The 51585-nt window shown below is 72.7% G+C and carries 38 protein-coding genes; 24 read left to right on the top strand and 14 right to left on the bottom strand.

Annotated elements, in window-relative coordinates:
* Nucleotides 1-244 precede the first annotated feature (244 nt).
* On the bottom strand, nt 245-1528 hold the full coding sequence (locus ACFXAZ_RS26565) for a phytase (protein ID WP_384596199.1): 1284 nt from the start codon (nt 1526-1528) through the stop codon (nt 245-247).
* Nucleotides 1529-1876: 348 nt separating this feature from the next.
* Here ACFXAZ_RS26565 and ACFXAZ_RS26560 point away from each other — a divergent pair, with 348 nt between their 5' ends.
* From ACFXAZ_RS26560 to ACFXAZ_RS26525, 8 genes are all read left to right on the top strand, one after another.
* On the top strand, nt 1877-2887 hold the full coding sequence (locus tag ACFXAZ_RS26560; protein WP_384596190.1) for a hydroxyacid dehydrogenase: 1011 nt from the start codon (nt 1877-1879) through the stop codon (nt 2885-2887).
* 143 nt (nt 2888-3030) lie between these two features.
* Nucleotides 3031-4008, top strand: a complete 978-nt coding sequence (locus tag ACFXAZ_RS26555; protein ID WP_384596187.1) for an ABC transporter permease — start codon at nt 3031-3033, stop codon at nt 4006-4008.
* Nucleotides 4005-4973 (top strand): carbohydrate ABC transporter permease, encoded by a 969-nt coding sequence (locus tag ACFXAZ_RS26550; RefSeq protein ID WP_384596184.1) that lies wholly within the window; start codon nt 4005-4007, stop codon nt 4971-4973. The genes ACFXAZ_RS26555 and ACFXAZ_RS26550 overlap by 4 nt, the downstream gene beginning before the upstream one ends.
* A complete protein-coding gene (locus ACFXAZ_RS26545; protein ID WP_384596181.1) occupies nt 4970-6619 on the top strand; it encodes an extracellular solute-binding protein in 1650 nt (549 codons plus the stop codon). Before ACFXAZ_RS26550 ends, ACFXAZ_RS26545 begins: the two co-directional genes overlap by 4 nt.
* 174 nt (nt 6620-6793) lie before the next feature.
* A complete protein-coding gene (locus ACFXAZ_RS26540) occupies nt 6794-8911 on the top strand; it encodes a DUF2264 domain-containing protein (RefSeq protein ID WP_384596178.1) in 2118 nt (705 codons plus the stop codon).
* Nucleotides 8904-12020, top strand: coding sequence for an alpha-mannosidase (locus ACFXAZ_RS26535; RefSeq protein WP_384596175.1), 3117 nt, complete (start codon nt 8904-8906; stop codon nt 12018-12020). Before ACFXAZ_RS26540 ends, ACFXAZ_RS26535 begins: the two co-directional genes overlap by 8 nt.
* A 321-nt stretch (nt 12021-12341) precedes the next feature.
* Nucleotides 12342-13490 (top strand): ROK family protein, encoded by a 1149-nt coding sequence (locus ACFXAZ_RS26530; RefSeq protein ID WP_384596196.1) that lies wholly within the window; start codon nt 12342-12344, stop codon nt 13488-13490.
* 422 nt (nt 13491-13912) lie between these two features.
* Nucleotides 13913-15754: a glycosyl hydrolase family 28-related protein gene (locus ACFXAZ_RS26525; RefSeq protein WP_384596172.1), complete on the top strand. Its 1842-nt coding sequence runs from the start codon at nt 13913-13915 to the stop codon at nt 15752-15754.
* Nucleotides 15755-16019: 265 nt separating this feature from the next.
* Here the strand turns inward: ACFXAZ_RS26525 and ACFXAZ_RS26520 are convergent, their stop codons facing one another.
* Both ACFXAZ_RS26520 and ACFXAZ_RS26515 read right to left on the bottom strand, forming a co-directional pair.
* On the bottom strand, nt 16020-17603 hold the full coding sequence (locus ACFXAZ_RS26520) for a pyruvate, phosphate dikinase (protein WP_384596170.1): 1584 nt from the start codon (nt 17601-17603) through the stop codon (nt 16020-16022).
* The gene (locus tag ACFXAZ_RS26515) at nt 17600-18226 is read right to left on the bottom strand and encodes a transcriptional regulator (protein ID WP_384596167.1); all 627 of its coding nucleotides are present in this window, start codon (nt 18224-18226) and stop codon (nt 17600-17602) included. Before ACFXAZ_RS26515 ends, ACFXAZ_RS26520 begins: the two co-directional genes overlap by 4 nt.
* A gap of 139 nt (nt 18227-18365) precedes the next feature.
* On the opposite strand from ACFXAZ_RS26515, the gene ACFXAZ_RS26510 reads away from it, so the two are divergent.
* The gene (locus tag ACFXAZ_RS26510) at nt 18366-19526 is read left to right on the top strand and encodes a TetR family transcriptional regulator (RefSeq protein WP_384596164.1); all 1161 of its coding nucleotides are present in this window, start codon (nt 18366-18368) and stop codon (nt 19524-19526) included.
* A 49-nt stretch (nt 19527-19575) separates the two neighbouring features.
* On the opposite strand, the gene ACFXAZ_RS26505 is transcribed toward ACFXAZ_RS26510, so the two are convergent.
* Nucleotides 19576-19983 (bottom strand): winged helix-turn-helix transcriptional regulator, encoded by a 408-nt coding sequence (locus ACFXAZ_RS26505; RefSeq protein WP_384596161.1) that lies wholly within the window; start codon nt 19981-19983, stop codon nt 19576-19578.
* A gap of 73 nt (nt 19984-20056) precedes the next feature.
* Between ACFXAZ_RS26505 and ACFXAZ_RS26500 the strand changes: the two genes are divergently transcribed.
* The 8 genes from ACFXAZ_RS26500 (at nt 20057) to ACFXAZ_RS26465 (ending at nt 33920) form a co-directional block, all read left to right on the top strand.
* Nucleotides 20057-20887, top strand: a complete 831-nt coding sequence (locus ACFXAZ_RS26500) for an SDR family NAD(P)-dependent oxidoreductase (protein ID WP_384596158.1) — start codon at nt 20057-20059, stop codon at nt 20885-20887.
* 94 nt (nt 20888-20981) lie between these two features.
* Nucleotides 20982-21863, top strand: coding sequence for a GNAT family N-acetyltransferase (locus ACFXAZ_RS26495; RefSeq protein ID WP_384596155.1), 882 nt, complete (start codon nt 20982-20984; stop codon nt 21861-21863).
* 99 nt (nt 21864-21962) lie between these two features.
* Nucleotides 21963-22745 carry a class I SAM-dependent methyltransferase gene (locus tag ACFXAZ_RS26490; RefSeq protein WP_384596152.1) on the top strand — a complete coding sequence of 261 codons (783 nt, stop codon included), beginning with the start codon at nt 21963-21965 and terminating at the stop codon, nt 22743-22745.
* 43 nt (nt 22746-22788) lie between these two features.
* Nucleotides 22789-25239 (top strand): tetratricopeptide repeat protein, encoded by a 2451-nt coding sequence (locus ACFXAZ_RS26485; protein WP_384596149.1) that lies wholly within the window; start codon nt 22789-22791, stop codon nt 25237-25239.
* A 277-nt stretch (nt 25240-25516) separates the two neighbouring features.
* Complete coding sequence (locus ACFXAZ_RS26480) at nt 25517-25861, top strand: hypothetical protein (RefSeq protein ID WP_384596193.1); 345 nt, start codon at nt 25517-25519, stop codon at nt 25859-25861.
* 208 nt (nt 25862-26069) lie between these two features.
* Nucleotides 26070-27812 carry a hypothetical protein gene (locus tag ACFXAZ_RS26475; protein ID WP_384596146.1) on the top strand — a complete coding sequence of 581 codons (1743 nt, stop codon included), beginning with the start codon at nt 26070-26072 and terminating at the stop codon, nt 27810-27812.
* 862 nt (nt 27813-28674) lie between these two features.
* Nucleotides 28675-32703 (top strand): metallophosphoesterase, encoded by a 4029-nt coding sequence (locus ACFXAZ_RS26470; RefSeq protein WP_384596143.1) that lies wholly within the window; start codon nt 28675-28677, stop codon nt 32701-32703.
* Nucleotides 32704-32780: 77 nt separating this feature from the next.
* Nucleotides 32781-33920 carry a HupE/UreJ family protein gene (locus ACFXAZ_RS26465; RefSeq protein ID WP_384596140.1) on the top strand — a complete coding sequence of 380 codons (1140 nt, stop codon included), beginning with the start codon at nt 32781-32783 and terminating at the stop codon, nt 33918-33920.
* Nucleotides 33921-34031: 111 nt separating this feature from the next.
* Here ACFXAZ_RS26465 and ACFXAZ_RS26460 read toward each other — a convergent pair whose 3' ends face one another.
* From ACFXAZ_RS26460 to ACFXAZ_RS26445, 4 genes are all read right to left on the bottom strand, one after another.
* On the bottom strand, nt 34032-34682 hold the full coding sequence (locus tag ACFXAZ_RS26460) for a lysophospholipid acyltransferase family protein (protein WP_384596138.1): 651 nt from the start codon (nt 34680-34682) through the stop codon (nt 34032-34034).
* Between the two features lie 176 nt (nt 34683-34858).
* The gene (locus ACFXAZ_RS26455) at nt 34859-36922 is read right to left on the bottom strand and encodes an iron ABC transporter permease (RefSeq protein WP_384596135.1); all 2064 of its coding nucleotides are present in this window, start codon (nt 36920-36922) and stop codon (nt 34859-34861) included.
* A 4-nt stretch (nt 36923-36926) separates the two neighbouring features.
* The gene (locus tag ACFXAZ_RS26450; protein WP_384596132.1) at nt 36927-37910 is read right to left on the bottom strand and encodes an ABC transporter substrate-binding protein; all 984 of its coding nucleotides are present in this window, start codon (nt 37908-37910) and stop codon (nt 36927-36929) included.
* Nucleotides 37907-38758: an ABC transporter ATP-binding protein gene (locus ACFXAZ_RS26445; protein ID WP_384596129.1), complete on the bottom strand. Its 852-nt coding sequence runs from the start codon at nt 38756-38758 to the stop codon at nt 37907-37909. Before ACFXAZ_RS26445 ends, ACFXAZ_RS26450 begins: the two co-directional genes overlap by 4 nt.
* Nucleotides 38759-39017: 259 nt before the next feature.
* Between ACFXAZ_RS26445 and ACFXAZ_RS26440 the strand changes: the two genes are divergently transcribed.
* Nucleotides 39018-39836, top strand: coding sequence for an SAM-dependent methyltransferase (locus ACFXAZ_RS26440; RefSeq protein WP_384596126.1), 819 nt, complete (start codon nt 39018-39020; stop codon nt 39834-39836).
* A 54-nt stretch (nt 39837-39890) separates the two neighbouring features.
* Here the strand turns inward: ACFXAZ_RS26440 and ACFXAZ_RS26435 are convergent, their stop codons facing one another.
* Nucleotides 39891-40811 carry a helix-turn-helix domain-containing protein gene (locus ACFXAZ_RS26435; protein ID WP_384596123.1) on the bottom strand — a complete coding sequence of 307 codons (921 nt, stop codon included), beginning with the start codon at nt 40809-40811 and terminating at the stop codon, nt 39891-39893.
* A 214-nt stretch (nt 40812-41025) separates the two neighbouring features.
* Nucleotides 41026-41256, bottom strand: a complete 231-nt coding sequence (locus tag ACFXAZ_RS26430; protein WP_382688319.1) for a DUF397 domain-containing protein — start codon at nt 41254-41256, stop codon at nt 41026-41028.
* 384 nt (nt 41257-41640) lie between these two features.
* Between ACFXAZ_RS26430 and ACFXAZ_RS26425 the strand changes: the two genes are divergently transcribed.
* Nucleotides 41641-42186, top strand: coding sequence for a hypothetical protein (locus ACFXAZ_RS26425; protein ID WP_384596120.1), 546 nt, complete (start codon nt 41641-41643; stop codon nt 42184-42186).
* Nucleotides 42187-42566: 380 nt separating this feature from the next.
* Nucleotides 42567-42887, top strand: coding sequence for a hypothetical protein (locus tag ACFXAZ_RS26420; RefSeq protein WP_384596117.1), 321 nt, complete (start codon nt 42567-42569; stop codon nt 42885-42887).
* A 12-nt stretch (nt 42888-42899) separates the two neighbouring features.
* Here ACFXAZ_RS26420 and ACFXAZ_RS26415 read toward each other — a convergent pair whose 3' ends face one another.
* Nucleotides 42900-43820, bottom strand: a complete 921-nt coding sequence (locus ACFXAZ_RS26415; RefSeq protein WP_384596114.1) for an aminoglycoside phosphotransferase family protein — start codon at nt 43818-43820, stop codon at nt 42900-42902.
* 93 nt (nt 43821-43913) lie between these two features.
* Here ACFXAZ_RS26415 and ACFXAZ_RS26410 point away from each other — a divergent pair, with 93 nt between their 5' ends.
* Nucleotides 43914-44321, top strand: a complete 408-nt coding sequence (locus ACFXAZ_RS26410) for a PPOX class F420-dependent oxidoreductase (protein WP_384596111.1) — start codon at nt 43914-43916, stop codon at nt 44319-44321.
* On the opposite strand, the gene ACFXAZ_RS26405 is transcribed toward ACFXAZ_RS26410, so the two are convergent.
* From ACFXAZ_RS26405 to ACFXAZ_RS26395, 3 genes are all read right to left on the bottom strand, one after another.
* Entirely contained in the window at nt 44263-45507 is a 1245-nt protein-coding gene (locus ACFXAZ_RS26405) for a TRM11 family SAM-dependent methyltransferase (RefSeq protein WP_384596108.1), read from the bottom strand. The genes ACFXAZ_RS26410 and ACFXAZ_RS26405 overlap by 59 nt on opposite strands.
* A gap of 214 nt (nt 45508-45721) precedes the next feature.
* Nucleotides 45722-46222, bottom strand: a complete 501-nt coding sequence (locus ACFXAZ_RS26400; RefSeq protein WP_384596105.1) for an SRPBCC family protein — start codon at nt 46220-46222, stop codon at nt 45722-45724.
* A complete protein-coding gene (locus ACFXAZ_RS26395; protein WP_384596102.1) occupies nt 46219-46674 on the bottom strand; it encodes a metalloregulator ArsR/SmtB family transcription factor in 456 nt (151 codons plus the stop codon). The genes ACFXAZ_RS26400 and ACFXAZ_RS26395 overlap by 4 nt, the downstream gene beginning before the upstream one ends.
* 205 nt (nt 46675-46879) lie before the next feature.
* Between ACFXAZ_RS26395 and ACFXAZ_RS26390 the strand changes: the two genes are divergently transcribed.
* From ACFXAZ_RS26390 to ACFXAZ_RS26380, 3 genes are all read left to right on the top strand, one after another.
* Complete coding sequence (locus ACFXAZ_RS26390) at nt 46880-48577, top strand: ABC transporter ATP-binding protein (protein WP_384596099.1); 1698 nt, start codon at nt 46880-46882, stop codon at nt 48575-48577.
* A complete protein-coding gene (locus tag ACFXAZ_RS26385; protein ID WP_384596096.1) occupies nt 48574-50364 on the top strand; it encodes an ABC transporter ATP-binding protein in 1791 nt (596 codons plus the stop codon). Before ACFXAZ_RS26390 ends, ACFXAZ_RS26385 begins: the two co-directional genes overlap by 4 nt.
* 95 nt (nt 50365-50459) lie before the next feature.
* A complete protein-coding gene (locus tag ACFXAZ_RS26380) occupies nt 50460-51524 on the top strand; it encodes an iron-siderophore ABC transporter substrate-binding protein (protein WP_384596093.1) in 1065 nt (354 codons plus the stop codon).
* Nucleotides 51525-51585: the final 61 nt, after the last annotated feature.

Genomic DNA, 51585 nt, shown 5'->3' with positions numbered 1-51585 from the left:
GGTCAGGGAGACGCCGTCGAGGGGGCGGGCCCCGCCGCCCCGGCCCCGGGGGGGGGGGGGGCGGGGCGGGGCCGGGAGGTGTTGAGGGGGGGGGGGTGTGAGGGGGGAGTGAGTGGGTGCGGGGCGTGGGGCGGGGGCCGCGCCGCGCCCCGGCCCACGGGGTGCGGGGCCCAAGGGTGCGGGGCCAGGGGTGCGGGGCCCAAAGGTGAAGGGGCCGGGGGTGAAGGGGCCAGGGGTGCGGGGGTCAGTCGTTCAGGACGTCCTTTACGTCCCTGAGGTCCACGTACTTGAAGCCGGTGGACTCGCGGTCGCCGTCCGCCGGGGTCTCCTGGCCGTCCTGGACCACGAGGAGGCCCTTCGGGTAGCGCTTGCCGAGGGGGGCGTTGAGGACGGCGGCGCCGTCGCAGACCTCGGAGCCGTCGAGGGTCGCGGAGGCGGCGGTGATCCGGAAGGACGCCTCGTACGCGTTGTGCTCGCTGACTTCGCGGTCGTAGGCGACGAAGGTGTTGTCGCCCTGGCCGGAGGCCAGCAGATAGCCGTCGCCGCCGGGCTCGTCCAGGATCGTCAGCCCTTCGACGTCGGCGGCCAGCCGGTCACCGCCGAAGCCGGGGTCGGCGCCCGGGGTGCACTCCTCGGTCTCCTCGTCGTAGGTGCCCGGCACGCCGAACTCGCGGACCTTGTCCATCAGTACGGGCCCGCCGGTCAGGTCGGCGCGCAGCCGCCAGATGCCGACGTCCTCCTGACCGGCGTACAGCGTGCCGTTCGCGGGGTCGACGACCATGCCCTCGATCTGGGGCAGTTCGTCCGGCTCACCGCAGGGCGTCCAGGTCGATCCGTCGGGGAGCGGGAAGGCGGACGGGAGGGTCAGGGTGCGGACCGTGCGGTAGCCGACCGTGCCACCGGGCGCCGGGGTCAGTTCCAGCAGCGCCAGTTCGGTGCGGCTGCGCCGGCTCACCAGCGCGTAGGAGCGGCCGGATCCGGTGTCGGTCCAGGTGGCGAGGCCGTAGGCGGTGTGCTGGTCGTTGATCTCGTCCTGGGTGGTGTTGAAGATCGGGCGGGCGGCCGGGTCGGTGACGTCCGTCAGGGGGGCGCCGGGCCGGTTGCCGTCGACTCGGTAGATACGCAGCCGGTCGTTGCCCCGGTCGCTCACCACGGCCAGGTCGGCGCGGGTGCCCGCGAGACGGGTGCCGAGCACCAGGTCGACGTTGTTGTACCGGCCGGGCGCGTCGTCCTCGCCGGGCGGGGCCGGGGCGGGGAGGGACTGCACCTCGCGCGCGGCGAGATCGTAGACCCGCAGGCCGCCTTCCTTGGCGGTGGCGATGACCAGGCTGCGGTCCGGATCGGCGCTGTTGCGCCAGATCGCCGGGTCGTCCGCGTTGGCGTTGCCGCCCGCCTCGTCGTCGTAGAGGGCGGCGGTCTCGGCCCTCGGCTGGACCGTGGGCGGCCCGGCGGCCCCGGCGGGCGACGCCCAGGCCGTGGCCAGCATCGCGCCGAGTATCAGCCAGGTGCCTCGCAGCGTCTGACGCATCGTCACAGTCGGTCCCTTCTGGGGATGTTGGACGGACGGCGACGACCCTGTCGGTGAGCGGCTGCCGGGCGTGAGCCGGGTTCCGAACGGCAGATGAAGGGACGGGGAATGCTCGGGCAACGGACACGGCGGTGGGTCGGCGGCCCCTTGGCCCCACCATGCCCGGCGCGCTCGACCCAGCGGTGAGGCGCTCTCTCCTCGGTCGGACAGAAGTCACCACTCTCCGTGGGAGCGGGGCCCCCGGTGCCCCCGCGCCCCCCCCCCCCGCGGCACCAACCCCCAGCCCGAGGAGCACACCGCCCCCGCCCCACTCCTCTCCCCTCCCTCCCGCACCACGAAGGACCGCTCATGACCGCACGAGCCGAACACCCCGCACGCCCCAGGGCGGTCTGCGTCATGAACCCCGGCATCATCGACCTCGTCCTGCCACCGGACACCTACGCGCGCCTCGCCGCACTCACCGACCTCGTCACCATCGAGCCCTGGTCACCGGCCACCTGCCCCGACGCACTGGCCGACGCGGAGATCCTGCTCACCGGCTGGGGCTGCCCGCGACTGACCGCCGACGTCCTGGCCCGCGCACCCCGGCTACGAGCCGTGCTGCACGCCGCGGGCACCGTCAAGGAACTGGTCAGCGACGCCGTGTGGGAACGCGGGATCACCGTCTCGTCGGCCGCCGACGCCAACGCCGGTCCCGTCGTCTCGTACACCCTCGCCCTCATCACCCTCGCCGCCCGCCGCACCCTGACGACGGCGGCCGGATACCGGGACGACTGGCCGGACTTCGCGGGCCGCCCCGGCGGCGACGGGCTCACCGTGGGCATCATCGGCGCCTCCCGGATCGGCCGCGGGGTCATCGAAGGACTCCGCCGCGCCGACGCCGGCTACCGGGTACTGGTCACCGACCCGTATGTCACCGAGGACGAGGCCCGGCGGATCGGTGCCGAGCGCGTCGAACTCGCCGAGCTGTGCCGGCGCTCCACCGTGGTCAGCGTGCACGCACCGCTGCTGCCCGAGACCACGGGACTGCTCGACGCACGGATGCTGGCCCTGATCCCCGACGGCGGCGCGCTCATCAACACCGCGCGCGGCGCTCTCGTGGACACCGAGGCCCTCACCGAGGAGTGCGCCTCGGGCCGCCTGGAGACCTACCTCGATGTGACGGACCCCGAGCCCCTGCCGCCGGGCCACCCCCTGTACTCCCTGCCCAACGTCCTGCTCACCCCGCACATCGCGGGCGCGCAGGGCAGCGAGGTACGCCGCCTGGGCGCCTACGCCGTCGAGGAGACCGCCCGCTGGCTGGCCGGTGAGCCACTGCTCGGCGAGGTCACCCGCGACCGGCTCAAACGCCTGGCCTGAGCGTCCGCCCGCCGGGGACACCACACACGTTCCACCAGGACACCCCGCACCCGCACCCCCACAGCAGCGGTTCCCCCTCGACTCGATCAACCCCCCGCCCAGGGATCGGCCGAAGGTGCCCGTCTCTCGAAAGGCCGTACCACATGACAACTCTGCAACCACCGGCCACGGATGTGGCCGAGAAGGGCCGGCAGCCGGACAGGGGCCGCCTGCGGCGACTGAAGCCGCACAGCCGCCGGGATCTCGCCCTGTTCTGGTTCGTGCTCCCGGGCCTCGCCGTCCTGCTGCTGTTCCACTATGTGCCGCTGCTCGGCAATGTGATCGCGTTCCAGGACTACCAGCCGTACATCGGCATCCTGCACAGCCCCTGGAGCGGATTCGAGAACTTCTCCGTCATCTTCAACGGTGACCAAGGGTTCCTGCGGGCGCTGTCGAACACCCTCCAGCTGACCCTGATCCAGGTCGTGTTCGTGTTCCCCGCACCGATCCTCCTCGCCCTGACCCTCAACAGTCTGGTCAGCGAGCGGATCAAGAAGTGGGTCCAGAACGTCCTGTACCTGCCGCACTTCCTGTCCTGGGTGGTCATCGTCGCCCTGTTCCAGCAGATGCTGGGCAACGCCGGCATGCTCAACCTGTTCCTCCAGGCCCAGGACATGGGCACCTGGAGCATCATCGGCGACCCCGAGCTGTTCAAGACACTGCTGACCTCCCAGGTGATCTGGAAGGACACCGGCTGGGGCACCATCCTCTTCCTCGCCGCCCTGTCCCGCGTCGACCACAACCTCTACGAGGCCGCCGCCATGGACGGGGCCAGCCGCTGGCGGCAGACCTGGCATGTCACCCTGCCCGCCCTGCGCGGCCTGGTCATCCTGCTGCTCATCCTGCGCCTGGGCGACGCGCTGTCCGTGGGCTTCGAGCAGATCGTGCTGCAACAGCAGGGCGTCGGCCTGGAGAACAGCGAGGTCCTGGACACCTATGTCTACAACAACGGCGTCATCGGCGGACAGTGGGGCGTCAGCGCCGCGGTCGGCCTGGTGAAGGGCCTCGTGGGAGTCGTGCTCGTCCTGGGCGCCAACAAGATCGCCCACTTCTTCGGCGAGGAAGGTGTGTACCGCAAGTGACCACGCTCAATCCGGCGCACCCGGTGCGCCGCAAGCCGAAGCCTCCCCAGCAGGGGAAGCGGCCCCAGCGCCACTACAGCGCGATACCCGGCGAGACCCCCGGCGCGCTGCCGTGGCGGGCGCTGAAGTCCGTGATCCTGCTGGTCTGCGTGATCCTGGTCGTGCTGCCCTTCCTCGCGATCATCTCGACGTCGGTCGCCGACTCGGCGCAGGTCACCGAGGCCGGCGGATACGTCCTGTGGCCCGACAACATCACCTTCGACTCCTACTCGGCGCTGCTCTCCGGCGGTCTGGTCTCCCAGGCCATGCTGGTCAGTGTCGGTGTCACCGTCGTCGGCACCGCGCTCAGCCTCGTCTGCTCCATCTTCCTGGCCTACGGGCTCAGCCGGCCCGGGTCCTTCGGGCACAAGCCGGTCCTGATGCTGCTGCTGATGTCCATGCTGTTCGTGCCCGGCGTCATCCCCAGCTATCTCATGGTCAAGCAACTGGGCCTGATCAACAGCTACTGGTCACTGATCCTGCCCGGCGTGATCAACGCCTTCAATGTGATCGTGCTGCGGTCGTTCTTCATGGGGCTGCCGCAGGAACTCATCGACGCCGCCCGCATCGACGGCGCGTCCGAGATGAAGATCCTGCTGCGGATCGTCCTGCCCCTGTCGAAGGCGTCGGTCGCCGTCATCGGCCTGTTCTACGCGGTGACGTACTGGAACGCCTTCTTCAACGCGATGCTCTACATGAACGACACCGCCAAATGGCCCATGCAAATGGTCCTGCGGACCTATGTCGTCAACAACGCGCAGCTCAGTGGTGGTCAGGTGGATGTGGCGGCCGGTGCCGCCATACCCCCCGTGCAGTCCCTGCAAGCGGCGATTCTGATGCTCTCGATCGTGCCCATCGTGCTGATCTATCCGTTCCTCCAGCGGCACATGAACAAGGGCGTGATGGTCGGAGCGGTGAAGGGATGAACACGGTGATCAACACGGTGACGAACAAACTCAGCCGCCGCGGCTTCCTCGCCTCGGCCGCCGGAGTCGCGGCGGGCCTGACGCTCTCCGCGTGCGGCGACCACCGCCCGGTGTCCACCGCCGCGGCCAATGCCCAGGTACCGCTGCCCACGTACATCCCGTACCAGGGCGTGGAGACCTCCATGCCCGCGACCGCGGACGGCGTGGCCCCCGGCTATCTGAACTACCCGAAGGACCCCGTCCGGGCCTTCCCCGACGGACCGCCCGCCAAGGGCGACCCGATCGACATCATGAACCTCATCTTCAACCCGGTGCCGCCGCCCGTGGACCGCAACACCATGTGGCAGGCCCTGAACCAGTACGTCGGCTGCGATCTCAACTTCCAGATCACCCCCGTCGCCGACTACCCCAGCAAGTTCGCGGTCACCATCGCGGGCGGCGACCTGCCCGACGCCATGCTGATGCTGCCGCCGAACTCGAACGCCGCGGCCTCGCCCGATATGCTGAGCACCCTGTTCGAGGACCTCACCCCGTATCTGTCCGGCGACGCCGTACGCGACTACCCGCACCTCGCCAACATCCCCACCGCCTCCTGGGGCATGACCGTCCTCAACGGCGGGATCTACTCCGTCCCGATGCCCCGGCCGCTGTCCGGCGGCCCCAACTTCGTCCGCCTGGACCTGCTCAAGCAACTCGGCGTCGATCCGAACCCGACGAGCTGGCGCGAGTTCGAGCAGCTCTGCAAGGACGTCACCGACCCCAAGGCGAACCGGTACGCGCTCGGCGAGAGCGTCACCGCCTGGGACTTCGCGATGCAGTCCCTGGGCGCCCCGAACAAGTGGGGCGAGGAGAACGGCCGCTTCACCTGGTACCACGAGACCGAGGAGGCCAAGCAGGCCCTGGACGCGGTGCGCTCGCTCACCAAGGCCGGACTCATGCACCCGGACACGTACACCGTGCTCGGCAAGGCCAAGGAGTGGTTCGGCACCGGACACACCGTCATGAACCCCGACGGTCCGGTCGCCTGGAACGACTACTACACCGTCTACGGCCCCAACGCGAAGGACATGGAGATCGGCTACATGATCGCGCCGGGCTGGGACGGCGGCCCGGGCGTCCAGTGGCAGGGCCAGTCCAGCTACGCCACGCTCATCCTCAAGAAGGCGCCCAAGGCGCGCATCCAGCAGATCCTGCGCGCGCTCGACGCCCTGGCCACCCCCTTCGGCACCGACGGCTATCTGCTGCGCAAGTACGGCGTCCAGGGACCGGACCACACCCTGCGGGGCACCGACCCGATCCTCACCGCCCAGGGCGGCACCGAAGTCACCCTGCCGACGATCTTCGCCACCGACGCGCCCTTCACGCTCTACTACCCGGCCAAGCCGGAGATCGTGAGCCGGCAGTACGCCTTCCAGAAGCAGGCGATCGAGCAGCGGCGGCCCAACCCGGCCGAATCGCTCTACTCGCCGACCAACGCCAGGAAGTCGGGCCTGCTCCAGACCGGCCTGGACGACATCCGCAAGGGCATCATGCAGGGCCGCCGCCCGGTCAGCGACTGGGACGACGCGATGAAGACCTGGCGCAAGGAGGCCGGCGACCAGATCCGCGCCGAGTACGAGCAGGCGTGGGAGGCGCGCAACGCATGATCAGGGAGCCTGTACCTCATGACGCGGGAAGCCCGTACCTCATTACGGGGGACCCGCACCTGATGACGAGTAGAGCCCGCACCCCATGACGGGGACCCGCACCTGATGACGAGTGAAGCCCGTAGCGCATGACGAGGAAGACCCGCACCTCATGACGAGGGAGACCCGCACGCCATGACCCGCACCCCCGCCGAGGACCGCGCCCACTGGGAGCGGACCGCGGACCGGATGCTGCTCGCCGTACGGCCGTACGCCACCGATGGGCACTCCTTGATCCACCTGCCCGGAGTGCCGAGCTCCAACGGTGTGCTCAGCGACGGCCTGGAGGGCTTCGCCCGTACGTTCCTGCTGGCCGCCTTCCGGCTGGCGGGGGCGGGCGGCGGTGATCCGCACGGCCTGGCCGCCTGGTACGCGGCCGGTCTCGCCACCGGCACCGACCCGGCGCACCCCGAGCGCTGGCCGTCCTTCGCCGAGTGCAACCAGGCCAAGGTGGAGGCCGCGTCCATCGCGCTCGCGCTGCACGAGACCCGGCCATGGATCTGGGACCGGCTCGACGACAAGGTCAGACAGCGGATCCTGGACTGGCTGGCGCCGATGACCGGCAATCTGATGCCCGGCAACAACTGGATCTGGTTCCAGGGCATCACGGAGGCCTTCGCCCGTACCGTGGGCGGTCAGTGGCACCAGCAGGACCTGGACCGCACGATCGGCCTCACCGACGGCTGGTACGCGGGCGAGGGCTGGTACTCCGACGGGCTCACCGGCGGGGAACCGCGCAACTTCGACCACTACAACGGCTGGGCCATGCACCTGTACCCGCTGTGGTTCTGCCGCATCCTCGGGGACGCGGCCCCCGCCGGGCTGCTCGACCGCTACCGGGCCCGGCTCACCCGGTTCCTCGCCGACCAGCGCCTCCTGGTGGGCGCGAACGGCTCACCGCTCGTGCAGGGCCGCTCGCTCACCTACCGGCACGCCGCCCTCGCCTCGCTGTGGACCGGCGCGCTGTTCGACGCCACACCGCTCGCGCCCGGCGAGACCCGCGCGCTCGCCACCCGCATGCTGGACCATTTCACCCGGCACGGTGCCACCGACGAGAACGGCCTGCTCACCCTCGGCTGGCACCGGCCCTACCGGGGCGTGCTCCAGGTGTACTCGGGACCGGCGTCCCCGTACTGGGCCAGCAAGGGCTTCATCGGGCTCGCGCTACCGCCGGACCACCCCGTGTGGACCAGCCCGGAAACCCCCCTCGCCGTCGAACAGGGGAACTTCGGGCGGGCGTTGGCGGCGCCCGGCTGGCTGGTCTCGGGCACCTCGGCCGACGGGATCGTCCGGGTCGTGAACCACGGCGGCGACCATGCCGACCCGATCCGGCCGCACGCCGACGACCCCTGCTACGCACGGTTCGCCTACTCGACGCACACCGCGCCCGAGACCCCGGGCGACCCCACCGCCGGTACGGGGTCCTGCGCGGACGCCGACCCGCTGGACAACGCGGTCGTACTGCTCGACGCCGCCGGACGCGCCTCGCACCGGCGCCCGGCGACCCGCGTCTCCTTCGGCGACACCACCGCCGTCTCGCGCAGCCGCGCCCACTGGCCCGCCGACGCCACCTGGGACCCCTTCGGCGGCCCCGACACCCCCTACACGCTGGGCCCCTGGATCACGGTCGGCTCCGCACTGCGCGGCACGATCGAGGTACGGGCCGTGCGGGTCGACCCGGCGCCGGACAGCACGGACGGTCATGTGCTGCGGATCGGGGGGTGGGCGGTCGCGACCGGGGCGGTCGACACCGCGGCGATCGCCGCCGGGGCAAGGGCCGCCGGGGGAGAGGCTCCCGGGCTGGGGGATGCCGCTGGCGGGAACGCCGGGGACGGGCATGCCGGTGACAGTGATGCCGGTGACAGGGATGCCGGTGACGGGAACGCCGGGGACGGAGCACTCCACCCCGCCACCGTCCGGGTCGCGGGCGAGGCCGGACCGGTCTCCGTCATCATCGGGGCGCATCACCTCCCCCACGCCTCCGTCGTGTCCGGCATCGACAGCAACGCCATGGGGGCCACGTCGGCGACACCCGTCGTCACGACCGACGGACCCGTCACCCACGGCACCCTGCACATCGCCCTGATCCATCTGGGCGGCACCGACCCCGCCGCCCTGCCCGAGGTCACCACCCGTGCCCAGGACACCGACCTGTGCGCGGAGGTGACCTGGCCGGACGGGGCCCGCGACACCATCCGGCTGCCCGCGCCCGACCCCTCGTACGACCCCTGGAAGGACTTCCGCCGTGCATGACGACCGCCGGATCATCGAGGACCGGATCCGCAAACTCCTCGACCGGGTGATCCGTCCCGCCCTCTACAGCGCCGCGCGGCCCTTCACGCTGAGCGCCTGGTTCGTGGACGGCGAACCGGTCCCGGTCGCGGACGCGCTGGCCGCCGATTACGAACCCTTCACCCTCGGCTCCACCTGGGGCCGCCCCTGGGCCACCACCTGGCTGCGCGCGCGGGCCGACCTCCCCGAGGACTGGACGGGCCGGCGCGTCGAGGCCGTCTTCGATCTCGGCTTCGACCTCACCAAGGGGCCCGGCGGCCAGGCCGAGGGCCTGGTCCACGACGCCGAGGGCGCCCCGCTCCAGGGCCTGCACCCCTACAACCGCACGGTGCTGCTCACCGAGCACGCCACCGGCGGCGACCGGATCGACCTGCTGATCGAACTGGCCGCCAACCCGCCCATCGTCGGCAGCGCGGGCCTGCATCTGCACCACGGCTCCCTGGAGACCTCCGGCGACGCGCACATCTACCGCCTCGAACAGGCCGAGATCGCCGTGCGCGAGGACGACGTCTGGCACCTCATCCACGACATCGAGGTGCTCGACGAGCTGATGCACGAGCTGCCCGTCGGCTCCTCGCGCCGCCACGAGATCCTGCACGCCCTGCGCCGCGCCGCCGACGCCATCGACCCGACCCGGGTCGCGGGCACCGCGGCGGCGGCCCGCGAGCGCCTGTCCGACGTACTGTCCCGGCCCGCGCACGCCTCCGCGCACACCCTCGCCGCGGTCGGCCACGCGCACATCGACTCGGCGTGGCTGTGGCCCGTACGCGAGACCGTCCGCAAGTGCGCCCGCACCTTCACCAACATGACCACCCTCGCCCAGGAGTACCCCGAGCTGGTCTTCGCCTGCTCCTCGGCCCAGCAGTACGCGTGGATCAAGGAACAGCGCCCGGAGATCTTCGAGCGGATGAAGAAGGCCGCCGGGGACGGCACCTGGGCCCCGGTCGGCGGCATGTGGGTCGAGGCCGACGGCAACCTGCCGGGCGGCGAGGCACTCGCCCGCCAGCTGGTCTACGGCCGGCGCTTCTTCGCCGAGGAGTTCGGCATCGAGCAGCACGGCGTCTGGCTGCCCGACTCCTTCGGCTACACCGCCGCGTATCCGCAGCTGGCCCGGCTGGCCGGCGCCAGCTGGTTCCTCACCCAGAAGCTCTCCTGGAACGAGACCAACAAGCTGCCGCACCACACCTTCGACTGGGAAGGCATCGACGGCACCCGCATCTTCACGCACTTCCCGCCCGTCGACAGCTACACCGCCGCGCTCACCGGGGCGGAACTCGCCCACGCCGAGACCACCTTCACCGACAAGGGCGTGGCCACCCGCTCCCTGGTGCCGTTCGGCTACGGGGACGGCGGCGGCGGCCCCAGCCGCTCCATGCTGGAGAAGGCCCGCCGCCTGCGCGACCTCGAAGGCTCACCCAAGGTCGTCATCGAAGCGCCCGACGCGTTCTTCGCGGCGGCCCGCGCCGAACGCGACCAACTGCCCGTGTGGCGGGGTGAGCTGTACCTGGAGAACCATCGCGGTACGTACACCAGCCAGGCCCGCACCAAGCGCGGCAACCGCCGCAGCGAGGCCCTGTTGCGCGAGGCCGAGCTGTGGGCCGCCACCGCCGCGCTGCGGGCCGGCGCCCCCTACCCGTACGAGCACCTCACCTCGCTGTGGCAGCGGGTGCTGCTCAACCAGTTCCACGACATCCTGCCGGGCTCCTCCATCGCCTGGGTGCATCAGCAGGCCGAGCGTGAGTACGCGGAGATCCGCGAGGAACTGGAGACCCTGATCGCGGACGCGGCCGGGCACCTGCCCGGCGGCCCCGCGCTCCTCAACGCCGGCCCCTACGCCCGCCGCGAGGTCGCCGTCATCGCCGGGGAACCGACGACCGGCGGGCAGCCATTCCCGGCCGGGCAGCCGCTCTCCGACGGGCGCACCGCGGTGCTCGCCGAGGTGGACGCGCTCGCCTCCGGCGGCGCGGTGGACGCCCCCGCGCAGGCCGTCTCCGCCACCGCCAAGGACGGCGGCTTCGTCCTCGGCAACGGCGTCGTGACCGTCGAGGTGGACCACCGCGGACTGATCACCTCCGTGTACGACCACGCGGCGCGGCGCGAGGCCATCGCCCCCGGCACGGCGGGCAACCTCCTCCAGCTCCACCCCGACGACCCCAACCTGTGGTCGGCGTGGAACATCGACACGTACTACCGCGACGTGGTCCGCGATCTCGACCGGGCCGAGTCGGTGACCCTCGTGGACGAAGGTCCGCTGCTCGCCTCGGTCCGTGTCGAGCGGGTCCACGGGGCCTCGCGGTTCGTCCAGTACGTCGAGTTGGCCGCCGAGAGCCGGCAGGTCACCGTCCGCAACGACATCGACTGGCAGGAGCGCGACACCGTCCTCAAGGCCGCCTGGCCGCTGGACGTGCACGCCGAACGGGAGAGCGCCGAGATCCAGTTCGGCCACGTCCAGCGGCCCACGCACGAGAACACCAGCTGGGACGCGGCCCGCTTCGAACTGTGGGCGCACCGCTGGGTGCATGTCGGCGAGCGGCGCTGGGGCGCGGCCGTCCTCAACGACTCGACGTACGGCCACGACGTCCGCCGAGACACCCGCGAGTCCGACGGCGGCACCACCACCACGGTCCGGCTCTCCCTGCTGCGCGCCCCGCACAGCCCGGACCCCGACGCCGACCGTGGCCGGCACCAGTTCACGTACGCCCTGCTGGCGGGCGTCGGCATCGAGGAGGCCGTGGCCGGCGGCTACGCCCTGAACCTGCCGCTGCGCCCCGCGCCCACGCACGCCGCCGCGCTGATCGGCCTCGACACCACCGACGTGGTGGTCGAGTCGGTCAAGCTCGCCGACGACCGCAGCGGCGATGTGGTGGTGCGGCTGTACGAGGCGTTCGGAGGCGCGGCGTCGGCGCGCCTGACGGCGGGCTTCCCGCTCGCCGCCGTGAGCGACTGCGACCTCCTTGAGCGGCCCGAGCAGGAGCTGCCGCACACCGGGGACGCCGTCGACCTGCGGCTGCGGCCCTTCCAGATCCGCACCCTGCGCCTGCGACCGGCAGGGGTGGGCGAGAGCACCTGATCCGCCGCACGGCCGGGCGGGCGAGCCGTGTACGCCCGCCTGGCCTGTGCGTTCTCTGTGTGTACGATTCCTGCGATGGGCAGCCGGAGGGACCTGGTGACCAGCAAGACGGAGAGAGCCGGTACGGCGGCGAGAGCCGGTACGGCGGATCGAGCCGGCCTGGCGGACAGCGCCGGTGGAGCCGACAGCGCCGGTGGGGCGACGAGCACCCGCAAGGCGACGAGCACGGGCGAAGTGGCGAGCACCGGCGGGGCGGCCGGCTCCGGCAAGGCGGAGAGCATCGCGAAGCCCGCCGTCCGGCGTGGCACCAATCTGCCGCGCATGGGTGACTTCAACGAGTCCGTCGTACTCGACGCCATACGGCGTCACACCTCGGGCCTGAGCAGGGTGGAGCTGGCGAAGGCCACCGGGCTGTCCGCCCAGACCGTCTCCAACATCACCCGTCGGCTCCTCGACCAGGGCGTGGCCCGGGAGTCCGGCAAGCACAGCACCGGCACCGGAAAACCGCGCACCCTCCTGGAGATCGTCCCGGCGGCTCGCTACGCCGTGGGCATCCATCTGGACCCGGCCGTCATCACCTGCATCCTGGTGGACCTGCTCGGCACGGTCGTGGCCCAGCGCAGCCGGCGCACCCCGAGCGGCGCCGACACCGACGGCACGGTCGCCGACATGGCCGCCTCGGTGGCCGAACTGCTGACGGAGGCGGGCATCGACGCGGAACGCGTCCTCGGCCTCGGTATCGCCGCGCCGGGCCCGATCGACGCCGCGGCGGGGTCGGTCGTGGACCCGCCGGAGCTGCACGGCTGGGGGCGCTACCCGCTGCGCGACCGGCTCAGCGAGGCGACCGGCTTCCCGGCGCTGCTCGACAAGGACGTCACCGCGGCCGTGGTCGCCGAACGCTGGGCGGGCGCCGCCCGCGACAGCCGCAACCTGCTCTTCTTCTACCTCGGCACCGGCTCCGGCATGGGGCTCGTGGTGGAGGACACCGTGCTGCGCGGGGTGTCCGGCAACGCGGGTGAGGTCGGCGGACTGGGCGCGGCCTGCTCGATCCACACCCTCGTCGACGAGGCCATCGCGCTGGGTGTCCTCGGTGCCGACTTCACCGTGGTCGACCCGGCGGACGCCCAGCGCGGTCTGCGGCGGCTGGCCGAACTGGCCGCCGAGGGGGACCGGCGGGCGGGCGGCATCATCGAGCGCCTCGCCCTGAGGGTCGGCCGGGGCGTCTGCGCGGCGGCGACCCTGCTCGACATCGACACGATCGTCTTCGGCGGACCGGCGTGGCAGGTGCTCGGCGAGCACATGTTCCCGCCGATCGAGGCGATGGTGGCCCGCTCGCCCTTCGTCAAGGCGACCCATCCGACCCTCGTCGCCTCCACCACCCTCGGCGAGAACGTCGCCGCGATCGGCGCCGCCTCCCTGGTGCTCGACCAAGTCCTGTCCGTCCAGCCGAGGTCGCTGCTGCTCGGCTGAGGCGCAGGCCTGCCAGGACCACACGGCTTCAGACCTGCCCGGACCACACGGCTCGAACGGTCGCCGGGCTCTCCATGGACGGTCCAGGGTCTCTCCCCGGGCCGACCCAGGGGCGGCCTCCAGGCACCCCGAGCCCTCGTCCTCGACCCCGAGGACATGTCCCCACCCCCCGGCGGGGCGTGCTGAGCGCACCCGCACGACGCACGCCCGCACCCCCACATACCTCGACTCGGCCGCGACACCTGCGGCCGGTCGTGTCTCGGCGCGAGCCGAGCGGAGGAACGGAGGAGCGGAGAGATCTCGCTCCGCTGATCCACAAGGCGGCGGCTCACCTTCGCCGTCGCACCACATCCAGTCCACGCACCTTTTACCTTGAGAGGCTCGCCATGCAACGCAATGCGGCTGTGCAAGGCAAGACGGCCATGCAAGGCACGACGAAACGACTGTCCGTCTGGCTCGCCGGAGCGGCAGTGCTCGGCAGCGGAGTCCTGACGGTCCTTCCCGACAACGCAGCGCAGGCCGCGGTCGCGGCCAAGACGAAGGGCCGGGCGGTGGCCGCGCAGGCCGGGGCCACCACACCGTTCACCACGGTCGAGGCGGAGAGCGGCACCCTGGCCGGGGGCGCGCTGGTCCGGTCGATCAAGCCGGGCGACCCGGCGCCGACGAAGGCCACGCTCGAAAGCGAGGCGTCCGGCTACGCGCTGGCCGAGCTGAAGGCGACCGGGCACGCGATATCGGTCAAGAACAGCTCGGGCAAGAGCGCCAACTCGCTGGTGGTCAGGGCGGCGATCCCGGACACGGCGAGCGGCGGCGGTCTCGACGCGACCCTCAACCTGTATGTGAACGGCAGCTTCCGGCAGGCGATCACCCTCAGCTCGAAGCAGGCCTGGAACTACCGCAACGCCACCACCAACCCGGACGACCCGAACGCGGGCGGCGAGGCGTACCACTTCTACAACGAGTTCCCGGTCCGGGTCACCGGCGCGGCGATCCCCGCCAACGCCACCGTCACGCTGAAGAAGGACGCCGCGAACACGGCCGCCTTCTACGCGGTCGACTCGATCGACCTGGAGCAGGTCGGCGCGGCCGTCGCCCGTCCGGCGAACTCCCTGTCGGTGGTGGACTACGGCGCCGACCCCGGTTTCACGACCGACTCCACCGTGGCCATCCAGAACACCGTCAACGCCGCCCGCACGCAGGGCAAGACGGTGTGGATCCCGGCGGGCAAGTACCTCACCAACAGCCTCGTGGGCAGCAAGCCGCTGGACTTCACCGGGGTGACCGTGCGCGGCGCGGGCATGTGGCACTCGACCCTGTACCGCAAGGTGCCGCTGCCCGCGACGCAGCGCTCGCAGGTCCTGGTCGGCTCCGGTACGAAGCTGAGTGATCTCCAGATCGACACGAACGCCGTGTGGCGCGGGATCGGCGGCGCCGGCGGCGCGGACTACGGCATCAACGCCTCGGGTGCGGGCGGCTGGCTGGTGGAGCGGCTGTGGACCCGGCACACCGACGCCAACTGGCTGTCCGGCAGCAACGGAGTCATCCGGGACAGCCGCACCGCCGACACCTACGGCGACGGCTACAACATCAACAACAGCAACACTCCCAACCCGGACAAGCTGGGTTACAACATCACGGTGCAGAACAACTTCGCCCGCGGCACCGGCGACGACTCCTTCGCGGTCTACGCGGACGCCGGGGCGTCCGGTACCAACGGGCAGCTCAGCGACGCCAAGGTGATCGGCAACACGGCTGTCGCGACATGGTGGGCGAACGGGCTGCGCATCGCGGGTGGCCGGAACATCCAGATGACCAACAACCTGGTCAACAGTGTGTCCTCGAACAGCGCGCTGGACATCGGTGTCTTCGGTGACAGCGGCCACCCGCTGGAGTCGGCCACCGTCACCGGCAACGTTCTGCTCGGCGGGGGCGGCTGGAACGGCACCCGCCACGGCGTACGTATCAGCTCGCCTTCCGCCACCTCGAAGTTCCCGAACGCGTACACGAATGTGACGCTCACGGACAATGTGCTGCGCGGCGCGCTGCGGTCCGGCCTCTACATCGACCGTAAGAACGTGAACGTGACGCTGACCAGCAACACCATCGACGCCCCGGCCGCCCATGGCATCTGGGTCACCACCGGGGTGACCGGCACCGGCACGTTCACTGGCACCACCATCACCAACCTCCGTCCCGGACAGAGCGCGACGAAGAACGACTCACCCACCACCTTCACGATCAGTGCGACGGCGGCCCGCCGCTGACCCTTTCCCACCCGCATGGGAGTCCCGGGGCCCCCCCCACCCGGGCCCCGCCCCCCGGGGGTTGCACCCCGGGGGCCAACACCCCCCACCCACCCCCCCCCCCACCCCGAGTGGGGGGGCGGGCGCCCCGGCCCGGCCCCCCCCCCCGCTTTGGGGGGCCGGCCCCCCACCGGGGGGGGCGCACCGCACGCGCGGTTTTGCCACCTGGGCGTCAAGCACCCCGCACCGCACCGCCCTCATGATCGGTTCCGGCTGCCGCTCGCCATCAGGGCACGGTGGGGTTGGGGTGAGCCGGTGTGGGGCGCAGCACGGCGTGGGCCGCCTCCAGACGCTGGGATTCCTCGCGTTCGCGGTGGTCGCCCGAGATGTCGTCGGCCCACGCGAGCAACCGGCGGAGGTACCCTCCGGCTGCGTCGGTGACAATGCGCGGACGGCCCAGCGCGACCTCACCACTGGTTCCGTCGAGGGTGATGAGCGTGCCGTCGCCGATGCCCCGACCGCCGCACCGCACCGAGCCGTTGCCGCCGTCGACGCCGAAGGCCAGGCCGGCGACGCCCACCACCGCGGGCTTTCCCATGGCGCGTGCGACGACCGCGGCATGGCTGGCCGGGCCGCCACGGGCGGTGACGATTCCCACGGCGGCGGCGAGGCCGTGCATGTCGTCCGGGGAGGTCTCCGGGCGTACGAGGATGACGGGGGAGTCCCGGGCCATCCGTACCGCCGTGTCCGCGGTGGTCGCCACGCGGCCGACCGCCACACCGGGACAGGCACCGAGCCCCCGGGCGAAGACGTCGGCCTCCTCGGTGGAGGAGATGCGTGGGGTGCGGGCGGATCGGAGATGTCGCGGCGAGACCCTGAGCAGCGCTTCGTGACGCCCGATGACCCGCTCGTCGGCGAGTTCGGTGGCGACGCGGATCGCGGCACCTCCGACGAACCGGCCGGGCCGGACCTGGAGGATCCACAGCTCGCCCGCCTCGTACGTGAACTCGACATAGCAGGCGTCGCGGTAATGCCCTTCGATCCGCGTCAGCGCGTCGAGCAGCGCGGTCCACACGGCCGGTTCCCGCGCGGCGAGTGCCCGCAGCGGCCGGGTCGCCGACCGTCCGGAGACGACATCGTCGCCCTGGCGCCGGAAGAGGACCTCACCGAAGGGAACCTTCTCGCCGGTGTTGGGATCACGGCTGAACGCGACCCCGCTGCCGCTGTGATCGTCGCGGTTCCCGAACACCATCGCCTGGACGATCACGGCGGTGCCCCGGTCGTGCGGGAGGTCGTGCACCGTGCGATAGGTCTGTGCGCGGGGGGTGTCCCAGGAGGAGAAGACAGCTCGGACGGCCTGCTCCAACTGGCGGGCGGGGTCGTCCGGAACGGGGTGCGCGCATCCCGCGCCGCCGCTCGGCTCATCGACCGTCCCGGCGCTGGTGACGGCGGACGCGAAGCTCGACAGGAAGCGCCGCCGCGCATCCCGGGCGAAGGGCTCGTCACCCGTCTCCTCGGCCAGGCCCGCGGTGGCCCCGGTGGTGAGTCCGAGGTTGAGGATGGTGCTCATCATGCCGGGCATCGACACACCGGCTCCGGAACGGACGGACACCGCCAGTGGTGTGCGAGGCCCGCCGAAGACACGCCCGGTGGAGCGTTCGAGACCGGCGATGGCGGCGGTCAGTTCGGTGTCCAGTCCCTCGGGGAGGCGTCCGGCCCGCAGAAAGGCGCGGCAGGCCCCGGTGGTGACGACGAATCCGGGCGGCACCCGCAGGCCGAGCCGGTGCAGCAGGACGAGGCCGTGTGCCTTGCCGCCCAGGGTCTCCGCCGTCTCCTCGACCTGCGCACCGAGCGGGCGAATCCAGGTCATCGCCGCATCCCGAGGGTGGCGAGCAGGTCCTCGTGCAGCTCCGCCCAGACGGTGTGGTACGACGCGAGGCCGTCGGTCACGTACTCCAGCTCGCCGGAGGCGGCGCGATCGAGGGCACCGGTGAGGCGGACACCGTACCGGCCGAACCGGGGCAGCACCGCGGCCAGTTCGGCCCGGACGGTGGCGGCACGCCGGTCGAGATCGGCGAAGCGGTCCAGGACCCGGGCGTCGTAGCCGGGCTCGCTGTGGTCGTTGGCGACCGTGATGCCGTCGACGGACCGGAGCTGCCATGCCGCGCAGAGGTCGAGCAGCTCCGGGTTGAGGACGAGGAACCGGTCGTAGGCCGCGCCCACCGCGCCGCGCGCACCGGCCGCCTCCAGCTCGGCCGTGATCCGCTCGGCGTCCGCCGCGCGACCGGCATCCGTCAGCCACCAGCCGGACATCGCTCCGGGCACCCGCCCGACCAACCCGACGGCTTCGAGATCGAGCAGCTCGGACTCGACGGCGGACTCGTCCAGCCCCGTGACCAGGCTCAGCCGGCCGAAGTCGGACGCGCCGACACAGCGCAGGGCGTGCAGGACGAGAAGGTTGGTGTCCGCCACGCGGGTATCGGGCCTGTTCATGTCTGGCTCCCTCTGGAGTGATCTCCATATTCCCAATATTCCCATCACTCGGATGATGTTGTCATCCGGATGCTCTCGGTATCATGACACGCAAGGAACGGAACAGGACCGGAACGGAACAGGACCGGAAGGGAACACGATGGTGAGGCTGACCCGGGCCCAGCAGCAGGAACGGACCCGCGCGGCGGTTCTGGTCGCGGCCCGGCAGGAATTCGCCGAGCACGGCTACGGCGAGGCCAAGATCGACCGGATCGCCGAGCGGGCCGAACTGACCAGGGGAGCGGTCTACTCCAACTTCACCGGCAAGCGCGCGCTCTACCTCGCCGTGCTCGCCGACCTCGCCGAGCGGGCCCGTGCCTCCGCCGAGCCTCCGGCGCGATCCCCCGACTCCGTCGCCCGGGCACTGGGCGCGTTCGCCCGGGTCTGGCTCGAACGGCTTCCCCTCGCGGGCGACACCCCGGGGAGCGGACATCTGCAACTGCGCTCACTGTCCGGCGTCCTCGACACCGAGCCGACCCGGGCGGCGCTGGCCGAACTCGTCCGCTTCGAAGCCCTCCTGCTCGCCCTCGCCCTCGCACCGCGCACCCCGCCGCGCACCCGGACGGTACGCCTGGCGGGGCTCGCGCTGACCCTGCTGCACGGCGCGGCGAGTCTCGCCGAGAACGCCCCCGGGGCCGGCGACCCGTTCGACCTGGCCCGTGCCGCCGAACACCTGGCCGACCTCGCTCCCCTCGACGACGCCGAGCCGCCCCACCTGCCCTTCGTCGCCCCCGCACGGTCGACGCGGGACCAGTGGCAGGCCCCCGGCGCCCCGCGCGACGAGATCGACGGCCGTCCGGTCGACCTCGGCGACGACGGCGTGGTGGTCGTCCTGGGGGTATGCCGTCTGTCCGCGGCCGACGAGGCACTGCGCTCGGCGCGTCCGGACGACAAGGTGACCCTCGTCGTCGTGACGAGCGACCCCTCCGAACTCGGCCGACTGGCCCGGCTCCGCGTCGTCGATCTCGTGGGCTGTCTGCGTCGGGTGTTCGCGCCCGGGGAACTGCCCCGGCCACGCGTCGTGTTCGACGACGACGGCACCCTCGCGGCGGCCATCGGCCCGGACCCGGCCGACGACTTCACGGAAACCGCCATCCGGGTACACGCCGGGCTGATCGTCGCCCGCGCGGAGGGCCGAGGCGCCGGCCACGCGGTGGCCACCGCTCCGAGCCACCGGTACGACGCCGCCGACCCGAGCCGCGCGTACCCCGCCGCCGACCCGCCGTCCGAGGCGGACCGGGTGAAGCGGCGGCCCCGCTGACCACCCGATCACCGACAGCCGCCATCTCCGACGACCTGCTCGGGATCGGCTACGCGCCGCCGTGCCGCGCCCGCGCCTCGCTGATCTCCGCCTCGTGGCACACCGCCCAGTCCGCCAGTGCCGACAGCGGCTGGAGCAGGGTGTGCCCGAGAGGGGTCAGGCTGTACTCGACGCCGGGCGGTACCGTCGGCCGCACCTCGCGCCGGACCAGCCCGTCGGCCTCCAGGCCGCGCAGTGTGCGGGTCAGCATCCGCTGGCTGATACCGCCGACGGCACGGTGCAACTCGTTGTACCGGTGCGGGCGCCGGCCGAGCAGGATCACCAGCAGCATGCTCCACTTGTCGCCCACGCGCCGGAACACGTCACCGACCGGACACACGGCGAGTTCGTCCGCCGGTACCGGGCGGGGCAGCTCATGGGCGAGGAGCGAGGGAACACCGGTGTGCGTAGCGGACATGAAACTGCCTTCTTCCGGCCGGTGGGCGAGCGGCTCAGGATGGATCCGTCCCTGTCGAGCCTACGGAGGAACCGTGCCGGGCCAAGCACCCAAGAACGTGATCATCAGCGGCGGCACCGACGGAATGGGCCGCCTGACCGCCCTGGAACGGCTGGCCAGGGGAGACCGCGTCACCGTGATCGGCAGCAGTGAGGCCAAAGGCCGTGCGCTGCTCGACCGGGCCGCGCACCCGAACCTGCGGTTCCTCCGGGCGGACCTGTCCTCGATCGCCGAGACCGAACGCGTGATCGCCCGCATCGGCGAGCAGTACGACACCCTCGACGCGCTCGCCCTGTTCGCCAACCGGGTGAGCCCCAAACGCACGGAGACCGTGGAAGGACTGGAGTCCACCTTCGCGCTGTACTACCTGAGCCGCTATCTGCTCAGCCACCGGCTGAGCCCCCTCCTCGACGCAGGCTCCGATCCGGTGATCATCAACGTCGCCGGCGTCGGAAACACGGCGGGCCGGATCCACTGGGAGGATCCCCAGCTGACTCGCCGTTACCACCAGGTCCGCGCCCAACTCCAGGCGGGGCGGGCGAACGACCTGCTGGGCGTCCGGTTCGCCGCCCGCTCCGGCAGCAGGGCCCGCTATGTCCTCTACCACCCCGGCTTCACCCGCAGCGGCGCCGACGGCTACCCGAACCCGGTGGTCCGGGGCTCGATCAAACTGCTCGCGACGCTCTTCGCCCGCCCGGTGGCCGACGCGGTCCGGCCGGTCGTCCAGTGGATCGACCGGCCGCCCGCGGCCCCGCTGACCGCGATCGACCAGGGCAGGCCGGTGGACCGGACCCTGAAAACCCTCGACCCGGAAGCAGCCACCCGCCTGGCCGCCTACACAGAAGACCTGCTGCTCGCCCGCTGACCGGCGCGGGAGGGCCGGGAAACCGACCGGTGACCGGCCGCACCCGCACAGTCGCTCGTACCGGCCCGGCCCCCACTCGACCGACGGAGACACCTTGTCACTTCGCATCACCCCGCTCACCGATCCCACTCACGGCCCGCACAGCAGACGCCTCGCATGGCTGGCCTGTGACGCCGATTCCGTGCCGGTCGGGACGGCCTTTCTCCGTCTGTTCACCGACCCCGGACAGGCGCACCTCGCCGAACTGACGCTCCACGTCCACCCCGTGGAGCGACGGAGGCGCGTTGGCTCGCGGCTCCTGGACACCGTCCTGACCGCCGCCCGGGACAACGGCAGACGCCGCGTCGCCGCCGAGGCGGAAGCCGGATCGCCCGGTGCCCACTTCCTGCCCGCGCACGGCTTCCGCAAGGTCCTCACCCTGACGTACGCCCGCCTGTCCCTGGACGCCGTCGACCCCACCGCCCTCGGCGAGATCACCGGGCGTCCGCATCCGGGCTACCGGCTGGCGTCCTGGCAGGGAACCGTCCCCGACGACCTCGCCCGGACCTTCGCCGCCGCACGCCGCGCCATGGACGACATGCCCATGGACGCCGCCGACCACGCCACCGTGACCTGGGACGTGGACCGGGTCCGGGCCGCCGCGAAGGCCATCGAGGACCGCGGCGACCACCTGCACACGGTCGTCGCCGTCGACACCGCCGACGACTCGATCGCCGGGTTCACCGAACTCGTCGTCCCCGGCGACGGCACGGGTGACGCCCAGCACTACGGCACCGGCGTCCTGCCCGAGCACCGCGGACACGGTCTCGGCCGCTGGATGAAGGCCGAGTCGATCCGACGAGCCCACGGCCGCCATCCCCGCCTCGGCGGCCTCCTGACCGACACCGCCGCCGGCAACACCCCGATGAAACGCATCAACGACAGCCTCGGCTACGCACCCACGCACACGACCCTGAGATACCAACTCGACCTCTAGCGAGAAACGGACGCCCCACCGCGCAGGGTGCGGAGCCCCCGTTACGGGGTACGGGTTACGGGTACGGGGATGTGCGGGTCGGCAGCGGGGGCGGATCGGTTGGACCTCATCGGGCACGAGTACGCGGATCTGGGGGCGTTACGGACCCGGCGCGCGATCCACCGGGCGTACAGCGAACCCCCCGACGATGTGGAGGAAGCGACGCTGGCGCTGGCCCGCCGGTGGGCCGGAGCGCGGGGGACCGTGGTGGACGTCGGCTGCGGCACCGGGGATCTGCTGCGGCGCTGGGCCCGGGAGGGGCACGGCGGGCGGCTGATCGGGGTGGACCGTTCCCCGGCGGCGGTGGCCGGGACGCGCGGGCACCGCATAGGCGTGGTGCGCGGGGACGCCTGCGCGCTGCCGTTGCGCGACGGATCGGCGGACTGTCTCCTGGAGCGGCACATGCTCTATCACGTGTCCGACCTGGGACAGGCGCTGGCGGAGGCCCGACGGGTGGTGCGTCCGGGCGGCGCCTACCTCGCCGTGGTCAACATGGCGGGGACGACACCCCGGCTGGCCCGGCTGCTGCGCGACCGCGTCGGCGACGGCAGGCCCCTGCCGTCCCTGCCCCGGGTCGACTCCGACACCCTGCGCCCGCTGCTGAAGGACGTCTTCGGGGAGGTCGAGGAGACCGGGTACCGGGGCGAGCTGGTGTTCCACGAGCCCGAGCCGCTGGCCGCGCTCGCCGCCTCCCTTCTCGTGTTCTACGGCGTGGAGCGGGAAACGGCCCGGCATGCCCGGATGGTGGACGCGGTGGGCCGGGAGGCGGCGCGGGCCTTCGCCGCGGGCGCCGGACCGTGGCGGGACACGAAGGGCTGGACCGTGTTCGTGGCGAGGACATGAGGCAACGCCGAGCGCGCCGCCCGGTGCGGAGGGGGAAGCGCCGATGACCGTACGCGGGACCTCGCGCCAGGCCCGTACCGTCGGGCTCATCGGCGCCTGGGTGTGCGCGGCGGCCTGCGCGGCGGTGCTCGACGCGGTGGACTCGGCGCAGCCGTGGGTGATCGGGGTCGGCGCCGCCGTGGGGGCGCTGGGCTCCGCGCTCAGCCTGTGGGCGACCGCCGTGTTCCAGGGCGGCGAGGCGACGGGCGGGGCCTTCGGCCATGTCGTACCCACCGTGATCCGCCAACTGCCCGCGGCGACCGACCACTTCACCGGACGGGCGGAACTGGTCCAGGACATCCGGGAGCGGGTCCTGGGACCCGGACTGCGGCAACGCTGGAGGCGCAGGGCCGGGCGGGGCGGCGCGGCACCGTCCGGCCCCACGCGCGTGGTGATGCTGTCGGGCCGCGGCGGCGTGGGCAAGACCGCGCTGGCCGTACGCCTCGGGCATGAACTGACCCGCGAGTTCCCCGACGGGCAGATGTACGTCGACCTGCGCGGCGCCTCGGGCACGACCCCCCGCGCACCGGCCGACATCCTGGCCATGCTGCTGCGCGACCTGGGGGTCGACCCCGGGGCCGTCCCGGAGGATCTCGACGACCGCACCCGGATGTTCCGGTCGCGCACGGCGGGCCTGCGGCTGCTGATCGTGCTGGACAACGCGCGGGACGACGCCCAGGTGCGCCCGCTGCTCCCCGGGACACCGACCTCGCTGGTCATCGTGACGTCCAGGCCCCGGCTGTCCGGCCTGGACGGCGGCACCTCCTTCGAACTGGGGGTGCTCGCGCACGACCGGGCCGTCGAACTCCTCGGCAACCTCGCGGGCGCCGCCCGGGTCGCCGCCGAACCGGAGGCGGCCTCGCGGATCGTGCGCGCCTGCGGCCTGCTGCCCCTGGCCGTACGGATCGCGGGCGCCCGCCTGGCCGGGCGCCCCGCCTGGTCGCTGGAGAACTTCGCCGGACGCCTCGCCGACCAGCACCGCAGACTCGGCGAACTGCGGGCCGGCGGCCTCGACGTCCGGACCGGCATCACCGTCGGCTACCACGCGCAGCCCGCCGTCAACCAGCGGGCGTTCCTGCTGCTCGCCCTGTGCGACGCCCCGTCCTTCTCCGTCCTGCCGTTGCAGGCGGCCATGGACTGCACCCGGGCACAGGCCGAGCGGTGCATGGACGAACTCGCCGAGGCACAGTTGCTGGAGTGGCTCGGTCACGACGCGGGCGGCGAGTCCGTGTACCGCTACCACGACCTCGTACGGGACTACGCCGCCGAACTGCTCACGAGCGGAGAACTCGGCGGTGATGAGCGCCGGGCGGCGCTCGGCAGGGTCGTCGGGCACTGCCTGCGCCTCGCGGAGCGCGCCGAGCGCCTGGTGACACCGGGCAGCCACCGCCATCCGGCCCGCTTCCCCCGCTGGCCGGCACCTCCGGGCAACGGCCACCCGGACCCGGCTGCGGGCACGGCACCAGCCACCGCGCCAGCCACCGCACCGGACCCTGCACCGCACCCCGCTCCGGACGCCCTGCAACGCCTCGCGGCGGAGTACGAGTTCCTGCTGTGCGCGGTCCGTGAAGCGCTGGACGCCGGAATGACCGCCGCGGCCTCGGAACTGGCGAGCCTCCTCGTCGCGTACCAGGACACCCGCGCGCTGTGGAGCGACTGGGAACGGACCCAGGGCCCGGTCCTGGAGGCGTGCCGGGCCGCAGGCGACGAACTGGGCGTGGCCGTCAGCCTCCGTGACCTCGCCGTGCTGCGGCGGCTCCAGGGCCGCCTCGACGAGGCCGAGCGGCACGGGCTCGACGCGCTGGCCGTCTTCGAACGCCTCGGCGAACGGGCCGGCACCGCCGACTGCCTCTCCAACCTCGGCTGGCTCTACCGGGTGCGCGGCGAACACGACCGGGCCCGCGCCCACCTGGCGCGAGCGCTGACCGTCGCCGAGGAGTGCGGTATCCCGCGCACCCGCGGCTGGGTCCTCCAGATGAGCGCCGACCTGGAGATCGACGCCGGAGCCCTGGACACGGCCCTGGCCCTGCTCCACCGGTCCCGGCGGACCTTCGAGGACATCGGTGAACGCCGCGGCCTGGGCTGGACGCTGCGCATCACGGGGGACGCCTACCGGGAGCAGGGCCGGTACGACCAGGCGCTCGCGCAGTACGAGGCCGCCGCCGCCCTGATGCGGACCTTCGACGACCGGCGCGGCATCGCCCGCATCCTGGACGCCATCGGCGCCCTCCACCAGAACATGGGCCACCCCCAGGACGCCGTGACGTACTACGAGGACAGCCTCGCCGCCTTCCGCAGGCTCGGCGACCGCCAGTGGCAGGCGTACACGCTGCGCGCGCTGGCCGGACTGCACGCGAGCACCGGCGAGACGGCGAAGGCCGACGCCTGCCGCACGGAGGCCGCGGATCTGCTGGCCGCCCTCACGGGGAGCACGGCAGAGAGCCGACGGGTGTGACGGCTCTGAGCACGGGAGCCACCCGGCAGGGAGATCGCCGCGAGAGCCGCGCCGCTCCCGGGATGCGTCGCTTTTGACATGAACCCCCGCCGGACGTTGACTGGCAGCACGACACCGCGGGCCCGCCCACCCCGCATGCCGAGCGGCAGGTGGTCGAGAGGGCCGGGTTCTCCCGCACCGTGCGCACAGTGACCGCGAAAGCCCGGAGCAGGGTCCAGCAGGGTCACCCTGATGATCATCAAGGTGGCCGCCATCGCAACGAAAGCGGCACATGACGATGTACGACCAGACTCGCGCCCAGCAGCCCGCGGACCAGTCCCGCCGCCCCGCCGAACGCCGCGGCCGAGGCCCGGAACCACTGATTCCGGCCGCCGAGCGCGACAAGACCGCCGTCCGCCTCGGCCACGCCCTCAACATCTTCGACGAGAGCCCGCTCCAGTCGCTGGAGGAGGCCGAGAGCGCGTACGACGAGGCCACCGCCCATCTCGTGGCCGCTCTCGCGGAACGCAGGCGGGTCCTCCGCGCGGCCTGGGAGGAGCAGAACCCCGAGGCGTCGTCCGCCGAGTTCCGGATCGCGCTGAGGCAGTACCGGGAGCTGACCCAGCGGGTGCTCCACCTCTAGTACCCCCCTTGGCACTTCGCCGAGCGTGTCCGGTTGGCCGAGGGCGGGGGTCCCCCTCGTGGTGGCCCACGGGGGGCCGGGGCTCAGCCGAGGCCGCACGGGTCGGGCCGGGGTGATTGCTCACCGTATGCGGGAGATCACGTCTACCCTGGGTGCCCGCGGAGCCGGGTCACCGGTCCGGCGCGGCGCACGGCTCGGGAGGGTACCCATGGACGGCCAGGCACGGGACGAGGCAGCTTCCGACGCGTACGAGGACGGGTACGCGTACGAGGACGGGTACGACTTCGACCTCGGTACCCACACCCGTCCCGTGACCACCACCTCCCCCGAGGCCCAGCGCTGGTTCGACCGCGGCCTGGTGTGGACGTACGCCTTCCATCACGAGGAAGCCGTCCGCTGTTTCGAGAAGGCCGCCGAGGCCGACCCCGGCTGTGCCATGGCCCACTGGGGACTCGCCTACGCGCTCGGCCCCAACTACAACAAGCCCTGGGAGTTCTTCGACGCGCGGGATCTCGCCCGAACCGTCGAGCGCACCCACGCGGCCGTCGAGCGGGCGCACGAGCGGGCGGCGGCCGGTGTCACGCCGGCCGAGCGAGCGCTGATCGAGGCGCTGCGGGCCCGCTATCCGCAGGCGAGCCCCGTCGAGGACTGCGCGGTGTGGAACGCGCCCTACGCCGAACGCATGCGCGCCGCCCATGAGAGCGCCCCCGGCGACCTCGACGTCGCCACCCTCTACGCGGACGCGCTGATGAACCTCACCCCCTGGCAGTTGTGGGACCTGCGCACCGGCGAGCCCGCCGCCGGCGCCCGTACGGTCGAGGCGAAGGCCGTGCTCGACGGGGCGCTCGCCGCCCCCGGCGGACGCGACCATCCCGGAATCGTGCATCTCTACATCCACCTGATGGAGATGTCCCCGGACCCGGAGAGCGCGCTGGCCGTCGCCGACCGGCTGCGCGGACTGGTCCCCGACGCCGGGCATCTCGCGCACATGCCCTCGCATCTGGAAGTGCTGTGCGGGGACTACCGGCGGGTCGTTTCGGACAACGATGCCGCGATCGCCGTCGACGCGAAGACCGTCGCCCACTCCGGCGCGATGAACTTCTACACCCTCTACCGCTGCCACAACATCCACTTCAAGATCTACGGGGCGATGTTCCTCGGCCGGTCCGAGGTGGCCCTGGAGGCGGCCGGGCAACTGGAGGACGCCGTACCGGAGGAGCTGCTACGGGTGCAGAGCCCGCCCATGGCCGACTGGCTGGAGGGGTTCCTGGCCATGCGCGTGCACGCGCTGATCCGCTTCGGCCGCTGGTCCGACCTCCTCGAACTGCCGCTCCCCGCCGACCCGGAGCTGTACAGCACGACCACCGCGATGCTGCGCTACGGCCGCGGGGTCGCCCTCTCCGCGACCGGGCGGGTCGCCGAGGCCGAGACGGAACGCGAGCGGTTCCGCGAGGCGGTGGACCGGGTCCAGGACACGCGCATCCTGTTCAACAACACCTGCGCCGACATCCTCGCCATCGCCGCCGCCATGCTGGACGGCGAACTGGAGTACCGCAAGGGCGACTTCGACGCCGCCTTCGCCGCGCTGGAGCGGTCGGTCGAGCTGTCCGACACCCTGCCGTACGACGAGCCCTGGGGCTGGATGCAGCCGCCCCGGCACGCCTATGGCGCCCTGCTGCTGGAACAGGGGCGCCTCGCCGAAGCCGAGGCGGTCTACCGCGCGGATCTGGGCCTCGACGACACCCTCCCGCGCGCCTGCCGGCACCCCGGCAATGTCTGGTCCCTGCACGGGTTCCACGAGTGCCTGGTCCGGCTCGGGCGTACGGCGGAAGCCGCGATCGTCGCACAGCAGCTGAAGTTCGCCACGGCCCTGGCCGATGTGCCGATCGCCGCGTCCTGCTTCTGCCGCACGGAGACCCCGGCCGCGCCGGGCGGCGGCCACTGCTGCTGAGTCCTCCGTCGGGCACCGGGGCGGGCGGCGGCTGCCGGGCTTCCACCGGGCGGGGCGGCGGCTGCGGTTGAGCGTGCCGGTTCGCGTGGGTCCGGGGGCGGCTGCCGCGCTCTGTGCCGGGCGGGGGACGGTGCCTGCCCGTTGAGCGTGCCGACTCGTGCCGGTCCGGGTGGCGGCTGCTGCGGGAGCGTCTCACGGACGGGACCGGCCCGGCCGCCCGGCCGTGCGGGAGCCGCACCCCGTCGCCCTGTTGAGCGTGCCGCACTCCCGCCGGGCCGGGCGGCCACTGCCGCTTGCGGCGCCTGGCTCCCACCGTGCCGGGCGGAGCCTGTGGGGCGGCGCACCGGCCCGACCATGCCTGCGGGCCTCGCCTCCCTGCTGGCCCCACCATGCCTGCCGGGCCCCGCCTCCCCGTCGGCCCCGCCTCCCCGCCGAGCCTCACCGCGCCTGCCGATTCTCGCCCTCCCCACCGGGGCCCACCGCTCCCACCGGGCCCACCGCTCCCGCCGGGCCCCGCCCTCCCGCCGGGCCCCACCGCTCCCACCGAGCCCCGCCCTCCCGCCGGGCCTCATCCCCCCGCCAGCCTTCGTCTTCCCGCCAGTCACCCTCCGGCCCGAGTGCACACCCGCCCCCAACTGCCCCCGGGCGCCCGCCTGACCAGCGCGTGGCTGTCCGAATGCGGGCGGTAGCCGACAGGGGCACCTCCGCCCCGCGCCCGAACGGCGTGCCCCTCCCCGTCGGTTGATGGTTCTCCTTTGCTCCGGCTCCGTTCATCTGCGCTGCCCAAGATCCGCCATGGGCATGACGTGGACGCTTCCGGCATGCCCCTCATCACCGGGCGAATCAGGAAGGACGGCACCTCATGGGGCCAGCACAACGGCGAAGACGGCCGGGAGTCGTACCGGGAAGATCAGGCACACCGAGCCGATCCAGCCGATCCAGCGCATCCGGCGCACGGCGCCTCGCCGGGACCGGCCTCGCCGCGCTCCTCCTGCTGACCGGCAACGTCACGGCGGCCACCGCCGCGGACCCCGGCACCGAAGGCACCGCGCAGCGCTCCACGCAGAGCGACAGCCCGGCGGATGCCACCACCCTGCCCACCCTCACCCCCGGCGACGGCGCCTACCTGGAAGGCACCCAGACCGTCGAGGCCAAGGCAACCCTCGCCGGTGACTCCGTGACCCGGCTGACCGTCGACGGCCGTACCGTCCCCGCACAGCCCACCCTCGGCGTCTCCCGGCTCGGCTTCGACGTCGGCTCCAACTCCGTCGAGGCGCGCTACAAGAACCACGTCGTCGTCAACGGCGACTACCGCGTGGACCTCGGCGACCTGGTCAACGAGCGCGGCACGATCGACATCCCCAACCAGCACCTGGTCAAGGGCGAGAACACGATCAAGATCGTCACAGGAGCCGTCGACAGCGCCTGCGGCCTCAACCACGACGACTTCGTGCTGTCCGACATCACCCTCGACCTGCTCGGCGAGCGAGCGGACGGCGAGGAGAACCAGTACACGTACTCCTTCGGCGACGGCAGCTGCGGCACCAACCCCTCCTACGTGAAGGAGGCCACGCTCTCCTTCTTCGTGCTGGGCGACCCCCAGGACTCCACGGGCCTGCGCGCCGACCTGGACACCACCACCCTGCCCAACGGCACCCACACCCTGGCCGCGCGCACCGAGTCCGGCAAGACCGTCCGCAACACCGTGACCGTCAACAACGCCCCGCCCGGCGCCCCCAAGCTGCTCCCCAAGGACGGCACGCTCGTCAAGGGCGGCCAGTCGGTCTTCGCGAGCCTCCCGGCGGGCTCCGACGGCGCCACCGCGTCACTCACCGTCGACGGCAAGGCCCCCGCCACCGACCCCCACCTGGGCAACGGCGCCGCGACCTTCTCCTTCGACATCGGCGCCAACTCCCTGGACGAGAAGTACGACAGTCACCTGCTGGTCAACGGCAAGCGCGTCGACCTCGGCGGCACCTGGGTGAATCAGCGCGTCGACATCACGATCCCCGCCCAGCACCTGGTGCCCGGCGACAACACCATCACCGTCGTCACCGGCCCCTACAAGGAGGCCTGCGGCAACAACCGCGACGACTTCGACCTGTCGAACCCGGCGCTCGCCCTCGACGGCGCCACCGTCACCGGCCATGACATCGCCGCCTCCTACGCGATGGGCGACGGCACCTGCGGCAGCAGCACCACCCGGCTGCGCGAGGCCGAACTGCGCTACACGATCGACGCCCCGGCCGTCCCCGTCACCGAGACCCTCGGCTCCGGCAACGCCACCCTCGGTTTCACCGTCGGCTCCAACTCCATCGAGGCCCGGTACGGCAACCACGTCCTGGTCAACGGCCAGAAGCTGGCGCTGGACGACGATTTCGTCAGCCGCCAGGTGAATCTGACGTTCCCCAACGAGTGGCTGGTCCCCGGCTGGAACACCCTGGACCTGGTCACCGGCACCTTCGTCACGTCCTGCGGCGACAACCGTGACGACTTCACCGTCTCCGGCATCACCCTCACCCCGGCTCAGGGCACGGCCGAGGGCCGGATGCTCAAGGGCTCGTACGCCATGGGCGACGGCAACTGCGGCGACAACGTCAACCCGCTCACCGAGATCGACTTCACCTTCTACGTCGACGCGCCCGCCCAGGGCCTGCGCGCCGACCTGGAGACCGCGCGGATCACCGACGGCAAGCACACCCTCGCCGCCACCTCCAAGAACGGCAAGCAGGCCACCCGCGCCCTGTTCAGCGACAACTCCGCGCCCCGCGTGGTGACCAGCACCCCGGCCGCCGGGAAGCGGATCACCGCCGCGGTCGTCCTCGACGTACGGCTGGACGACTACTCCGGCGTCGTCGACGGCCCGCACATCAAGCTGGACGGCGAGGACATCGAGCCCGGCGCCGCCGTCGGCCCCGGCCTGTCCGCGGGCGCCCACACCCTGTCCGTCACGGCGACGGACGGCCTCGGCAACACCGGCACCCGGGAAGTCGAGTTCACCTCCGCCGGTATCCCGGACGCCCCCGCCGACCTCACCCCCGCCTCCGGCACCACCGACGCGGGCCGGGACGTCACCCTGTCCGCGAAGGTCGGCGAACCCGACGGCGGCCAGGTCACCGCCACCTTCTCCGAGGCCGAGATCCTCACCCCGGGCGAGGTCTACCAGGGCACGGCGACCGCCGTACCCACCACCCTCAAGGTCAAGGGCGAGAAGAAGGTCACGGCCGCGGCCCTGGCCCCCGCCGACGGCAAGACCCTCGACGCGCCCGCCGCCGAAGAGGTGACCTTCCAGCGCTACGACGTCAAGGTCAAGGGCAGGACGGACTCCCCGGTGCTGCGCTGGGAGGGCGTCCTCGACCCCGAGCGGCTCGCCGCGCTGCGCGTGTGGAACACCCGCACCACTCAGTGGGACGTGCTGACCAGCGCCCGCGGCGCCGCCGAGGGCGACACCGTGCTGAGCGCGGTCGTCGACCGCTCCTACGTCGACCGGAACACCCTCCATGTGATGGTCACCGGCGAGGACCCCTTCGCCGACGACATCGAGGCCGGTGACCCGGACGGGTTCGCCGACCCGGACTCGTACGACTTCTCCATGGTCCACTTCACCGACACCCAGTACCTGTCCGAGGGCGCGGTGGAGCAGGAGACGGCCGAGGAGCGGGCCGTGTGGGAGAAGGCGTACGGCGACATCACGCGCTGGATCGCCGACAACAAGGACGAGCGGAAGATCTCGTACGTCGCGCACACCGGCGACATCATCGAGAACAACATCCGTGAGCCCGCCGACGAGGCCACCCAGCGGCAGATCATCGGCGAGATGGAGGTCTCCTCCGAGCAGCAGAAGATCCTGGACGACGCCGGGGTCCCCAACGGGGTCATCGCGGGCAACCACGACAACCAGTCGGGCACCGAGAACGGCCCCGACGCCCTGTACAACCAGTACTACGGCCCCGACCGCTACCAGGCCCTGTCCCAGGGCTGGGAGCACGCCGAGTACGGCGGCCCCTGGCAGGAGGGAGACAACCAGAACCACTACGACCTGTTCTCCGCGGGCGGCGTGGACTTCGTGGTGGTCGGGCTGTCGTACGGCGTCACCCGCGAGGAGGCCGAATGGGCCGACTCCATCTTCAAGCGGTTCCCGGACCGCAACGGCATCCTGCTCTCGCACGACTACCTCGCACCCAGCACCAACCCCGACGGACGCGGCGCCGGATTCTCCGCGCCGGACGGCTCGATGCTGTTCAACACCGTGGTCCAGGACAACCCCAACCTGTTCCTGATCCTGGCCGGTCATGAGCACGGCGTGGGCACGAACGTGAAGCCCAAGGTCGGCGAGATCTCGCACGGCGTGGTCGAACTCCTCGCCGACTACCAGTTCTACACGGTCTCCGCGGACCGCCTCGGCCTCACCGAGATCGGCGGCTACCAGCCCGACGACCAGCTCCGGTTCGGCGCCGGCTTCTTCCGGCTGCTCCAGTTCGACGTGGACCGCTCCGAGCTGACCGTCGACACGTACTCACCGCTGCTCGACGAGTTCGGCGCCACCGAGTACGACATCGATCACCGCTACGACGGCACCGAGGACAACATGGTGCTGCCGATCGACCTCAACACCCGCAAGACGACCTTCCGGACGGATTCCCTGGCGCTCTACGACCCCGTGGACGTCATCGGCCGTACCAAGGTCACCTCCGGCGGGACCGCCTCGGTCACCTGGAAGGCCCTCAAGCCCGGCTCCACACACGCCTGGTTCGTCACCGCCCGTTCCACCGGCGGCGGCATGACCGCCTCCCAGCCGAGCGTGTTCGTCACCAAGGACGACCGCGGCCGACCCGGCACCTGGGGCCCCGGCAGCCCCAACTACCCCTTCTTCGGCCCGTCGACGCAGTAGCCACGCGCCGACCCTTCCCGACACCGGCCCGCCCCCCCACCCACGTTGGGGGCGGCGGGCCCACCCCTCTCGTAGAAATGACCGCCATGCGCCCGCCCCTGTCCCGGCTCCGCGCGACGCTCGCCGCCGTACTCGCCGCGCTTGCCGTCCTCCTGCTCCCCGCCCCCGCCACCGCGCACGACGCGACCTCGACCGCGTACGCCGAGGTGACGGGCACGGAAACCGGCGCCGAGGTGACCTTCGACCTCGAATACGACCTCCTGATGAAGTCGGCCTGGCTCTACGCGGAGGCGTACGAGGCCAAGGGCCGCACCGAGCAACTGCGCCAGCTGAAGCTCAACGCCGAAGCGGTCCGCGACTACCTCACCCAGCGTTTCGCCGTCACGCACGACGACCGACCCTGCACCCCGGCCGCCGCCATCGACGCCGACATCCACACCCGGGGCACCCGCCCCTTCGCCCTGCTGACCCTGTCCTACGCCTGCCCCGGCGACGGCGAGGGCCCCTACGGCATCTCCAGCGCGCTGTTCCCCGATGCCGAGACATTCGTGCACAGCACGAAGACGATCGTCCACTACGACATCCAGGGCGCCCGGGGCTCCCAGGTGCTGACCGCCGCCGAGCCGACCCTGGAGACGTCCGGCGCCGGTGAGGCACGCCAGGTCGGGGAGTTCTTCGTGCTGGGCGGCGAGCATCTGCTGTTCGGCCTCGACCATGTGCTGTTCCTGCTGTCGCTGCTGATCGGCGCGCGGAGTCTGCGGGACGTGGTGCTGACGGCGACCGCGTTCACGGCCGCCCACAGCGTGACCTTTCTGCTGGCGGCCACGGGGGTGGTGAGTGTGCCGGGGGCGGTGGTGGAACCGGTGATCGCGGCCTCCATCGCGGTGGTGGCGCTGGCGGGCGTGTTCCTGCGCGACCGCGAGGGCGTGAGCCGCTGGCGGCTGCCCGTCGTGTTCGCCTTCGGCCTGGTCCATGGCCTGGGCTTCGCCGGGGCGCTCGGCATCGACGAGGGCTGGTCGTGGGAGCTGCTTCTGTCCCTGCTCAGCTTCAACGCCGGAATCGAGGCGGCGCAACTGGCCGTCATCGCGGTGGTGTTTCCGCTGCTCCTCCTGGTCCGGCGCACCCCCGCCCAGCGCTGGATCCTGCCCGCGCTGAGCACCCCGATCGTCGCCATCAGCCTGTACTGGCTGTGGGACCGGGTGACGCAGACGGTGTGATCCCGCACGGCATGGCGCATTACCTGGTCGCCGCGAGGGCTGGCGAAGGGGGTCTTCGATCCGCACCGGCGGCTTTCACCGCCGCGTCCGGCGCCCACACCGCCCCGCGCGTCACACCGGCTCGCCCACCGCCCGTACGGCACGCCCCCATGCCGTGCTCACCGCCCGGTGTGCGAGGAGGGTGGCGCGCTCGGCGTCCGAGGGGAGCCGCAGGGGTGTGCCCACATGGACATGGACGTGCGGGCGCCGCAGCGGGGACGTGACGGCCCCCGCCAGTTGCTTCGCGGTGGAACCGGAGGAGACCCGGCGGGCGCCCGCGTGTCCGACCGGCACGATCAGGGCGCCGGACCTGGCCGCGAGCCGGGCCGGGCCGGTGCGGAACCGCTCCGGCGGGCCGGGCGTCGCGTCCGTGCGGTCCGGCAGCCCGCCCTCGCCGTAGATCAGCACATGCCGCCCGGCCGCCAGCGCCGCCACCGCGAGGTCCAGCGCGTCGGCGGCCCGCGCCGAGCGGCGGTGCACGGGGATGTGCCCCTCGCGCGTCAGCGCCCCGCCCAGCACCGGCACCCGCCACAGCCCCGCCGTCGCCATGACCGCCGGTTCCACCCCGAGCCGCCGCAGCGCGGCCAGCACCACCACCGGGTCGGCCATGGAGTCGTGGTTGGCGACGAAGACCGACCCGGCCGGTACCGCCGTCACCACCTCACGGCTCACCGTCAGACGCCCCAGAACGGGCGCCAGCACCCCGGCGGCACGACTCAGCACAACTGCCTCCCACGACGAGCGACGAACCTGCCGCCAGTCTCGGCGGCCCCGGCCTCGCCGCCCTGAGCGCGGATACTCACGACGGCGAGGCCACCGTACTCAGGCGGCCACCGGGCGAGTGACCCGGCACCTCGCCGACGGCGGCCGGGGCCGGCCACGGGTCGCCCACGTGAGCCTCACCGGCTCCGCACCAGCAGGTACAAGAAGTACGGCGTCCCGATCACCGCCGTCATCAGGCCCGCCCCGAGCTGGGCCGGGGCGATGACCGTGCGGCCCAGCAGATCCGCCGTGCAGACCAGGACGGCGCCGAGCAGGACCGCGACCGGGACCACACGGGTGTGCTGACGGCCCACCAGGGCGCGGGCCGCGTGCGGGGCCACCAGACCCACGAAGGCGATCGTGCCGGCCGCCGCCACCGCCGTGGCGCTCAGCAGCACGCCCAGCACCAGGAAGCCCAGCCGCCCGCGCGACAGGTTCAGCCCGAGCAGCCGGGGCGTGTCCTCGTCCAGCGCCACCAGGTCCAGCTCCCGGCGCCGGGCCACCGCGACCACCACCCCGACCAGCAGCACCCCGGCGATCGGCAGCACATCCGGCAGTGTCCTGCCGTACGTCGAACCCGACAGCCAGGTCAGCGCCTTCGTCGCGTTGAACGGATCGGTCAACACGATGAGCAGGCTGATCAGGGCCGTCGTACCGGCCGCCACACCGATACCGACCAGCACCAGCCGGTTCTGCTGGAAGCCGTCGCGGGCCGCCAGCCCGAACACCACGAACGCGGCGGCGGCCGACCCGGCGAAGGCAGCGCCCGCGATCCCCCAGGTCCCGGCGGCCGGCACGGTCGTCACCAGCAGCACCGCGCCCAGCGCGGCACCCCCGGACACACCGAGCACGGCCGGCTCGGCCAGCGGATTGCGGGTGACCGCCTGCACCAGCGTGCCCGCCAGCGCGAGCGCCGCGCCCGCGCCCAGCGCCGCCAGCACCCGTGGCACCCGGGTGTCCAGCACGAACGACACCGTCCGCCCGGCCCGGCCCTGCGCCCAGTTGACGACATCGCCGAGGAGCAGCTTGCTGTCGCCGAGCAGGACGGCGGCGACGGTGACCCCGATCAGGGCCACCACCAGCACGGTGGTGACGGCCAGGAAGACCGTACGGCTGCGGATGCGCAGCCGGTCCTGGGCCGCCGTGCCCCCGGTGTCCCGCGCCCGCGACGCCATCACGACCAGGAACACGGCACCGATGAGACTGGTGACGACCCCGGTCGGCACGGCCACCGCCGTGTCCCCCGGGACGAGGGCGCGCAGCACCACGTCCGCGCCCAGCACCAGGGCGGCGCCGACCAGCCCCGCGACCGGCACACCCACCCGGGTCCGGGTGAACCCCCGCTGCCGGCGGGCGAGTCCGCGCACCAGCGCCGGGGCGCACAGCCCGACGAACCCGATGGGCCCAGCCAGCGTGACCGCGGCGGCCGACAGCAGCACACCCAGCACGACCACCGTGACGCGGGTGGCCCGCACCGGGACGCCGAGCCCGCTGGCCGCGTCGTCGCCGAGCGCCAGCGCGTCCATCCTGCGGGCCGCCAGCAGCAGTCCGGCCAGTCCGGCCAGCACGAGCGGCGCCATCTGCGCCACCCCGTCGAAGCCGCTCTGCGCGATGCTGCCCTGGTTCCACTGGTAGAGACCCTCGGTCTCCTGCGGGAACAGCAGCAGCATGCCCTCGGTGATGGAGGTGAGCCCCAGCGCGAGCGCGGTACCGGCCAGCACCAGCCGTACGGTTCCGGCGCCCAGGCCCGACAGGGCGAGCACCACGCACGCCGCGGCCAGCCCGCCCGCGAAGGCGACCCCGGAGGACGCCAGCAGCGGCAGCGAGACGCCGGTGACGGCGGTGAGACCGAGCGCCGCGTAGGAGCCCGCGTTGACCGCGAGCGTGTCCGGCGCGGCGAGCACATTGCGGCTCACGGCCTGGAGCGCGGCGCCCGCCATGCCGAGCGCGACCCCGACCAGGATCCCGGCGGTCATGCGCGGCAGCCGGGACTCGATGACGACCGACGCGTCGCCCGCCTCGGCCCGGCCGGTGAGCGCCTTGACCACCTCGGCCGGTCCCACGGCGGCGGTGCCCTGGGTGATGTCGACGACGGCCAGGGCCGCCACCAGCAGCACCAGCCCGGCCGTCACCGCGGCGGCGCCCGCCCGGGACGGCACGGCCGCCGCGTCGGCGGTGGGGGTGGGTGCGGTGACCGCCATCGCGCTACTTCGTCAGGGCGGCGACGACGCCGTCGACGTACGCCGACATGGACGGCTGGCCGCCGAACATCCAGATGCCGTCGGGCAGCCGGTGCGCGTCCCCGGCCTTCACGAACGGCAGCGACGTCCACACCGAGTTGTCCTGTAGCTCATTGGCAAAAGGATCACTGGCCGCGTCACCCTCGTTGCCTATGTAGGCGAACTGGACGTCGTCGCCGAGCGTGGTGAGCCCCTCGACGTCCGTGGCGCCCAGCCCGTAGTCCGCGTCGCCCTCGACGGTCCAGGCGTTCTTCAGCCCGAGCCGCTCGTTGACCTCGCCGATCAGCGAGGTGCTGGTGTAGGGCCGCAGGGACACCTGGTTGGAGGTGACATAGCCGTCGGCGAAGGCGATCTCGGCGCCGTTCAGCCCGGCGTCCGCGAGGGCCTGCCTACCCTCGGCGATCTTCGCGTCGAAGTCCTTCTTGATCTGCTCGGCCTGCTCGGTGGTGCCGGTCGCCTCGGCGATCAGATCGAGGTTCTTGTTCATCTGGCCGATCTGGTCGGCCGAGTCGGCGGAGCGCACCTTGAGCACCGGGGCGACGTCACGCAGCTGCTCGACGGCCGCGTCCGGCAGGTCGGTGGTGGTGACGATCAGGTCCGGCGACAGCGAGGCGATGGCGTCCATGCTCGGCTCGCCCCGGGTGCCGATCTCCTTGGGCTCGTTCGTCAGCGGGGCCGAGGTGTCCCAGAGGCCGTAGCCCTCGATGTCGGCCACCCCGACCGGGTCCACGCCCAGGCTGACGAGGTGTTCGACGACGTTCCACTCGGTGCCCACGACCTTCTTCGCGGGACCGTCGAGCTTCACCTCGGCTCCGGAGGCGTCGGTCAGGGTGAGGGCGCCGGCGGACGACCCGGACGGGTCGGCGGCGGGCTCGGTGGTGCCACAGGCGGACAGGGCCAGCGCCCCGGCGGCGACGGCACAGACGGTGAGCAGGGTGTGTCGTCTCATGAGGTGGTGCGGAGCCTTTCGCTTCGGGTGTGGTGGCGGCCGAGTGCGCGGGTGCGCAGCCGGCCGGTGAGGGGATCGGTGTCGACCTCGATCCGGATGCCGTAGACCTCGCTGAGGCGCTCCGGGGTCAGTACGTCCTCGGGGCATCCGTCGGCGACGATCCGCCCGGCGGCCAGCAGGACGATCCGGTCGGCCACGGCCGCCGCCTGGTCGAGGTCGTGCAGCACGACCCCGACGGCGATGCCGTGCTCGTCGGCCAGGTCGCGCACCAGGTCCAGGAGTTCCACCTGGTAGCGCAGGTCGAGATAGGTGGTGGGCTCGTCGAGCAGCAGCACGCCGGTCTCCTGCGCGAGGCAGCCGGCCAGCCACACCCGCTGGAGCTGGCCGCCGGACAGATGCTCCGCCCCGCGCCCGGCCAGCTCGGCGACACCGGTCAGCGCCAGCGCGCGATCCACGGCGGCCCGGCCGCCCGGGTCGGCGCCGCCCCAACGGCCCCGGTAGGGGTAGCGGCCGAACTCGACCACGTCCCGCACGGTCAGCCCGCTGGGTGTGGGCCGCGCCTGGGTGAGCAGGGCGACATGACGGGAGAACGCGCGCGGCGACAGGGCCAGTCCGTCGATACCGCCGTCGATGACGACCTCGGCCCGGCGCGGCCGTTGCAGCCGCGCGAGGGTCCGCAGCAGCGTCGACTTGCCGCTGCCGTTCGGCCCCACCAGCGCGGTCACCTGGCCGGGCCGCAGGGTGAGGGCCGCGTCGTGCACGACGTCGACACCGTCGTACGCCACCGTCACGGCGGTCGCCGACAGCTGATGGCCGCGCAGACCCGGCCGCTCTTCACCAGTACTCACGCGGAGAAGGTTAGCCTACCCTAAGCACCCTCCGCCGGACCGGGCCGCCCCCTGTGACCAGGGCATCCACCCGCATCCACCGCCCATGGACTCAACTCGATTGCACCCCAGCCGACTTGACCCTTCGGCGCCGATCCGGAACCGTAACCAAATCCCTGCCGTGATCTTCGCCCCGCACTGGCCCGGGTGACTGCGGGGTCCCTAGGATGTACAGCCTGTAAGGCCAGTACGCAGGGCGCGGTACGGAGCTGGGGGATCGATGAGCACGGGTAAGAAGCTGTCCACGGAGATCGACGCCAACGTCCCGACAGCCGCCCGGATGTACGACTACTACATCGGCGGCAAGGACAACTACGCCGCCGACCGCGCGGCCTGCGAGCAGCTGGACCAGGTCGTCCCCAGCACCCGCCGCCTCGCCGTCAACAACCGCCGCTTCCTCCAGCGGGTCGTCAAGGTCCTCGCCCAGGACCTCGGCATACGGCAGTTCCTGGACCACGGCTCCGGCCTGCCCACCCAGAACAACGTCCACCAGGTCGCCCAGCGCCACGACCCCACCGCGCACGTGGTGTACGTCGACAACGACCCGATGGTCCTGGTGCACGGCCGGGCCCTGCTGGAGCAGGACGAGCGCACCGCCGTGATCCACGCCGACATGCGCGGCACCGCCGAGATACTCGGCCACGCCGACACCGAGCGGCTGATCGACTTCGACCAGCCGGTGGCGGTGCTGTTCAACTCGGTCTTCCACTGCATCCCGGACAGCGACACCGACGGCCCGCAGGCCGTGGTCGAGCGGTTCAAGGAGCGCCTCGCGCCCGGCAGCTACCTGGTGATGTGCCAGCTGGTCAGCGAGGACCCCGAGGTACGCAAGTTCGTCACCGACTTCATGAACCAGGCCACCCAGGGCCACTGGGGCCGGGTCCGTGAGCCGAGCGACGTCGCCGCCCTCTTCGACGGCCTGGAGATCCTGGACCCCGGCCTGGTCGAGGTCTCCACCTGGCGCCCCGACTCCGAGGTCGCCCCCCGCCAGCTCACCCACGAATGGATCGAGTACGGCGGCGTCGGCCGCGTCCGGTGACAGACCCCGGCGACTGTCCCGCCGGGTCCCGCGATCTCACCCCACGCGGCGCCCTCACTGCTCCGGGTAGCGCTCCTCCCGCGTCGACCGCAGCAGTTTCAGGGTCTCGCGCGGGGTGAGCGCGTCGTCGGCCAGCCGGTCCAGGGTGAGGCGGTACTCCTCCGTCTCGTCCCGGTCCTCCAGGAAGTTCGCACTCTTGATGTGCTCCAGATACACCACGTCCGGCAGATCGAGTCCGTCGAAGCGCAGAAAGGTGATCGGTATGACCGGCGCCGAGGCGTCGGTGACATCGAGCGGTACCACCTGCACCGTGATGTGCGGACGCTGCGCCATCTCGATGAGGTGCGCGAGCTGCTCCCGCATCGCCGCACGATCGCCCAGCACCCGCAGCAGTACCGATTCATCAAGGACCGCCCACAGCCGGGGCGGATCCTCGCGGTCCAGCAACCGGGTACGGCGGGTCCGCAGTTCGACCCGGCGCCGCACCTCGTGCTCGGGCGCCACGGGCAGACCCCGGCGGACGACCGCCTCGGCGTACCTCCGCGTCTGCAACAGGCCCGGCACATACTGGAGCTCGAACGTACGGATGGACGCGGCGGCCTCCTGGAGCCCCACCAGCCGGTCGAACCACTCCGGCATCAGCCGCTTGTCATAGCGCTGCCACCAACCCGGCCGGCCCGCCCGCTGGAGCAGCTCGATCAGCACCGACGTCTCGTACGGGTCGACCTCGTAGAGAGCGAGCAGCGCGCGGACATCGGTCTCGGTCGGTGGCTTGCGGCCCTTGCCCGCCTCGATCCGCGACAGCTTCGCCGGGCTGAAGCCGACCCTGCGCGCGGCCTGCTCCTGACTCAGCTCCGCGTCCTCGCGCAGACCCGCGAGCTGCACCCCGACCAGCATCTTCAGCAGGGTGGGGGCGGGCTCGGCGCGGTCCAGATACGGCTGGAGGCGGGAGACGCGCGGTGAATCGGCGGACATCCTGACTCCCGGCAGACAGCAAAAGGGACATCGACACTATCGCATCGCGCGGGCAGTGGACCGGCGTAGGTGCCCTCGGCCGCCCGGGAGTTGACGCGATCACCCCGAGGCGGGACCGGATCCGGGCCACCCGAACCACTGCCGGGCCACCCGGACCGTCCCGGGGCCGCCGGAACCCCCGGATCCGCCGGCACCGGCTCCGGCGACGGCGATTTCAGGTCAGATGGTCGAACTCCCCGTCCTTGGCGCCGGCCAGGAACGCGGCGACCTCGGCGGGGGTGTAGACGAGCGCGGGTCCGTCGGGATCGCGCGAGTTGCGCATCGCGACGCTTCCGTCGATCAGGGGGGCGACCTCGACACAGTTGCCCTCGGCGCCGCTGTGACGGCTCTTGATCCAGTCGACGTCCAGGGAGCTGGCCCGGACTCCGTTCGGTATGGACGGCACGGCGATCTCCTCGCTGCTCGTGTTCTGCGGGGTACCTGAAATTCGCGCAATTTCTCGTGCAATTGCACGCCTGGGCTGACAGTGTGGATAATAGCTGCGGCGTCAACCCCCGGGCGGACGCTGGATCATGACAACGCGTCAGGGAGCGCCGGACCGCCGGCCGAGCCCCGGAAAAGGCGGGGGACAGGTCGGGCCGATCGGACCGCCGCTTTCGGGCTTCTTCGGTTCGGGGGGATGCGAATCCTTCCGCGCCGAGTCCCTCTGGACCGAGTTCCTCCGAACCGAATCCCTCCGATTCGGATCCATCGATCCGGATCCTTCGAATCGGATCCTTCGATTCGAGTCCCTCCGAACCAAGACGACCGCTGCGGAAAGGCCCACGCCATGCGCACCGATTCGACGCACCAGCCGAACACCGAGCGCGCAGAGCACGAACCGCTGGCCAAGGGAGCCCCCCGGCCCGACCCGCTCGGCTCGCTGGGCGAGGTGCCCTGGCAGGCGATCAAGGATTCCACCGGCAGTGCCACCGCCGTTCCGCGGCTCCTGAGCAAGATCGCCTGGGGAAACCAGGACACCGCCGACGCGGCCCTGACCGAACTGCGCGACCGGATCTGCCAGTACGGCTTCGTGGTCCATCAGGCGACCGCCGCCGTCGTCCCCTACCTCTGGGATCTCGCCCAGCTGCCGCAGGTGAAGGTCAGGCCGCGGATCATCCGGCTGCTCGCCGCCGTCGCCGAGGCCCGCCAGTGGGAGACCACCGCCGCCGCGTACCCCAAGCTCCTCAACCACCGGGAGAACCACGTGGTCTGGGAGCGCGCCGCCCGCCAGGCGGTCCACGCCCGGCGCGGCCATGTGCGGCTGCTGCTCACGGAGAGGGACCCGGAGATCGTCACCGCCGCGAAGGAACTCGCCCGCAAGCTGGGGGAGTAGTACCCACGGAGATCCACCGGAAGGGCCCCGGACATCGAGCCGCTCCGCCTGCCCGAGGCGCTCGATCACCAGGCGGAACGGGCCTTGGCGACGGTGGCCCTCTGGGCGCTCAGGTCCGCGCCGAGCGACTCGGCGAGTGCGGTGGTGCCTTCCAGCGGGTCGAGCAGTGAGGTGCGGGCGATGTCGCTGCCGATGCCCGGCGCGAGCCCCGGTCTTCTCGCCGCTCTCCTGCGGGACGTACCACGGGTCCGGCGCCGAGAACAGGTTGCCGATCAGCGGATCCGGCCCCGGAGCGCGGCGTACTTCTCCGGGTTGAACCGGCCCCACGCCGTGCGCAGGCTGGTCAGTCCGGAGACGTCGGCCGTCCGTCGGTCCAGGGAATGACCGCCGACACCCCTCAGCACGGCGCCGGGATCACCGAGGACGGCGCTCTCCTCGTCGTCGGGACCGGCCCGGTCGACCCGTCCGCCGACGCGGGGCCCTCGCTCACCGTCCGGGAGCCCGGCGGGGCGGAGCGGGCGATCCCGCTGGACGGCCCGCACGAGAGCGTCGCCGTCGCCAAGGACGACCTCACCGCCCACGTCACCGGCGGTTTCCAGCGCGACGGCTACGGGAACGGCCTGACGGTCGTTGACCTGGAGTCGGCGGACACCCGGCGGCTGTCCGCCGGGGAGGGGCCGTTGGACATCGCGGTGCTGTGACGGCGAGGCCGCTCAGCGGTCGCGCAGTGCCTCCGCCAGGGCCACCGCCTCCGGGGCGAGCGCCCGTTCGCCGTCGGCGATGTCCCACAGCGCGTTCTGGAGCAGTCGGCCGAGCGTCCAGCCCCTCGCGCGGGCGCGGTCCAGTTCCAGCGCCTCGGTGAGCAGGTCGAAGCGGCGGCGGACGATCCGCCGGGGATCGGCGGCGACCACGTCCGCCCAGCGGCTGTCCAGCGCGGGCCACAGATCGAACCCGGGGTCGCCCGCGAGCGGTTCGGGGTCGATGGCCAGCCAGGGCTCGCGCTCGGCGGCGAGGACGTTCTCGTAGTGCAGATCCCAGTGCAGCAGCCGGTCGCCGGGCTCACCGGCGAGTTCGGCGACCGCCGCGGCCCAGTCGCCGACCCGGCGCCGGTCCGCCGGGTCGGACAACTTCCGTACCGCCCCCGGGGTCTGCTCCAGCATCTCCGCGGCGATGTCCCCCAGTCCCCGCAGCCCGGCGGGTGCCGGGCGGGCGACCAGCCGGGCCTGGAGTGCGGCCAGGGCACGCAGGGCGGTGTCGTCGTCCTCGACGGTGGCGAGACTGCGGGTGGCGTCGAGCCGCTCCAGCAGCATGGTGCTGGTGTCGGGGTCGTGGTCGAGCAGCCGGACGGTCCCGGCGCCGGCCCAGGTGCGCAGCCCCAGGATCGCCGCCGCCGTCTCCTCGCGGGGCAGCTGGAGCTTGAGCATCGCGGGCGTGCCGTCCGCGCGCCGCACCGGCAGCGTCAGCGACGCCTCCCCCGAGCCGGGCGCGCCGTCGCGCCGCAGCGCCCAGCGGTCCAGCGCGTCGGCGACGAGATCCGCCGATCCGGCGATCCACTCCGTGCCCCGCGCACCGAAGGCCCTGGCGTACGACCGGGCCAGCGCGGGCGGGACATCGAACGGCTGGGCGTGGCTCATGCGGTGGTGTCCTTGTGCGTCGGGTGTGCTGTTCGTTCGCGTTCATGTGAGCATGGGTGATCGTCCATGTCGATCGAAATCGGAGGAGACCCCGTGTCCCGACCGCCTCTGCCGCAAGGTGCCCAGGAGATGCTGGCCCGCCCCAACCCGTGTGTGATGGCCACCCTGCGCAAGGACGGCACGCCGGTGTCCACGGCCACCTGGTACCTGTGGGAGGACGGCCGGGTCCTGATCAACCTGGACCGGACCCGGGTCCGCCTCAAGCACCTGCGCAACGACCCGCGCGTGACCCTGACCGTCCTCGACGAGGGCAACTGGTACAACCACGTCACCCTGATCGGGCGGGTGGCGGAGATGTACGACGACGAGGGGCTCACCGACATCGACCGGCTGGCGGACCAGTACCTGGGCAAGCCCTACCCCGACCGGGTGAGCCCCCGGGTCAGCGCGTGGATCGAGGTCGACCGCTGGCACGGCTGGGGCGATCAGAAGGACAGCTGACCGGCCGCAGCCGCACCACGAACGCCTCGGCCCCGGACACCCGGACCCGCTGGACGTGCGCCGGGGACAGGCCCGCGTCCAGCGCCGCCGTCAACAGCCACGCGCCGGGCCGCGGGAGCCCGGCCGGGGGGCGCGCGGGGTGGGGGCGGGGGGGGGGGCGGCGGCCCGCCCCCCCCCCGCACCCCCGCACCCGCGGCCCGCGCGCCGGGGACCGGCCCGCGACCCGCGCCGCCGTCAACGGCCCGGCGCCGGGCAGCAGCACCACGGCCGTCCCGTCCGGGGCGAGCAGCCGGCGCAGCTCCCGCCACCAGCGCTCGGGCGCCCCGGCGAGCGCGCCCCGGGCCGGGACCTGACCGCCCCACGGCGGATTGCACAGCACCCGGTCCACGCTCCCGTCCGCGAGCGGCAGCCGGCCCGCGTCCCCGCGCTCCACGGTGACGGGCAGCCCCCGGGTGTTGGCGCGGGCCGCGTCCAGCGCCCGCCCGGACAGGTCGAACCCGAGACACCGGGCCGCCGGTTCGAGCACGGCGGCCTCCGCGAGAAGGGTCCCGGCGCCGCAGCACGGGTCCACGACGACCGCGCCGGGCCGCAGTTCCGCCATCGCGGCCATCGCCGCCGCCACCGGCGGATGCAGGGTGCCGGGGACGGTGTGCCGCTTGTAGGCGCGGCGGTGCAGCGGCCGGTCACCGGCGCGCAGCATCAGCGTCGCGTGCTCGCCGTCCAGGGTGAGCCGCCAGCCCCAGTGGCCCGGCGGCACCGGAACGCCCTCGCGCCGGGAGTGGTGGGGCACACCGATCCGCCGGGACAACGCCTGTCCCACGGCGTCCTCGGCGTCGTACCGGTTGAAGCCGCGGCTGCCGAGGAACGACGCCGAGACATCGATGCCGGTGGGGGCGGCCGAGCCGGTGGCCGTGCGGCGCAGGCGCAGCAGGGCGGCGATGTCGCTGCCGGTGACCAGCTCGGTGAGGAGGCCGAGGGACCGCCGGGCCGGGCCGATGTCGGGGCGCCGGGCCGCGAACAGGAACACATCGTCGGCCGTGCGCGGCGACGGCGGCGAACCGGAGGCGCGGAACCGGACTTCGCGATGGCGCAGGCCGGTGACGGCCGTGTCCGGGAACCGCAGGATCTCGGCGGCGACCGCGGACTCCAGACCGCGGACACACCGTGCCACGAGAGGCGTGTGCATGAGTGAGGGGCTTCTTCCACATCAGCGCCCGGGACAGCGCTCCGCTGCCCCGCGTCGCCGGCGACGGGGGTTCCTCGCTTCGCCGACGGGGGCTAGCGCAGGGGGAAGAAGTACGTCGTCATGCGGGGGAGTGTAGAGGGGGGGGACGAGGGGACGCCCGTGGTTTTCGAACGGGCGGGCGTCAGGGCCGGGGACGACGGACGATGGGCGGCCGTCAGGGCTTGGCCAGCGACTCGTAGTACGCCTTCTGGGCCGGGTAGTAGTCGGCGAAATCGGGGCGCGGGGTGTCGGTGCGGGCGGCCGTCAGCATGTCGAGGTAGTACTCCCAGCCCGGTCCGGTCGAGCCGGCCTGCTCGGTGTCGGTCAGATGGTGGACCAGCTGGAGTTCCGTGGTGCCGGCGGACTCGGTGAGCCGTAGCTCCATCGACCAGGCGCCGGCCGCGTCCTGGGTGGAGACCGCGAGACGGTGGGGTGGTTCGCAGGCGTCGATCCGGACCGGGAACCAGTCCGCCGACTCCTCGAAGCTCAACTGCACCTCGATCGTGCGCCCCGGACCGGGCTCGCCCCGCCAGGGGCCGAACCAGCGGGCCGTGCGCGTGGACTCGGTGACGCTCGCCCAGACGTCGGCGACCGGCGCGCGGTAGCTGCGGGCGAGGATCAGGTCGTGGCCGGTGGGCGTGGGCTCCAGCCGTCCGGTGGGCTCCGAAGTCGTCATGCCGTGTCCTTTCGGGGGTGGGAGGAAGGGTGGGGTCGTGGGTCGGCCACCGGTGGGTCGGGTACGGCGGTGGGCGTGGGCACCGGCGCGGGGGCGGGTGCCGCGGTCGGCGAGGTGTGGCGGCGGTCCCGGCGGGTGCGGTGGACCTCCGTGTCCAGCGCGTCCAGCCGCTGCCGCCAGTCGGGGCGGGTGCCGCCGAACTGGGTGAGCCAGCCCGCCAGCTCGGTCAGCCCGGTGGCGACCAGGGAGTAGTGGCGGTGCCGGCCGATCCGCTCGTCACGGACCAGCCCGCTCTCGCGCAGCACCCGCAGATGACGGCTGACCGCCGGGCGCGTGATGGTGAACCGGGCGGCGATCTCACCGGCCGTGAGCGGGGTGTGCCGCAGCATCACCAGGATCTCCCGGCGGACAGGATCGGCGATGGCCTCGGCGGCATCGGACAGCTCGTCCATGGCTGAAGCGTAACCCATGGGTTACGCGTGAGGGCAAGAGGCGCGGGGCGGGCCGTCGATCCGAACGTCGGAACCGAACCGTGATCAAAGGGCAACCACCCTTTGCCCACAGGGCTAGCCTGGCGCCGGTACATATAGTTAGGCTTACCTAAGTCTTTGCGTGGTGACAGATCGCCGCGCTGTGGAACACGGTCCGGGGGGATACGTGAGGAGAGCGGACCCACGGGGCCGGAAGCTGCTGCGGCGTGCCGTCGGCGGGCAGCGGCGCGATGTCGCGGTCGGCGCGGTGCTGGGCATGGGTCATCAGACCGGCGAGGCCCTGGTGCCCGTGGTCATCGGACTCGCCGTCGAGCGCGGGGTGGTGGACGGCGACGTCCCCGGACTGCTGCTCTGGCTGGGCGTCCTGGCCGTCGTCTACGTCGCCCTGTCCTTCAGCTTCCGGTTCAGCGCCCGCGCCGGGGAACGCGCCGCCGTGACGGCCGCTCACCGGCTGCGCACCGAACTGATCGGCCGGGTCCTGGCACCCGAAGGCGGCGCGGACGAGGGCCGGTTGCCCGGCGAACTCGCCAACACCGCCACCGAGGACGCCCGTCGGGTCGGCGCCGTCACCATGGCGCTGATCGTCGCCCTCGCGGCCACCGCCGGACTCGTGGTCGCCGCCGTCGCCCTGCTGATGGTCTCCGTCACCCTCGGACTGCTCGTCCTGCTCGGCACCCCGCTGCTGCTGTGGCTCGGCCATCTCCTCAGCGCCCCGCTGGAGCGGCGCAGCGAGACCGAACAGGACCGCGCCGCTCGCGCCTCCGGTGTCGCCGCCGACCTGGTGGCCGGACTCCGGGTCCTCAAGGGCATCGGCGCCGAGACCGCCGCCGTCGCCCGCTACCGGAAGGTCAGCGGCGACTCCCTGTCCGCCACCCTGCGCGCCGCCCGCGCCGAAGCCTGGCAGCAGGGCGTGGTGACCATGCTCACCGGCGCGTTCATCGCGCTGGTCGCCCTCGTCGGCGGACGGCTCGCCGCCCAGGGTGACATCGGGCTCGGCGAACTCGTCTCCTGCGTCGCCCTCGCCCTCTTCCTCATCGGCCCGCTCTCCGAGTTCTCCTGGGTCAACGCCGAACTCGCCCAGGGCCGCGCCTCCGCCACCCGTATCGCCGCCGTCCTGGACGCCGAGGGAGCCGTGCCGAACCCGCCCGCCACCGCATCGCCCGCCCGCACCGGACGGCTGCGCCTGCGCGACCTGTCCTACGGCGGTGTCCGCGGCCTCGATCTCGACATCGCGCCCGGGGAGATCCTCGGCGTCGTCGCCACCGACCCTGCCGACACCACCGCGCTGCTGCGCTGCCTGGCCCGGGGCGCCGACCCGGACACCGGGGCCGTCGAACTCGACGGAACCGACCTGACCGCGCTCGCCCTCGCCGACGTCCGCGCCGCGATCCTCGTCGCCGAGCACGACGCCGACCTGTTCGAGGGCACCCTGCTGGAGAACGTCACCGCCGCCCTGCCCGACCGGACCTCGGTCCCGGTGGCCGCCATGGCCGCGTCCGGCACCGACGAGGTCGCCCGCGCCCTGCCCGACGGCGTGCACACGCCCGTCACCTCCCGGGGCCGCTCGCTCTCCGGCGGCCAGCGCCAGCGCGTGGCCCTCGCCCGCGCCCTCGCCGCCGACCCGCCCGTCCTGGTCGTCCACGAACCGGCGACCGCCGTCGACGCCGTGACGGAGGCCCGGATCGCCGACGGCATCAGGGACGTACGCCGGGGCCGCACCACGCTCCTGGTCACCAACAGCCCCGCCCTGCTGGCCGTCACCGACCGGGTGGTCCTGCTCGACGGCGGCACGGTCACGGCGAGCGGCACCCACACCTCGCTGGTCCGGGAGTCCGGCACCTACCGCACGGCGGTGCTCGCATGACCGAGCAGCGGCCCACCCCCCGTACCGACTCGCCCGACCTGCTCCCCACCGCCACCGGCGCCCGCACCCGGGCCGCCGTCGCCGAACTGCTGCGCCCGATGCGCGCCTCCGCCCTGCTCGCGCTCGCCGTCATGGTCGGCGCCACCGCCATCGGCCTGCTGGTGCAGCCGCTGCTGGGCCGGATCGTCGACCTCGCCGCCGACCGGGGCTCCGTCGACGCCGTCACCACCACGGCCGCCCTGCTGGTCGCCGTCGCGGTGGCACAGGGCCTCAGCACCGGATACGGGCTGTCCCTGCTGTCCCGGCTGGGCGAGACCGCCCTCGCCCGGCTGCGCGAACGGTTCGTCGAACGCGCCCTGGCCCTGCCCCTGGACCGGGTCGAGAAGGCGGGCGCCGGGGACCTCACCGCCCGGGTCACCGCCGATGTCTCCCTGATCGCCGAGGCCGTCCGCAACGCCCTGCCGGAACTGGCCCGTTCGCTGCTCACCATCGTCCTCACCTTCGGCGCGCTGGCCCTGCTCGACTGGCGGTTCCTGCTGGCCGCGCTGCTCGCCGTGCCGGTCCAGGCGGCCACCGCCCGCTGGTACGTGCGCCGGGCCGTACCGCTGTACGCCGCGCAGCGCGTCGCCGCGGGCGCCCAGCAGCAGCAACTTCTGGACACCGTCGCGGGCAGCTCCACCGTGCGGGCGCTGCGCATGGAGGGCGAGCACACCGAGCGGGTCGCCGAACGGTCCCGGTCCGTGGTGGAGCTGACCATGCGGGGCGTCCGGCTCGTCCTCGGCTTCTACAGCAGGCTGCACATCGCCGAGTACCTCGGGCTCGCCGCCGTCCTGTTCACCGGCTACTGGCTGGTCCGCGAGGACGCCGCCTCCATCGGTACGGCGACCGCCGCCGCCCTGTACTTCCACAGCCTGTTCGGGCCGGTCAACGCCGCCCTCGCGCTGCTGGACGACGCCCAGTCGGCGACCGCAGGACTGGCCCGCCTCGTCGGCGTCACCGACCTGCCCGCGGAGCCGGACGCGGGACACGCCGTGCGGCCCGGCGGCGTCGACGTCACCGTGCGCGGACTCGGCCACGCCTACCGGCTGGGCCACCCCGTGCTGCACGACATCGACCTGACGATCCGGCACGGCGAACGCGTCGCGCTGGTCGGGGCCAGCGGCGCGGGCAAGACCACCCTGGCCCGGCTCGTCGCCGGTATCCAGCCGCCCGCCTCCGGCACGGTCCTGGTCGGCGGGGTGCCGCCCACCGAACTCGGCGCCACCGGCACCCTCGCCCTGATCACCCAGGAGACCCATGTCTTCGCGGGCCCCCTCGCCGACGACCTCCGGCTCGCCAAACCCGATGCCACCGACGGTGAACTGCGCGCCGCCCTCGACCGTGTCGAAGCCCTCACCTGGGCCGACGCGCTGCCCGACGGACTGGACACGGTCGTCGGCGACGACGGCCACAAGCTCAGCGGCGCCCAGACCCAGGCCCTCGCGCTGGCCCGGCTGATCCTCGCCGACCCGCCCCTGGTGATCCTCGACGAGGCCACCGCCGAGGCCGGCAGCGCCGGGGCCCGCGCCCTGGAGAAGGGCGTCGCCCGTGCCGTCGACGGCCGCACCGCGCTGATCGTCGCCCACCGGCTCAGCCAGGCCGCCGCCGCCGACCGGGTCGTCGTCATGGACGGCGGCCGGATCGTCGAGACCGGCACCCACGACGGGCTGCGCGCGGCCGGCGGACGCTACGCCGCCCTCTGGGACGCCTGGTCGGACACCCGCGACACCCCCGACCCGCACCCCTAGCCCCGCCCCCCCACGGCCACCCCCGGCCACACCCCCCCCACGTCGCACACCCGCACGACCCCGCTCCACAGGAACCCGAAACCGAAGGACCACCGATGTTCCGCTCCCGCAGGGCGCCCCGGATCGCCGCCGCGCTCGCCAGTGCCACCCTCCTGTTCGCCACGGCCGCGTGCGGCGGTGACGACGACTCAGGATCCGACTCCGCGGCGACCGGTACGGAGGGCAGCTCCTCCGGCGCGTTCCCGGTCACCCTCGACCACAAGTACGGCAGCACCACCATCGAGTCCGAGCCCCAGCGGATCGTCACCGTCGGCCTCACCGACCAGGACTCCGTCCTCGCCCTCGGCGAGGTCCCGGTCGGCACCACCGAATGGCTCGGCGGCTACGACGGTGCCGTCGGCCCCTGGGCCGCCGACAAGCTCGCCGGCGCCGAGACCCCGACCGTGCTCACGGACACCGGGACGGGCCCGCAGGTGGAGAAGATCGCCGCCCTCGACCCCGATCTGATCCTCGCCGTGTACGGCGGGCTCACCGAGGAGCAGTACGAGTCGCTGTCGAAGTTCGCGCCGGTCGTCGCCCAGCCGAAGCAGTACAACGACTACGGCGTGTCGTGGCAGGAGCAGACCGAGATCATCGGCAAGGCGCTCGGCAAGGAGGACGAGGCCGCCGCGGCCGTCAAGGCGACCGAGGACGCGATCAGCTCCGCCGCCGCCGAGAACCCCGCGTTCAAGGGCGCCTCGGCGGTGGTGGCCACGCCGTACGAGGGCATGTTCGTCTTCGGCAGCCAGGACCCGCGCTCGCATCTGCTCGGTGACCTCGGCTTCAGCCTGCCCGCCGACCTGGACGAGCTGATCGGCGACCAGTTCGGCGCCAACATCAGCAAGGAGCGCACCGACCTGCTCGACCAGGACGCCGTGGTCTGGCAGGTCACCGACGTCGCCAAGGACCCCGGCACCCTGCACGAGGACGCCTCGTACAAGGACCTGAACGTGGTGAAGCAGGGCCGCGAGGTCTTCGTCTCCGAGAGCAGTGACTACGGCAACGCGCTGTCCATGGGCACGGTGCTGAGCCTGCCGTACGTCGTGGAGCGGCTGGTGCCGCAGCTCGCGGCGGCCGTCGACGGCGACGTCGACACGAAGGTTGTGCCGGTTGGGGTTTAACCACACCCACACCCCCACACCCCCGACCCACAGGGGGGGCGGGGTGGGGTGGGGGCCGGGG

The sequence above is a fragment of the Streptomyces sp. NPDC059477 genome (genome assembly GCF_042749375.1).
Lineage (GTDB): Bacteria > Actinomycetota > Actinomycetes > Streptomycetales > Streptomycetaceae > Streptomyces.
This window is presented reverse-complemented; position numbering and strand designations above follow the sequence as displayed.

Excerpts from the sequence above, each read along its gene's own strand:
- ACFXAZ_RS26565 (WP_384596199.1), bottom strand. The coding sequence starts at position 1,528 with ATGCGTCAGACGCTGCGAGGCACCTGGCTGATACTCGGCGCGATGCTG.
- ACFXAZ_RS26560 (WP_384596190.1), top strand. The coding sequence starts at position 1,877 with ATGACCGCACGAGCCGAACACCCCGCACGCCCCAGGGCGGTCTGCGTC.
- ACFXAZ_RS26555 (WP_384596187.1), top strand. The coding sequence starts at position 3,031 with ATGACAACTCTGCAACCACCGGCCACGGATGTGGCCGAGAAGGGCCGG.
- ACFXAZ_RS26545 (WP_384596181.1), top strand. The coding sequence starts at position 4,970 with ATGAACACGGTGATCAACACGGTGACGAACAAACTCAGCCGCCGCGGC.
- ACFXAZ_RS26540 (WP_384596178.1), top strand. The coding sequence starts at position 6,794 with ATGACCCGCACCCCCGCCGAGGACCGCGCCCACTGGGAGCGGACCGCG.
- ACFXAZ_RS26530 (WP_384596196.1), top strand. The coding sequence starts at position 12,342 with ATGGGTGACTTCAACGAGTCCGTCGTACTCGACGCCATACGGCGTCAC.
- ACFXAZ_RS26525 (WP_384596172.1), top strand. The coding sequence starts at position 13,913 with ATGCAAGGCACGACGAAACGACTGTCCGTCTGGCTCGCCGGAGCGGCA.
- ACFXAZ_RS26520 (WP_384596170.1), bottom strand. The coding sequence starts at position 17,603 with ATGACCTGGATTCGCCCGCTCGGTGCGCAGGTCGAGGAGACGGCGGAG.
- ACFXAZ_RS26515 (WP_384596167.1), bottom strand. The coding sequence starts at position 18,226 with ATGAACAGGCCCGATACCCGCGTGGCGGACACCAACCTTCTCGTCCTG.
- ACFXAZ_RS26510 (WP_384596164.1), top strand. The coding sequence starts at position 18,366 with ATGGTGAGGCTGACCCGGGCCCAGCAGCAGGAACGGACCCGCGCGGCG.
- ACFXAZ_RS26505 (WP_384596161.1), bottom strand. The coding sequence starts at position 19,983 with ATGTCCGCTACGCACACCGGTGTTCCCTCGCTCCTCGCCCATGAGCTG.
- ACFXAZ_RS26485 (WP_384596149.1), top strand. The coding sequence starts at position 22,789 with ATGACCGTACGCGGGACCTCGCGCCAGGCCCGTACCGTCGGGCTCATC.
- ACFXAZ_RS26480 (WP_384596193.1), top strand. The coding sequence starts at position 25,517 with ATGTACGACCAGACTCGCGCCCAGCAGCCCGCGGACCAGTCCCGCCGC.
- ACFXAZ_RS26475 (WP_384596146.1), top strand. The coding sequence starts at position 26,070 with ATGGACGGCCAGGCACGGGACGAGGCAGCTTCCGACGCGTACGAGGAC.
- ACFXAZ_RS26470 (WP_384596143.1), top strand. The coding sequence starts at position 28,675 with ATGGGGCCAGCACAACGGCGAAGACGGCCGGGAGTCGTACCGGGAAGA.
- ACFXAZ_RS26465 (WP_384596140.1), top strand. The coding sequence starts at position 32,781 with ATGACCGCCATGCGCCCGCCCCTGTCCCGGCTCCGCGCGACGCTCGCC.
- ACFXAZ_RS26455 (WP_384596135.1), bottom strand. The coding sequence starts at position 36,922 with ATGGCGGTCACCGCACCCACCCCCACCGCCGACGCGGCGGCCGTGCCG.
- ACFXAZ_RS26450 (WP_384596132.1), bottom strand. The coding sequence starts at position 37,910 with ATGAGACGACACACCCTGCTCACCGTCTGTGCCGTCGCCGCCGGGGCG.
- ACFXAZ_RS26440 (WP_384596126.1), top strand. The coding sequence starts at position 39,018 with ATGAGCACGGGTAAGAAGCTGTCCACGGAGATCGACGCCAACGTCCCG.
- ACFXAZ_RS26435 (WP_384596123.1), bottom strand. The coding sequence starts at position 40,811 with ATGTCCGCCGATTCACCGCGCGTCTCCCGCCTCCAGCCGTATCTGGAC.
- ACFXAZ_RS26425 (WP_384596120.1), top strand. The coding sequence starts at position 41,641 with ATGCGCACCGATTCGACGCACCAGCCGAACACCGAGCGCGCAGAGCAC.
- ACFXAZ_RS26420 (WP_384596117.1), top strand. The coding sequence starts at position 42,567 with ATGACCGCCGACACCCCTCAGCACGGCGCCGGGATCACCGAGGACGGC.
- ACFXAZ_RS26415 (WP_384596114.1), bottom strand. The coding sequence starts at position 43,820 with ATGAGCCACGCCCAGCCGTTCGATGTCCCGCCCGCGCTGGCCCGGTCG.
- ACFXAZ_RS26405 (WP_384596108.1), bottom strand. The coding sequence starts at position 45,507 with ATGCACACGCCTCTCGTGGCACGGTGTGTCCGCGGTCTGGAGTCCGCG.
- ACFXAZ_RS26400 (WP_384596105.1), bottom strand. The coding sequence starts at position 46,222 with ATGACGACTTCGGAGCCCACCGGACGGCTGGAGCCCACGCCCACCGGC.
- ACFXAZ_RS26395 (WP_384596102.1), bottom strand. The coding sequence starts at position 46,674 with ATGGACGAGCTGTCCGATGCCGCCGAGGCCATCGCCGATCCTGTCCGC.
- ACFXAZ_RS26385 (WP_384596096.1), top strand. The coding sequence starts at position 48,574 with ATGACCGAGCAGCGGCCCACCCCCCGTACCGACTCGCCCGACCTGCTC.
- ACFXAZ_RS26380 (WP_384596093.1), top strand. The coding sequence starts at position 50,460 with ATGTTCCGCTCCCGCAGGGCGCCCCGGATCGCCGCCGCGCTCGCCAGT.